This is a genomic window from Sphingomonas sp. NCPPB 2930 (assembly GCF_042867205.1).
Taxonomy (GTDB): Bacteria; Pseudomonadota; Alphaproteobacteria; order Sphingomonadales; family Sphingomonadaceae; genus Sphingomonas.
Genome location: NZ_JBHZQU010000015.1, coordinates 1 through 55,568 on the forward strand (window position 1 = coordinate 1; position 55,568 = coordinate 55,568).

General features: G+C 67.1%; 54 protein-coding genes, 1 tRNA gene, 1 pseudogene and 1 riboswitch (1 of these 57 running past the window's edge). Of the genes and pseudogenes, 28 read left to right on the forward strand and 28 right to left on the reverse strand.

Annotation, left to right across the window (positions count from 1 at the left end; translation table 11 throughout):
- Positions 1-176: 176 nt before the first annotated feature.
- Both ACFX59_RS14915 and ACFX59_RS14920 read right to left on the reverse strand, forming a co-directional pair.
- Positions 177-581, reverse strand: a complete 405-nt coding sequence (locus ACFX59_RS14915) for a hypothetical protein (RefSeq protein WP_387433232.1) — start codon at positions 579-581, stop codon at positions 177-179.
- On the reverse strand, positions 578-1,009 hold the full coding sequence (locus ACFX59_RS14920) for a TIGR01244 family sulfur transferase (protein WP_307101161.1): 432 nt from the start codon (positions 1,007-1,009) through the stop codon (positions 578-580). Before ACFX59_RS14920 ends, ACFX59_RS14915 begins: the two co-directional genes overlap by 4 nt.
- A gap of 157 nt (positions 1,010-1,166) precedes the next feature.
- Here ACFX59_RS14920 and ACFX59_RS14925 point away from each other — a divergent pair, with 157 nt between their 5' ends.
- The 4 genes from ACFX59_RS14925 (at position 1,167) to ACFX59_RS14940 (ending at position 5,953) form a co-directional block, all read left to right on the forward strand.
- Positions 1,167-2,192, forward strand: a complete 1,026-nt coding sequence (locus ACFX59_RS14925; protein ID WP_387433234.1) for a twin-arginine translocation pathway signal protein — start codon at positions 1,167-1,169, stop codon at positions 2,190-2,192.
- Positions 2,193-2,252: 60 nt separating this feature from the next.
- Complete coding sequence (crtY, locus tag ACFX59_RS14930) at positions 2,253-3,425, forward strand: lycopene beta-cyclase CrtY (RefSeq protein ID WP_309697823.1); 1,173 nt, start codon at positions 2,253-2,255, stop codon at positions 3,423-3,425.
- Positions 3,422-4,897: a phytoene desaturase gene (locus ACFX59_RS14935; protein ID WP_387433237.1), complete on the forward strand. Its 1,476-nt coding sequence runs from the start codon at positions 3,422-3,424 to the stop codon at positions 4,895-4,897. The genes crtY and ACFX59_RS14935 overlap by 4 nt, the downstream gene beginning before the upstream one ends.
- Before the next feature lie 156 nt (positions 4,898-5,053).
- Positions 5,054-5,953 carry a hypothetical protein gene (locus ACFX59_RS14940; RefSeq protein ID WP_387433239.1) on the forward strand — a complete coding sequence of 300 codons (900 nt, stop codon included), beginning with the start codon at positions 5,054-5,056 and terminating at the stop codon, positions 5,951-5,953.
- Between the two features lie 28 nt (positions 5,954-5,981).
- On the opposite strand, the gene ACFX59_RS14945 is transcribed toward ACFX59_RS14940, so the two are convergent.
- Positions 5,982-7,811 carry an ABCB family ABC transporter ATP-binding protein/permease gene (locus ACFX59_RS14945; RefSeq protein ID WP_387433241.1) on the reverse strand — a complete coding sequence of 610 codons (1,830 nt, stop codon included), beginning with the start codon at positions 7,809-7,811 and terminating at the stop codon, positions 5,982-5,984.
- Positions 7,812-8,051: 240 nt separating this feature from the next.
- A complete protein-coding gene (locus ACFX59_RS14950; protein WP_387433244.1) occupies positions 8,052-10,019 on the reverse strand; it encodes a S9 family peptidase in 1,968 nt (655 codons plus the stop codon).
- 122 nt (positions 10,020-10,141) lie between these two features.
- On the opposite strand from ACFX59_RS14950, the gene ACFX59_RS14955 reads away from it, so the two are divergent.
- The gene (locus ACFX59_RS14955; protein ID WP_307101176.1) at positions 10,142-10,372 is read left to right on the forward strand and encodes a hypothetical protein; all 231 of its coding nucleotides are present in this window, start codon (positions 10,142-10,144) and stop codon (positions 10,370-10,372) included.
- Positions 10,373-10,426: 54 nt separating this feature from the next.
- Here the strand turns inward: ACFX59_RS14955 and ACFX59_RS14960 are convergent, their stop codons facing one another.
- From ACFX59_RS14960 to ACFX59_RS14970, 3 genes are all read right to left on the reverse strand, one after another.
- Positions 10,427-11,377: a phytoene/squalene synthase family protein gene (locus ACFX59_RS14960; protein WP_387433247.1), complete on the reverse strand. Its 951-nt coding sequence runs from the start codon at positions 11,375-11,377 to the stop codon at positions 10,427-10,429.
- Positions 11,374-11,955: a TIGR00730 family Rossman fold protein gene (locus ACFX59_RS14965; RefSeq protein ID WP_307101180.1), complete on the reverse strand. Its 582-nt coding sequence runs from the start codon at positions 11,953-11,955 to the stop codon at positions 11,374-11,376. The genes ACFX59_RS14960 and ACFX59_RS14965 overlap by 4 nt, the downstream gene beginning before the upstream one ends.
- Positions 11,956-12,361: 406 nt before the next feature.
- Positions 12,362-12,646 carry a CsbD family protein gene (locus ACFX59_RS14970; protein WP_387433250.1) on the reverse strand — a complete coding sequence of 95 codons (285 nt, stop codon included), beginning with the start codon at positions 12,644-12,646 and terminating at the stop codon, positions 12,362-12,364.
- A 154-nt stretch (positions 12,647-12,800) separates the two neighbouring features.
- Between ACFX59_RS14970 and recQ the strand changes: the two genes are divergently transcribed.
- The 5 genes from recQ (at position 12,801) to ACFX59_RS14995 (ending at position 17,767) form a co-directional block, all read left to right on the forward strand.
- Positions 12,801-14,570 carry a DNA helicase RecQ gene (gene recQ / locus ACFX59_RS14975; protein WP_307104657.1) on the forward strand — a complete coding sequence of 590 codons (1,770 nt, stop codon included), beginning with the start codon at positions 12,801-12,803 and terminating at the stop codon, positions 14,568-14,570.
- Between the two features lie 13 nt (positions 14,571-14,583).
- A complete protein-coding gene (locus ACFX59_RS14980) occupies positions 14,584-15,108 on the forward strand; it encodes a GNAT family N-acetyltransferase (protein WP_387433253.1) in 525 nt (174 codons plus the stop codon).
- A gap of 565 nt (positions 15,109-15,673) precedes the next feature.
- The gene (locus ACFX59_RS14985) at positions 15,674-16,456 is read left to right on the forward strand and encodes a sterol desaturase family protein (RefSeq protein ID WP_387433363.1); all 783 of its coding nucleotides are present in this window, start codon (positions 15,674-15,676) and stop codon (positions 16,454-16,456) included.
- A complete protein-coding gene (locus tag ACFX59_RS14990; protein WP_307101189.1) occupies positions 16,362-16,799 on the forward strand; it encodes a DUF2141 domain-containing protein in 438 nt (145 codons plus the stop codon). The genes ACFX59_RS14985 and ACFX59_RS14990 overlap by 95 nt, the downstream gene beginning before the upstream one ends.
- Positions 16,800-16,870: 71 nt before the next feature.
- Positions 16,871-17,767, forward strand: a complete 897-nt coding sequence (locus tag ACFX59_RS14995; RefSeq protein WP_354296255.1) for a MipA/OmpV family protein — start codon at positions 16,871-16,873, stop codon at positions 17,765-17,767.
- A gap of 37 nt (positions 17,768-17,804) precedes the next feature.
- Here the strand turns inward: ACFX59_RS14995 and ACFX59_RS15000 are convergent, their stop codons facing one another.
- Positions 17,805-18,317, reverse strand: a complete 513-nt coding sequence (locus ACFX59_RS15000) for a hypothetical protein (protein ID WP_307101193.1) — start codon at positions 18,315-18,317, stop codon at positions 17,805-17,807.
- A 71-nt stretch (positions 18,318-18,388) separates the two neighbouring features.
- Between ACFX59_RS15000 and ACFX59_RS15005 the strand changes: the two genes are divergently transcribed.
- Positions 18,389-18,832, forward strand: a complete 444-nt coding sequence (locus ACFX59_RS15005; RefSeq protein WP_387433258.1) for a DUF1810 domain-containing protein — start codon at positions 18,389-18,391, stop codon at positions 18,830-18,832.
- A gap of 24 nt (positions 18,833-18,856) precedes the next feature.
- Here the strand turns inward: ACFX59_RS15005 and ACFX59_RS15010 are convergent, their stop codons facing one another.
- Positions 18,857-19,237 (reverse strand): hypothetical protein, encoded by a 381-nt coding sequence (locus ACFX59_RS15010; protein WP_387433261.1) that lies wholly within the window; start codon positions 19,235-19,237, stop codon positions 18,857-18,859.
- Positions 19,238-19,352: 115 nt separating this feature from the next.
- Here ACFX59_RS15010 and ung point away from each other — a divergent pair, with 115 nt between their 5' ends.
- The 4 genes from ung to ACFX59_RS15030 all read left to right on the forward strand — a co-directional run bounded on the left by ung (position 19,353) and on the right by ACFX59_RS15030 (position 21,698).
- A complete protein-coding gene (ung, locus tag ACFX59_RS15015) occupies positions 19,353-20,048 on the forward strand; it encodes a uracil-DNA glycosylase (protein WP_307101198.1) in 696 nt (231 codons plus the stop codon).
- Positions 20,049-20,127: 79 nt separating this feature from the next.
- On the forward strand, positions 20,128-20,436 hold the full coding sequence (locus tag ACFX59_RS15020) for an alkylphosphonate utilization protein (protein ID WP_387433263.1): 309 nt from the start codon (positions 20,128-20,130) through the stop codon (positions 20,434-20,436).
- A gap of 38 nt (positions 20,437-20,474) precedes the next feature.
- Entirely contained in the window at positions 20,475-20,618 is a 144-nt protein-coding gene (locus tag ACFX59_RS15025; protein WP_387433266.1) for a type II toxin-antitoxin system Phd/YefM family antitoxin, read from the forward strand.
- Between the two features lie 141 nt (positions 20,619-20,759).
- Positions 20,760-21,698 (forward strand): 5'-nucleotidase, encoded by a 939-nt coding sequence (locus ACFX59_RS15030; RefSeq protein WP_387433268.1) that lies wholly within the window; start codon positions 20,760-20,762, stop codon positions 21,696-21,698.
- 96 nt (positions 21,699-21,794) lie between these two features.
- Here ACFX59_RS15030 and thiC read toward each other — a convergent pair whose 3' ends face one another.
- From thiC to gluQRS, 8 genes are all read right to left on the reverse strand, one after another.
- On the reverse strand, positions 21,795-23,642 hold the full coding sequence (gene thiC, locus ACFX59_RS15035) for a phosphomethylpyrimidine synthase ThiC (RefSeq protein ID WP_387433271.1): 1,848 nt from the start codon (positions 23,640-23,642) through the stop codon (positions 21,795-21,797).
- 45 nt (positions 23,643-23,687) lie between these two features.
- Positions 23,688-23,778: riboswitch (TPP riboswitch) on the reverse strand.
- A 144-nt stretch (positions 23,779-23,922) separates the two neighbouring features.
- Positions 23,923-24,939, reverse strand: a complete 1,017-nt coding sequence (locus ACFX59_RS15040; RefSeq protein WP_387433274.1) for a ferritin-like domain-containing protein — start codon at positions 24,937-24,939, stop codon at positions 23,923-23,925.
- 38 nt (positions 24,940-24,977) lie between these two features.
- Positions 24,978-25,934: a ferritin-like domain-containing protein gene (locus ACFX59_RS15045; RefSeq protein WP_387433365.1), complete on the reverse strand. Its 957-nt coding sequence runs from the start codon at positions 25,932-25,934 to the stop codon at positions 24,978-24,980.
- 200 nt (positions 25,935-26,134) lie between these two features.
- Positions 26,135-27,112, reverse strand: a complete 978-nt coding sequence (gene egtD / locus ACFX59_RS15050; RefSeq protein ID WP_387433277.1) for an L-histidine N(alpha)-methyltransferase — start codon at positions 27,110-27,112, stop codon at positions 26,135-26,137.
- 2 nt (positions 27,113-27,114) lie between these two features.
- The gene (gene egtB, locus ACFX59_RS15055; RefSeq protein WP_387433280.1) at positions 27,115-28,386 is read right to left on the reverse strand and encodes an ergothioneine biosynthesis protein EgtB; all 1,272 of its coding nucleotides are present in this window, start codon (positions 28,384-28,386) and stop codon (positions 27,115-27,117) included.
- 40 nt (positions 28,387-28,426) lie between these two features.
- Complete coding sequence (locus tag ACFX59_RS15060) at positions 28,427-28,990, reverse strand: cob(I)yrinic acid a,c-diamide adenosyltransferase (protein ID WP_387433283.1); 564 nt, start codon at positions 28,988-28,990, stop codon at positions 28,427-28,429.
- Positions 28,991-28,994: 4 nt separating this feature from the next.
- Entirely contained in the window at positions 28,995-29,222 is a 228-nt protein-coding gene (locus tag ACFX59_RS15065; protein WP_307101213.1) for a twin transmembrane helix small protein, read from the reverse strand.
- Between the two features lie 10 nt (positions 29,223-29,232).
- A complete protein-coding gene (gene gluQRS / locus ACFX59_RS15070) occupies positions 29,233-30,099 on the reverse strand; it encodes a tRNA glutamyl-Q(34) synthetase GluQRS (RefSeq protein ID WP_387433285.1) in 867 nt (288 codons plus the stop codon).
- A gap of 110 nt (positions 30,100-30,209) precedes the next feature.
- On the opposite strand from gluQRS, the gene ACFX59_RS15075 reads away from it, so the two are divergent.
- Positions 30,210-30,776 (forward strand): HNH endonuclease, encoded by a 567-nt coding sequence (locus ACFX59_RS15075; protein WP_261270221.1) that lies wholly within the window; start codon positions 30,210-30,212, stop codon positions 30,774-30,776.
- A gap of 45 nt (positions 30,777-30,821) precedes the next feature.
- Positions 30,822-31,241 carry a hypothetical protein gene (locus tag ACFX59_RS15080; RefSeq protein WP_309737099.1) on the forward strand — a complete coding sequence of 140 codons (420 nt, stop codon included), beginning with the start codon at positions 30,822-30,824 and terminating at the stop codon, positions 31,239-31,241.
- A gap of 45 nt (positions 31,242-31,286) precedes the next feature.
- Here the strand turns inward: ACFX59_RS15080 and ACFX59_RS15085 are convergent, their stop codons facing one another.
- The gene (locus tag ACFX59_RS15085) at positions 31,287-31,904 is read right to left on the reverse strand and encodes a DUF1826 domain-containing protein (RefSeq protein ID WP_387433288.1); all 618 of its coding nucleotides are present in this window, start codon (positions 31,902-31,904) and stop codon (positions 31,287-31,289) included.
- A 10-nt stretch (positions 31,905-31,914) separates the two neighbouring features.
- Positions 31,915-32,379, reverse strand: a complete 465-nt coding sequence (locus tag ACFX59_RS15090; RefSeq protein WP_309700533.1) for a hypothetical protein — start codon at positions 32,377-32,379, stop codon at positions 31,915-31,917.
- Between the two features lie 272 nt (positions 32,380-32,651).
- On the opposite strand from ACFX59_RS15090, the gene ppc reads away from it, so the two are divergent.
- Both ppc and ACFX59_RS15100 read left to right on the forward strand, forming a co-directional pair.
- Positions 32,652-35,327, forward strand: coding sequence for a phosphoenolpyruvate carboxylase (gene ppc, locus ACFX59_RS15095; protein WP_387433290.1), 2,676 nt, complete (start codon positions 32,652-32,654; stop codon positions 35,325-35,327).
- Positions 35,328-35,331: 4 nt separating this feature from the next.
- The gene (locus tag ACFX59_RS15100; RefSeq protein ID WP_387433292.1) at positions 35,332-35,736 is read left to right on the forward strand and encodes an OsmC family protein; all 405 of its coding nucleotides are present in this window, start codon (positions 35,332-35,334) and stop codon (positions 35,734-35,736) included.
- Positions 35,737-35,819: 83 nt separating this feature from the next.
- On the opposite strand, the gene ACFX59_RS15105 is transcribed toward ACFX59_RS15100, so the two are convergent.
- From ACFX59_RS15105 to ACFX59_RS15130, 6 genes are all read right to left on the reverse strand, one after another.
- Complete coding sequence (locus ACFX59_RS15105; RefSeq protein WP_307101227.1) at positions 35,820-36,152, reverse strand: chorismate mutase; 333 nt, start codon at positions 36,150-36,152, stop codon at positions 35,820-35,822.
- Between the two features lie 120 nt (positions 36,153-36,272).
- Positions 36,273-36,770, reverse strand: coding sequence for a methylated-DNA--[protein]-cysteine S-methyltransferase (locus ACFX59_RS15110; protein WP_387433296.1), 498 nt, complete (start codon positions 36,768-36,770; stop codon positions 36,273-36,275).
- Positions 36,771-36,820: 50 nt separating this feature from the next.
- Positions 36,821-37,213, reverse strand: coding sequence for a thioesterase family protein (locus tag ACFX59_RS15115; RefSeq protein WP_307101231.1), 393 nt, complete (start codon positions 37,211-37,213; stop codon positions 36,821-36,823).
- Positions 37,210-37,815: a DedA family protein gene (locus tag ACFX59_RS15120; protein ID WP_387433298.1), complete on the reverse strand. Its 606-nt coding sequence runs from the start codon at positions 37,813-37,815 to the stop codon at positions 37,210-37,212. Before ACFX59_RS15120 ends, ACFX59_RS15115 begins: the two co-directional genes overlap by 4 nt.
- Positions 37,791-39,860 carry a S9 family peptidase gene (locus tag ACFX59_RS15125; RefSeq protein WP_387433300.1) on the reverse strand — a complete coding sequence of 690 codons (2,070 nt, stop codon included), beginning with the start codon at positions 39,858-39,860 and terminating at the stop codon, positions 37,791-37,793. The genes ACFX59_RS15120 and ACFX59_RS15125 overlap by 25 nt, the downstream gene beginning before the upstream one ends.
- 169 nt (positions 39,861-40,029) lie before the next feature.
- The gene (locus tag ACFX59_RS15130; RefSeq protein ID WP_387433302.1) at positions 40,030-41,133 is read right to left on the reverse strand and encodes a glycoside hydrolase family 43 protein; all 1,104 of its coding nucleotides are present in this window, start codon (positions 41,131-41,133) and stop codon (positions 40,030-40,032) included.
- 137 nt (positions 41,134-41,270) lie between these two features.
- On the opposite strand from ACFX59_RS15130, the gene ACFX59_RS15135 reads away from it, so the two are divergent.
- Positions 41,271-43,061, forward strand: a complete 1,791-nt coding sequence (locus tag ACFX59_RS15135) for an aminopeptidase P family protein (RefSeq protein WP_387433304.1) — start codon at positions 41,271-41,273, stop codon at positions 43,059-43,061.
- Positions 43,062-43,572: 511 nt separating this feature from the next.
- On the opposite strand, the gene ACFX59_RS15140 is transcribed toward ACFX59_RS15135, so the two are convergent.
- Together ACFX59_RS15140 and ACFX59_RS15145 are read right to left on the reverse strand one after the other, a co-directional pair.
- Positions 43,573-48,174 (reverse strand): NAD-glutamate dehydrogenase, encoded by a 4,602-nt coding sequence (locus tag ACFX59_RS15140; RefSeq protein WP_387433306.1) that lies wholly within the window; start codon positions 48,172-48,174, stop codon positions 43,573-43,575.
- Between the two features lie 92 nt (positions 48,175-48,266).
- Positions 48,267-49,073, reverse strand: coding sequence for a hypothetical protein (locus ACFX59_RS15145; RefSeq protein ID WP_387433308.1), 807 nt, complete (start codon positions 49,071-49,073; stop codon positions 48,267-48,269).
- A 144-nt stretch (positions 49,074-49,217) separates the two neighbouring features.
- Here ACFX59_RS15145 and ACFX59_RS15150 point away from each other — a divergent pair.
- From ACFX59_RS15150 to ACFX59_RS15160, 3 genes and pseudogenes are all read left to right on the forward strand, one after another.
- Positions 49,218-49,293: transfer RNA gene (locus ACFX59_RS15150), tRNA-Thr, on the forward strand.
- Positions 49,294-49,378: 85 nt separating this feature from the next.
- Complete coding sequence (locus tag ACFX59_RS15155) at positions 49,379-49,573, forward strand: DUF6538 domain-containing protein (RefSeq protein WP_387433311.1); 195 nt, start codon at positions 49,379-49,381, stop codon at positions 49,571-49,573.
- 364 nt (positions 49,574-49,937) lie between these two features.
- Positions 49,938-50,148, forward strand: a pseudogene (locus tag ACFX59_RS15160) (integrase core domain-containing protein); the annotation flags it as partial.
- Between the two features lie 62 nt (positions 50,149-50,210).
- Here ACFX59_RS15160 and ACFX59_RS15165 read toward each other — a convergent pair.
- The gene (locus ACFX59_RS15165; RefSeq protein WP_387433314.1) at positions 50,211-52,415 is read right to left on the reverse strand and encodes a TonB-dependent siderophore receptor; all 2,205 of its coding nucleotides are present in this window, start codon (positions 52,413-52,415) and stop codon (positions 50,211-50,213) included.
- A gap of 319 nt (positions 52,416-52,734) precedes the next feature.
- On the opposite strand from ACFX59_RS15165, the gene ACFX59_RS15170 reads away from it, so the two are divergent.
- From ACFX59_RS15170 to ACFX59_RS15190, 5 genes are all read left to right on the forward strand, one after another.
- Positions 52,735-52,857, forward strand: a complete 123-nt coding sequence (locus ACFX59_RS15170) for a hypothetical protein (RefSeq protein WP_387433316.1) — start codon at positions 52,735-52,737, stop codon at positions 52,855-52,857.
- Positions 52,854-53,780, forward strand: a complete 927-nt coding sequence (locus ACFX59_RS15175; protein ID WP_387433319.1) for a VacJ family lipoprotein — start codon at positions 52,854-52,856, stop codon at positions 53,778-53,780. Before ACFX59_RS15170 ends, ACFX59_RS15175 begins: the two co-directional genes overlap by 4 nt.
- A gap of 303 nt (positions 53,781-54,083) precedes the next feature.
- Positions 54,084-54,479 (forward strand): DUF333 domain-containing protein, encoded by a 396-nt coding sequence (locus ACFX59_RS15180; protein ID WP_387433321.1) that lies wholly within the window; start codon positions 54,084-54,086, stop codon positions 54,477-54,479.
- A gap of 16 nt (positions 54,480-54,495) precedes the next feature.
- Positions 54,496-55,146: a sigma-70 family RNA polymerase sigma factor gene (locus ACFX59_RS15185; RefSeq protein WP_387433323.1), complete on the forward strand. Its 651-nt coding sequence runs from the start codon at positions 54,496-54,498 to the stop codon at positions 55,144-55,146.
- A 37-nt stretch (positions 55,147-55,183) separates the two neighbouring features.
- On the forward strand, positions 55,184-55,568 hold the 5' end (the start) of the coding sequence (locus tag ACFX59_RS15190; RefSeq protein ID WP_387433325.1) for a FecR family protein. The gene runs 587 nt beyond the window's last position; 385 of the gene's 972 nt are visible here — the first part of the coding sequence; it begins with the start codon at positions 55,184-55,186; its stop codon lies beyond the right edge, outside the window.

Consider the following 55,568-nt stretch of genomic DNA (forward strand, 5'->3'; position numbering starts at 1 on the left):
AGCAATGGCTTAGTCGGAGCTGGGTGAGGGGTGGGCGCTCGCGAAGCGAGCGCGCGAGCCTTTGGGCTCGCTCAACCCCTCACCCAAGCTGCGCTAGCCAGCAGGCTGGCACGCTTCGCTAACCCTCTCCCCTGTCCAGGGGAGAGGGAAGAAGTAATGCTGAATGTCGATCGGCCCTAGCGCGGGGCCAGCCGCCGGATGTCCAGCACATCGACCCCGGCCAGCGTGACCGGCCCGAACCGGCCGCCCGCTTCGGCGATGATCCCCTGCGTGGTGGAGCGGACCCGCGTCCACGGGATTTCCTGCACCACCAGCCGACGGCCGCGCAGCTTGATCGCCGCGACCCGGCCGTCGGTTGCTACCGCCAGCGCACCCTGCCCGTCGGCGCCGACCACCGCGCCCGACACCGCAAAGCCCGCCAGCGCCGCCTCGGCCGCCGCGGCGACGTCTTCGGGCGATCCGACGCGCCGGTCGCGGCGGCGGCGGACCAGCCAGCCGATCCCGACGCCGCCCAGGGCCATGCCGACGCCCGCCCCGGCGAGCGCCCAGCCCGCCAGCGTGCCGGTGACGGGCAGGATCATCCCGCCGCGCCCGACAAGGCTTCCAGCGTCGGGCGAAGGCCGGACAGGTCATAGCCCGCGCCCTCGGCCTGCATGACGATCAGCGTGGGATTGCGCCCCGCCTTGGCCGCCGCCAGCGCCCACAGATTGCAGCTGCGCGTGCCCGACCGGCAAAACGCCAGCACCGGCCCCTTGGCCTCGACCAGCGCCTGGGTCATCTGGTCGACCATCTCGTGGCTGAACCCGCCCGGCGTCACCGGGATGGCGGTATAGGCCAGCCCCTGATCCTCCGCCGCGGCCCGGATCGCGTCGCCGGTCGGCTGGCCGGGCTCCTCGCCATCGGGACGGTTGTTGACGATGGCGGTATAGCCCGCCGCCTTGATCGCCGCGACATCCTCGGGAAGGATCTGGGGGGCGACGGCGACGCTTTCGTTCAGAGGACGGATCATGCGGCTCACCTATTCAATGGGCCGTTTCACCGCAACATGCGACACGCCCCATTCCTGTCGAAAAGACGCATCACCGTGCGCATGGCTCCGTCGCGGGGGGAACATCCGCGCCCGCGCCACGTCTGGCCATGATGTATCGTTTGCAGGAGGCCCGTCCATGTCGCTGATCGATCGTCGCCAGGGGCTATGGGGTCTGGCCGCACTGGGCATCGCCACCACGCTGCCGCTGGCCTGGCGCCGCGCCCAGGCCGCCGCCCCCGTCCGGCCGGGCACGCTGGCGGTGGTCGAGAAGGGCGCGGGCCGCGTCGCCTTCTACGGCGTGCCCGACGGGCGCCCGCTGGGCAGCGTCGCGCTGGGCGTACAGCCGCACGAGATGGTCGCCGATCCCGCCGGCCGCTTCGCCTATGTCGGCGGCTACGGGGTCAAGGGCTGGCAGGCGGCGGGCGAAGGCGGGCATCAGCTCTGGGTGATCGACCTCCAGCAGCGGCGACTGGCGCGGACGATCGATATGGCACCCTATCGCCGCTGGCACGGCATGCGGACGGATGCGAGCGGAAGGCTCTATGCGCTGTCCGAAACCGACAGCGTGCTGGCCCGGTTCGACCGCCCCGCCACCGCCGAGACGCCCGACCGGATCATCCCGGTCGGCGGCGCGCGCAGCCATTATTTCGTGGTGAAGCCCGATGGCAGCCGCGCCTATGTCGCCGATACGATGAGCGGCATGGTCATCATGGTGAACCCCGACGATGCCAGCTTCGCGCCGGTCAAGCAGCATATCGGCGCCGCGCCCGAGGGACTGGCGCTCAGCCCCGACGCGCGCACCCTCTATGTCGTCGACCGCCCGGCGGGCATCCTCCATGCCCTCGACGCGGTCACGCTCCAGCCCCGCGCCCGCACGACCCTGCGCGGCGAGGCGGTGCGGGTGATCGTACAGGGCGACGGCCGCCTGATCGTTTCGAACCAGGCCGACAAGAGCCTGACCCGCCACAACCCCGCCACCCTGGCCGAGGAAGCCCGCCTGCCCCTGCCCGCCGCCGCACCGGGGCTGAACCTGCCCGATGGCGGGTCGATCCTCTATGCCGCGCTGGACGACGACCGGATCGCGATGATCGATCTGGCGCACTGGCAGGTCATCGGCACCTTCGCGACCGGCGATGCGCCCGACACGGCGGTCCTGCTGTGACGCGCGCGATCCCGTCACCGGCTCTTTGCCTGACCGCCGCTTTGCGGTAGCGGTGCGGGGATGGCGGCCAAAATCTCCTGCGATGTTGCGATCATTGGCGCGGGGCTGGCGGGCGGCCTGATCGCGCTGGCGCTCAAGGCGCGCCACCCGTCGATGGACGTGCGCCTGGTCGATGCGGGTGAGACGATCGGCGGCAACCATCTCTGGTCCTTCTTCGGCAGCGACGTCGCCAAGCGCGACCGCTGGATCGTCGAGCGGGTCGTGGCGCATGGCTGGCGCAGCTATGACGTGGCCTTCCCCGCCCATGCCCGCACCCTCGACCAGACCTATTATTCGATCGAAAGCCACCGGCTCGACGCCGAGGTGCGCCGCGTCCTCCCCCCGGAGGCGCTGATCCTGGGGCGCAAGGTGCTGGCGGTGTCGGCCACCGCGGCGGTCTTCGCCGATGGCGACCGGGTGGAGGCGACCGGCGTCATCGACGCGCGCGGCGCGGGCGACCTGTCGGCGCTGTCGTGCGGATGGCAGAAATTCGTCGGGCAGGAGCTGCAACTGGCGCGCCCACATGGCTGCGAACGGCCGGTGGTGATGGACGCCACCGTCAAGCAGGTCGACGGCTATCGCTTCGTCTATGCGCTGCCCTTCGCCGAGGACCGGATCTTCGTCGAGGACACCTATTACTCCACCTCCTCCGAGCTGAACCGCCGCGCGATCGTCCAGCGGATCGAGCGTTATGCCGACAGCCGCGGCTGGATCACGCAGGCCGTCGTGCGCGAGGAGGCGGGGGTGCTGCCGGTCGCGATGGGCGGCGATTTCGACGGCTATTGGCGCAGCGGCGGGGCCCGGACGCCCAAGGCCGGGATGCGCGCCGGGCTGTTCCACCCGACCACCGGCTATTCGCTGCCCGATGCGATCCGCATGGCCGCGATGCTGGCCGAACGCCGCGACTTTGCCGGGGCCGATCTGCACGACGCGACCTATCGCATGGCGCGCGCGGCCTGGGATGCGCGCGGCTTCTACCGGATGCTCGACACGATGTTGTTCAAGGCCGCCGAGCCCGATGAGCGATACCGTGTCCTCGAACGTTTCTATCGACTCCCGCCCGACCTGATCGGGCGCTTCTATGCGGGGCAATCGACCATGGCCGACAAGGCACGAATTCTGACCGGACGGCCGCCGGTGCCGATCCTGCGCGCCATCGCCGCGCTGCGCGGCCATTCGGGGGGCCGCGCATGAAGACCGCGGTCGTCATCGGATCGGGCTTTGGCGGCCTGGCGCTGGCCATCCGCCTGCAATCGGCGGGCGTGCAGACCACCATCGTCGAGGCGCGGGACAAGCCCGGCGGGCGTGCCTATTATTGGGAGCGCGACGGCTTCACCTTCGATGCGGGTCCGACGGTCATCACCGATCCGGCCTGTCTGGAGGAACTGTGGGGCCTCACCGGCCGCAGCATGTCCGAGGACGTGCAGCTCGATCCCGTCAGCCCCTTCTACCGGCTGAACTGGGTCGACGGCACCAATTTCGACTATAGCAACGACGACACCCAGCTGCGCTCCGAGATCGCCAAGCTGAACCCCGACGATATCGCGGGCTATGGCCGGTTCTTGGACTATGCGGCGGGCGTTTACCGCGAAGGCTATGAGAAGCTCGGCCATGTCGCGTTCCTCGACTTCGCATCGATGATCAAGGCCGCGCCCTCGCTGATGAAATATCAGGCGTGGAATTCGGTCTACACGATGGTGTCGAAGTTCGTGCAGTCGGAAAAGCTGCGCCAGGCGCTGTCCTTCCACACGCTGCTCGTCGGCGGCAATCCGATGACGACCAGCGCCATCTATGCGCTGATCCACAAGCTGGAGCGCGACGGCGGCGTCTGGTTCGCGCGCGGCGGCACCAACCGGCTGGTGGCGGGCATGGTCGCGCAGTTCGAGCGGATCGGCGGCGTGCTGCGGCTGGGCGACCCCGTCACCCGGATCGAGACGCTGGGCGACCGCGCGACCGGCGTGGTGACGAAGAGCGGCCTGACCATCCAGGCGGATGCGGTCGCGACCAATGCCGACATCATGCACAGCTATCGCGACCTGCTGTCCGACAACCGCTCGGCGCGGCGGACGGTCAATGCGCTGGAGCGCAAGCGCTACTCGCCGTCGCTGTTCGTCGTCCATTTCGGGATCAAGGGCGCATGGCCGGGCATTCCGCACCACATGATCCTGTTCGGTCCGCGCTATAAGGGCCTGCTGACCGACATCTACGATACCGGCGTGCTGTCGGAGGATTTCTCGCTCTATCTCCACCACCCGACCGTCACCGATCCCAGCCTGGCGCCGGAGGGGCACTCGACCTTCTATGCGCTGGCCCCGGTGCCGCACATGGGCAAGTTCCCGATGAACTGGGACGAGGTCGGGCCGATCCTGGAGAAGCGTATCCTGGACGAGGTGGGTCGCCGCCTGATCCCCGACATCCACGATCGGATCGTGACCAAATTCCATTATGCGCCGTCGGACTTCGCCACCGACCTGAACGCGCATATGGGCTCGGCCTTCTCGCTCGAACCGATCCTGACCCAGAGCGCCTATTTCCGGGTCCATAATCGCGACGATTCGATCCCGAACCTGTATTTCGTCGGCGCGGGCACCCATCCGGGCGCGGGGATTCCCGGCGTGGTCGGAAGCGCCAAAGCGACGGCGGCGCTGATGCTGGAGCGCAAGTAAAGGCTCCCCTCCGTTCCGCCGGACGGAGGGGAGGGACCGGCGGCCTGATCTCATAGCGGCACGTCCCCGCGCACCGAAAAAGGCCGATCCGGTCACAAGGCCGCCATGATTGCGCGGGATCGAACCGATGTCGCAACGACACCGGGAGAGTTCACGATGCGCCGCCTTGCCTGCCTGCTATCGGCCACCCTGACGGCGGCCGCGCCGTCGCCATCGGAACGGGTGATCGCCCCCGATGGTCGCGAGACGCTGTCGGTCAACGGCATATCGCGCACCGTGCTGGTCGATCCGGCCGCACTCGGCATTCCGATCATCACCCAAAGCTATGCCCAGGCGGCGGGGATGAAACCCGGCATGATCGAGATCGGCTTTCGCGTCGGGCCGGTGAGGATCGACGGCCACACCGCCGTCGCCAGCATCCGCTCGGGCCCCGGCGAGCCCTTCAAGCGGCGGATCGCCTTTGCCGAGCCGGCCTATGCCAAGGGCTTTGACGGGGTGTTCGGCCCTGCCAGCCTGGCCGATCCGGTCATCCGCTTCCGCCTGCGCGATCCACAACCGGGCGAGCGCCTCGTCAGCCTGCCGATGGTCGGGGGCGGCGGCATGTTCGGCAACTGGGGATCGCGCTATGTGGTCATCACGATCGAGGGCGAGCCGATGCGGGTCATCCTCAACCCGCGCAATCCGCGCAGCACCACCAATGCGGGCGGTGCGGTGCGGCTGGCCCGCGCCTATGGCGGGCAATTGTCGGGCACCCCGACGGAGCAGGAGATCGTCTTCGGCGTGACGCGCCCGATCCGGACGATGACGTTGCGGACGCCGGTGCAGGTCGGTCCGTTCGCGATGGCGCAGCTGGGCGTGCGGACCGTCGATTTCGGCAGCACCGCCACCATCGCCGATGCCGACGCGCCGGGCGATCCGGACGAGGTCGTCGTGACCGGCAAGGGCAAGCACGACCCCAAAAGGGACTGGCTGTCGATCGGTGCGGACCAGCTGAACCGCTGCTCCGCGATCATATTCGACAAGCCCGCCCGGCAGGTCCGGCTGAGCTGTCTCTGATCCCCCCTCCCCGCACCGGGGAGGTGGTTCACGCCAACAGCGCGTCGGCTTCCTCGGCCTGCTCGACCTCGGCGGCTTGGCGGGCCCACATCTCGGCATAGAGGCCGCCCCAGGCCAGCAATTCGCCGTGCGTGCCCCGCTCCGCCACGCGACCGCCGTCGAGGACGACGATCTGGTCGGCATGGACGATGGTCGACAGCCGGTGCGCGATGACCAAAGTGGTGCGCCCGCGCTCGATCGCCTGGAGCGTCGCCAGGATGTCCGCCTCGGTCCGGCTGTCTAGCGCGCTGGTCGCTTCGTCCAGGATCAGGATGGGCGGATCCTTCAGCAGGGTGCGCGCGATCGCCACGCGCTGCTTCTCGCCGCCCGACAGCTTCAACCCGCGCTCGCCGACCCGCGTCGCATAGCCCTGGGGCTGGCGTTCGATGAAGTCGGCGATGGCGGCGCCCTTCGCCGCGCGCTCCACCTCGGCCTGGTCCGCGCCCTCGCGGCCATAGCCGATATTATAGCCGATCGTGTCGTTGAACAGCACCGTGTCCTGCGGGACGATCCCGATCGCGGCGCGCAAGCTATCCTGCGTGACGGCGCCGACCGCCTGTCCGTCGATGGTGATCGCGCCCTGGTTCACATCATAGAAGCGATAGAGCAGCCGCGCGAGCGTCGACTTGCCCGCCCCCGACGGCCCCACCACCGCGCAGGTGGTCCCCGCCGGAATGTCCAGTGTCAGCCCCTTCAGGATGGGCCGGTCGGGTTCATAGCCGAAGACCACCCGGTCGAAGCGGACATGCCCGCCCGTGACGGCCAGCGGCGCCGCGCCGGGGGCGTCGATCACCTCGGCGGGCGTGTCGATCAGGTCGAACATCGCACCCATGTCGATCACCCCCTGGCGGATGGTGCGATAGACCATGCCGAGCAGGTCGAGCGGGCGGAACAGCTGCGACAACAGGGTCGAGACGAACACCACGTCGCCCGGCGAGGCCGCCCCCCGGCTCCATTCGCGCACGACCCAGGCCATGGCGAAGCCCAGCATCAGGCTGGTGATCGCGGCCTGCCCGACGTTCAGCCAGGCCAGCGAGTTCTCCGACTTGGTCGCGGCGCGCGCATAGGCCGCGACGCCATTCTCGTACCGCTTCGCCTCGCGCTCCTCGGCGTTGAAATATTTGACCGTCTCGAAGTTCAGCAGCGAGTCGACCGCATGGGCGACCGCGCCGGTGTCGAGATCGTTCATCCGGGTGCGCAGCGCATTGCGCCAGTCGGTCACCTTGCGGGTGAAGACGATATAGCCGACCACCATCACCAGCGTGGTGACGACCAGCACCGGCCCGAAGCTGCGCCCGAAGATCGTCAGCACCAGCCCCAGTTCCAGCACCGTCGGGGCGATGTTGAACAGCAGGAAATAGAGCATGGTGTCGATGCTCTTGGTCCCGCGCTCGACCACCTTGGTCACCGCGCCCGTCCGCCGCTCCAGATGGAAGCGCAGCGACAGCCGGTGGAGATGCCGGAACACATCGGCGGACAGCCGCCGGGTCGCGTCCTGCCCGACCATCTCGAACACCGCATTGCGGAGATTGTCGAACAGCGTCGTTCCGAACCGCGCCGCCGCATAGCCGATGACCAGCAGGACGACGAGCATCGTCGCGCTCCGGTCCCCGCCCGCCATCCGGTCGATCGCATATTTCAGCGTATAGGCCGCACCCAGCACCTGGATCAGCTTGGACACCACGACCAGCGCCATCGCCCCGACGATCCGCACGCGCAGGGCGGGCGCTCCGGCAGGCCAGAGATAGGGCAGGAAACGGCGAAGCGTCGGGATCAGCGGCCGGTCGGGGGCACCGGCGGTAGGGTCGAGTGGCGGCATGTCGACCCCATGTCGGCGGAACGGGGGCGAAGTTCAATGGGGGCTGTCGAGGGGAGATCGCGGACGTGTAGCCAGCGGCGTTCCCTCCCCCATCCCCTCCCGCCTGCGGGAGGGGAGCGGCCAGGGGCGCTTTACTGAGAAGCAAGGTCTGCGGGTAACGGCATGTCCTGTAAGACTCCCCTCCCGCAAGCGGGAGGGGTTGGGGGAGGGCAAGGGGTCTCACCGAGCCCCCGGTCGCCCTTACAATCCCTTCACGAACTCCGCCCCATGCTTCACCTGCGCGGTCGAGGCCTTCAGCGTATCCCCGATCGGCTCGGCACGGCCGCCCAGGCACGGGCCCAGGAAATTCTCCGCCACCGCGTTGAAGGCGATGTTGTTGGCGGGCCGGGCAAAGCCATGGCCTTCGTCGGGGAAGAGGACATAGGTGACGGGGATGTTCTTCGCCGCCATGGCCGAGACGATCTGGTCGCTTTCCGCCACATTGACGCGCGGATCGTTGGCGCCCTGCCCGATCAGCAGCGGCTTCTTGATCCGGTCGACAAAGGTCAGCGGCGAACGCTCCTTCAGCAGCGCGCGGCCTTCCTCGGTCGTGGGATCGCCCATCCGCTTGTAGAATTGCTGCTTGCCCGCTTCCCAATAAGGCGGGATCGTCTTCAGCAGGGTGAACAGGTTCGACGGGCCGACAATGTCGACGCCGCACGCGAACTTGTCCGGGGTGAAGGTCAGGCCCGCCAGCGTCGCATAGCCGCCATAGGATCCGCCCATGATCGCCACCTTGTCGGGCACGGCCACGCCCTGCTTGACCGCCCAGTCAACCGCGTCGATCAGGTCGTCATGCATCTTGCGGCCCCATTGCAGGTCGCCCGCCGAGATGAAGTTCTTACCAAATCCGGTCGAGCCGCGATAATTGACCGACAGCACCGCATAGCCGCGATTGGCGAGCCACTGGTGATAGCCGTTATAGCCATAGCCGTCGCGCGCCCAGGGTCCGCCATGGACGAACAGCACCATCGGCACCGGCCCGGTCACGCCCTTGGGCCTGGTCAGGTACGACACCAGCGTCAGCCCGTCGCGCGCGGGGATCTCCACCGCCTCCATCGGCACCAGCGGCGCATCGGCCAGCTCGGGGCGGCTGACATAGAGTTGCGTCAGCTTTTTCGCCTTGCGATCGTAAAGCCAAGTCGAGGCGGGCGCGGTGACCGGATCGAAGGTCACCAGCCATTTGTCGTCGGCATCTGTGCGCGACCCGATCGCGAACTCGCCCTTGTTCTGCGCCTTCAGAAAGGCGAGGTCGGCCTTCACCGCATCGCCGACCGGGACATAGTCGCGCTTCAGGTAATTGACCGAATAGGCCTCGACCCGGCCGGTCCTGGGATTGAACAGCCCGCCGCCGACATCGGCCTTGGGGCTTTCGCCGATCACGGCCATCTTGCCGCTGCCCATGTCCTGCGCCATCAGCGCGGCGGTGTTCCGGCCCCGGCTGTCCATCCAGTAGAGCGTCTTGCCGTCCACCGTGAAGCCCAGCGGCGAGGTGGTCAGCGAATCGTCCAGCCCGAACTGCACGACCGGCGTCGCCTCGACGGTGGTGCCGTTGACCCGGTAATAGTCGGAACCGCCATCGGGCCGCGCCTTGGCCGCCATGCGCAGGTGCAGCTGGTCGTCGGCGAGGAACCCGGCATAGCCGTCATTCTGCATCACCTTGGTCAGCGCGCCGCTGGTCAGGTTCAGCTCGTACACGTCATGCCAGCGCGGATCGCGATTGTTGACGCCGACCAGGATACGGTCCTTGATCGTCTCGCTGGTGCCGACGATCTGGACGCGCGTCTTCTCGAACGGGGTCAGCGCCTTTTGCTCGCCGGTCGCGACATTGACGCCGTAGAGCAGAAAATTCTCGTCGCCGCCCTTGTCGTTGACGAACAGGATCGACTTGGAATCGGGTGACCAGAAGGCCTGGCGGATCGGGCGCCCCTTCTCGGCGGTCAGCGGCCTGGCCTGGTCGGGCGTGGCGATCGGCGCGACCCAGACGTTGAGCACCCCGTCGCGCGGCGCGATGAAGCTGATCCACTTGCCGTCGGGGGACAGCTGGCCGCCAACCTTGGTCGGATTGCCGAACAGCTTGGCACGTTCGATCAGCGGCACGTCCGCCGCCATCGCCGATTGCGCCACCATCATCGCGGCCCCGGCCGCCAGCAAAGCCTTGAACACCATATCATGCTCCCACCCTATGACTGTATTGGTGAAGCATGACACCGCTGTCGCCATCCGACAAGCGCGATTTTGGAACCGCTGGCCGCCGCCCGGCGTTTTCAGGACCAAGTGGAGGCGGTGATATGCAGCCGATTTTCTATGTGATGGCGATCCTGGGCTGCGGCGACGGCAGCACCGATTGCACCGAGGCCCGAATGGTCCCCGCGCGCTATGAAACCATGGCCCAGTGCCGCGCCGATCTGGCCAACCGGATCGCCGCCAACACCGACGTCCCCTTCCCCGTCATCGGCGCGGACTGCCGCCGGGTCGGCGCACAAATGGCGAAGGCCGAGCGCAAGCCGTCGCGGGGGTGAAGGCTCCCACGCGGTTCAGCCTGAGCGGGATATGAGATCAGCGGAGGGAGTGAATCAGCGCGGCCGGGTCCATAAAGTCGGGTCGCGTGGGACGATCGTCATGCTACCCCGGCGCGCCGCCTGTACGCTGGCGGCGGCCATGAAGCGCAGCTTCTCCGCCTTGCTGGTCCCGACCCGCGTGTCCCAGGCCCGCCGTCCGCGCCGGGCGACCTTGCGCCCGATCGCGCCATAGATCGCCGCCGCCGACAGCACCGCCCAGGCGGAGCGATAGGAGAGCGCGGGCGTCCCCATCCGCGCGCTTGCCTCGAATCGCGCCGCCTGGTCGGTGAGGCGGCGGGCCAGCGCGCTCAGCCCCGGCCGGTGCGAGGGCGCCATGATCGCGTCGGGCGCGATGCTCTTATAGGCCAGCCACTGGCGCGGCAGGTAATGCCGCCCCGCGCCCGCATCCTCGGCGATGTCGCGCGCGATATTGGCGAGCTGGAACGCCATCCCCAGATCGCAGGCCCGGTCGAGCACCGCCTCGTCATCGGGTGCCACGCCCATCGTCACCGCCATCATGCAGCCGACGACGCCCGCGACATGATAGCAATAGCGATAGAGGTCTTCGTCGCTGTCGGGCCGCCAGTTCTCGGCATCCAGCGCAAAGCCCGCGATCAGGTCGCGCGGCCAGCGATGCGGCATGCCCGTCTCCGCCGCCACGACGCGCAACGCGTCGAACGCCGGATCGCCCACGACCCGCCCCGCCAGCGCCGCCTCGGTCTTGTCGGTCAGCTCGGCCAGCCGCGCGGGCGCATCGGCGACGCGGGTCATGCCATGGCCGTGATCCTGCCCGTCGGCGATGTCGTCGCAGCGGCGGCACCAGGCATAGAGCAGCCAGGCGCGCTCGCGCGTCGCGGGATCGAACAACAGGCTGGCCGCCGCGAAACTCTTCGAGCCCTTCGCGATCGATTCGCGCGCCGCCGCGACCAGCCTTGCACGCTCGTCGGGGTCGGCGGCGTGGTTCACAGATCGTCCGCGTTCATGCGCACGATCGGCTGGGTCGGGACATGCGCGGTCATCTTCGCCAGCAACCCGTCGAGCGTGGTATCGACGATCAGCAGCTCGCGGTGCTGCGGCCGGAGGAACCCGACCTCGCCCATCTTGTCCCAGAAGGCGACGAGATGATCATAATAGCCGCCCGTGTTGAGCAGCCCGACCGGATCGGCATGATAGCCGAGCTGCGCCCAGCTCAGCGCCTCCCACAGCTCGTCCATCGTGCCGGTGCCGCCCGCGATGGTGATGAAGCCGTCGGACAGGTCGGTGAACGCCTTCTTGCGCTCATGCATGCCGGGCACGACGTGCAGCTCGGTCAGGCCGCGATGCGCGACCTCGGCATCGACCAGCGCCTGCGGGATGATGCCGATCACCTCGCCCCCGGCCGCCAGCGCCGCATCGGCGACCGCGCCCATCAGGCCCAGCCGTCCGCCGCCATAGACGACGCCGATCCCCCGCTCCGCCAGCCCGCGCCCGACGCTCCGCGCCATTTCGATATAGAGGGGGTCGCTGGGGGTCGCCGACCCGCAATAAATGGCCAATCGCTTCATGGTGACGAGCGCTAGGCGATGGGGCGAGACGGGGCAAGCGGGTTACGGCGAACCGCCTGTCCCTGCCCGCCCACCACCCGTACTGCATGAAAAAACGGGCGACGCGGTCACTCCGCATCGCCCGTCACATCCATCGGACCAGATGGGATCAACATTCAGGATGGCTTCTTCTCTCCCTCTCCCCTGGACAGGGGAGAGGGTTAGCGAAGCTTGCCAGCCTGCTGGCTAGCGCAGCTTGGGTGAGGGGTTGAGCGAGCCCAAAGGCTCGCGCGCTGCGCGCATGCACCCCTCACCCAGCTCCGACTAAGCCTTTGCTTTCGCAAAGACCAAGTCTGCGCAACCCTCTCCCCTCTGTGAGGGGCGAGGGAAGGACTAGCATCGCTGACTGTCGATCCGCCCTTAGCGCTTACTTGCCACGCAGCGTGTTGAGCAGCGCGATGCCGACCACGCCGCCCAGCGCGGCCGAGGCCAGCGGACGCTCGCGGACGAAGTCGCGGACCTGATCGAACAGCGGACGCACCGCCTGGTCGACGCTGGTCTTGGCGTCGCCGAAAGCCTTTTGGGTCTTGCCGCTCAGCTGTTCGCCCTTGCCTTCGGCCTGCATGGTCTTGTCGCCCAGCACGCCGCCCAGGCCTTCCTTGACCTGACCGCCGAAATTGGTGGCTGTGCCGTTGATCGTGTCGGTGTTCATCGAAAGATCTCCTTTCATGGGGCAGGAATGATTGGGGCATCAAACCCGCGAGGTCGCCGATGTTTCCGAAACGGCCGCGATGGAGAGCCGGGATCGACCGCCACGCGTCGTCGCGCCCTTTCCCCATCCGCCTAGCGTCGCTACATGCACGGCGATGGTCGCCGACCCCCTTGCCAAGCTCCACGAAGTTTTCGGGTACAGCCAGTTCCGGGGTGTCCAGGAACAGGTGGTCGACCGTGTCCTGAATCGCCAGCGGACGCTGGCGGTGATGCCAACCGGCGCGGGCAAGTCGCTATGCTACCAGCTGCCCGCCGTGATGATGGACGGATGCTGCGTCGTGGTCAGCCCGCTGATCGCGCTGATGCACGACCAGTTGCGCGCGGCCGAGGCGGTGGGAATCCGCGCCGCCACGTTGACCAGCGTCGACCAGAATCGCGCCGAGACGGTCGCGCGCTTCCGCGACGGCCAGCTCGACCTGCTCTATGTCGCCCCCGAACGCGCGTCGTCGGGGCATTTCCGCGAGCTGCTCGCCTCTGCGCCGCTCAGCCTGTTCGCGATCGACGAGGCGCATTGCGTCAGCGAATGGGGGCATGACTTCCGCCCCGATTACCGGCTGCTCGAACCGTTGATGGATGCGTTCCCCGACGTGCCCCGGCTCGCGCTGACCGCGACCGCCGATGCGCATACCCGCGCCGATATCGCCAAGCAGCTGGGCATTCCGGTCGAGGGGATGATCGTCTCGGGCTTCGACCGGCCCAATATCCGCTATGCGATCAGTCCCAAGGCCAATGTGAACCTGCAGATCGCGCGGGTGGTCGCCGACACGCCCGGCCCCGGCATCGTCTATGCCCAGACGCGCGCCGCGACCGAGAAGCTGGCCGAGGCGCTGGCCCGCACCGGGCGGCCGGTGCGCGCCTATCATGCCGGGCTGGACCCCGCGATCCGCGCCAAGAACCAGGCCGATTTCGTGGCGAGCGAGGATATGGTGATCTGCGCCACCGTCGCCTTCGGCATGGGGATCGACAAGCCCGATGTCCGCTTCGTCGCGCATGCCGGGCTGCCAAAGTCGATCGAGGCCTATTATCAGGAAACCGGGCGCGCGGGCCGTGACGGCGATCCGTCGGTCGCGCATCTCTTCTGGGGCGCGGAGGACTTCGCCCGCGCGCGCCAGCGCATCGCCGAGGTGGAGCCCGAACGCCAGCCCGGCGAGCGCGCACGGCTGGCGGCGCTGGGGGCGCTGGTCGAGACGGGCGGATGCCGCCGCCGCATCCTGCTGCGTCATTTCGGCGAGGATCTGGCCGAGGATTGCGGCAATTGCGACAATTGCCTGGGCTCGCCCGATGCGGTCGACGCAACGACGGTCGCGCAGAAATTCCTGTCCGCAGTGTTCCGCACCGGCCAGATGTTCGGCGCGGGCTATATCGAGCAGGTGCTGACCGGCCAGTCGACCGAGCGCAGCCTGATGAACGGGCATGAGGCGCTGTCGGTATGGAATATCGTCGACGGCGACGAGGTGGCGCTGCTCAAGCCGGTTCACCGCGCGCTGCTGCTGCGCGATGCGCTGCGCACCAATCATCACGGCGGGCTGGAGTTCGGCCCCGCCGCGCGCGCACTGATCAAGGGCGAGGCGCGGCTGTCGCTGGTCGTGCCGCCCAAGCGCGAGCGCAAGGGCCGTCGTGCCGCGCCGGTTGCCGCCAACCCGGCGGACAATCCGCTGTTCGAGGCGCTGCGCGCCAAGCGGCGCGAGCTGGCGCAGGAGGCCGGGGTGCCGCCTTACGTCATCTTCCATGATTCGGTGCTGCGCGACATGGCGGCGCAGCGCCCGACCAGCCGCGCGGCGCTGTCGCTGCTGTCGGGCATCGGCGCGCGCAAGCTGGATGCCTATGGCGAAGCCTTTCTGGCGGTGATCCGCGACGCCGGTTAGTATCGCTCGCGTTATGACCTACACCAGCCCTGCCCCGACCCTGACCACCGAGCGACTGATCCTGCGTGGTCACCATCCCGACGATCTCGACGCGCTGGCGGCGATGTGGGCCGAACCGGCGGTGTATGAGATGATCGGCGGCAAGCCCCGTCATCCAGAGGATGTGTGGATACGGCTGCTGCGCTCGATCGGGCAATGGACAGCATTCGGCTATGGCGCCTGGGTGGTATGCGACCGGGCGACGGGTGATGTGCTGGGCGATATGGGCCTGCTGGAATCGCGCCGTGAGATCACCCCGGCGCTGCTTGCGCCCGAAGCGGGCTGGACCCTGGCGACGGCGGCGCATGGCAAGGGCTATGCCGGTGAAGCGATGCGCGCGATCTTGGACTGGGCGGACGGGCAAGGCGTTGGGCGGACCTGCTGCATCATCGATCCAGGCAATGCGGCGTCGATCCGACTCGCGGAGAAGCTGGGTTACGCCGCGCCGATCGAGGGGGTTTACCACGACCGGCCGATCCGGATTTTCCACCGGGGGTAAACCCGGCCCTCTGTTCGCGGGGAGCGGAGTCGAAGCGCATGGGAATGCGCTCGCGGATGGGGCGGGGCATGGGCTTCGACTTCGCTCAGCCTGAACGGGGGCGGTGGTTTGTGCGAAGGCGCGGAGACGCAGCCCGCCCTCCGTTCGCACTGAGCGAAGTCGAAGTGCACGGGAATACGCTCGCGGATGGGGCGGGGCGTGGGCTTCGACTTCGCTCAGCCTGAACGGGCCGGGGGTTCGTGCCGAGGCGCGGAGACGCGGACCCGCCCTCCGTTCGCACTGAGCGAAGTCGAAGGGCACGGGAATGCGCTCGCGAATGGGGCTGGGGTTTGCGCGGGGGCGTGGAGAGGGAGTGCCCGGCCGAAGGCCACCTCTCTTCGCCGACGGTGCGGCAGGGGCGACGGGCGAACCGGTGCCTGACGCCCGTGCCCACCCAAACCTCTCTGCGCCTCCGCGCCTCCGCGCGAACAAAAGGCCAAGGACCGGACGATCGCGGTTCAAGCCCCGCCCCCAATGGGTTACACTGTCCGCCGTGACGCTTGCCCTGATCCTGTCCGCCATCGCCATGACGCTGATCGTCGGCGTCCGCTATCTGCTCGCCTCGGGCGCGTTCGCGCTGGCGACGCGGGCGCGGCATCCGAACCTCTATACCGGGCTCGACCCGCAGATCCGGCGCGAGATCGGGTGGAGCCTCGCCTCCGCCGCCATCTATGGCGTGCCCGCCGGGGTCGTCGCCTGGGGATGGCAGAATCGCGGATGGACGCAAATCTATGCCGACATCCATGCCTGGCCGCTCTGGTACTGGCCGGTCTCGATCCTGCTCTATCTGGTCGCGCACGACACCTGGTTCTACTGGACGCATCGCTGGATGCACCGCCCGGCGGTCTTCAAGGCCGCGCATGCCGTCCACCATGCCAGCCGCCCGCCCACCGCATGGGCGGCGATGGCGTTCCACCCGATCGAGGCGGTGACCGGCGCTGTGGTAATTCCGCTACTCGTTTTTCTTATTCCGATTCACATCGCCGCACTCGGCTTGGTGCTGACGATCATGACCGTTATGGGCGTCACCAACCATATGGGCTGGGAAATCTTCCCGCGCTTCATGTGGCGGGGGCACCTGGGGGGGTGGCTCATTACCGCAAGCCACCATCAACGGCATCATGAGCAATATGGGTGCAACTATGGACTCTATTTCCGTTTCTGGGACCGGCTTTGCGGCACCGACCGCGGCCTTGGCGATTTCGAGCGCGCCCATGCGCAGGCCGCGCGCCGTGTCGCTGGCGCTGATGCTGGCCGCGCTGCCGCTGATCGGCGCCGCGCCGGTCAGCCGGCTGGACATCGCGATTGACCAGCTGCGCTCGGCCAAGGGTTCGATCCGCCTGTGCCTGACCGCCGACCCCGACAATTTCCCCGCCTGTGTCGATGATGCGCGGGCGATGACCCGATCGGTGCCTGCGGGCCAGCGCGCCATCCATCTCGACGGCCTGCCCCATGGCAATTATGCCGCCGCCGTCATCCATGACGAGAATGACAATGCCAAGCTGGACACGCTGGCGGGCATCCCGCGCGAAGGCTTCGGCTTTTCGCGCAATCCGGCGATCCGCTTCGGCCCGCCGCGTTTCACCGCGGCCCGTTTCGCGCTCGATTCTGTTGCCGAAACACAACAGATCAGGATGCGGTACATATTCTGACACACAGCGCCGGAGCGAAATCGTTACCGTAGCGTTGCATTTCGGATAACCGATTCAGGGAGTTTTCCGTCTTGCGCCTTTTCTCGCGCTCCATCCTACGGGGTGCCGCCCCGCTGATCGCCCTGGGCGCCGCCTCCCTCTCGATGCCCGCCCAAGCCCAGGACAATGCGCCGGCCACCAGCCCGGCGGCGGCCGAAATGGCGGGGCAGCTCGGCAAGAACACGATCACCATCGGCCTGGGCGCGGCCTATCTGCCCGATTATGAGGGGTCGAAGGATTATTCCTTCAGCCCCGCCCCCGCCGCGCTCGCCTATATCGACGGGCATACCATCACCTATATCGGCAACCGCCTGTCGGTCGACCTGATCGGCGACAAGGCCAATCGCGACTGGGACATTCAGGCCGGACCGATCGGCGTGGTCAATCTGGACCGGACCACCAGCTCGGGAATCGACAATCCCCGCGTCCGCGCGCTGGGCAAGATCGGCGCGGCGGTCGAGCTGGGCGGCTATGTCGGCATCGGCAAGATCGGCGTCATCACCAGCCCCTATGACCGGCTGTCCGTCTCGCTCAGCTATCGCCACGACGTGACCGGCGTGCATGACAGCGGCATCTGGCAGCCTTCGGTCAATTATTTCACCCCGCTGTCGACCAAGGCGGCGGTCGGGCTGTTCGCCACCGCCGAACATGCCGGACGCGGCTATGCCCGGCGCTATTTCTCGATCACGCCCGATCAGAGCGCGGCGAGCGGCCTGCCCGTCTATAACGCGCGCAGCGGGTGGAAGGACTGGTCGATCGGCGGCCTCGCCACCTATTCGATCACCGGCAACCTGCTGAAGGGCTGGAAGGTTGTCGGCGGGCTGACCTATGGCCGGGAGCTGGGCAATTTCGCCGACAGCCCGATCGTGTCGCAGGTCGGTTCGCGCAGCCAGTGGCTGGGCGCGCTGGGGCTGGCCTACACCTTCTGACGCGAGCGGGGCGGGGCGGGAGCGACCGGCCCGCCCCTCATTCCTGCGGGCATTCGTCCGGGCGGGTGACCGGAGCCCCACCCATATACCATTGGCTGCGGTCGCCCATCGTCTCGCGGTCATGGTAGCAGACCTGGGCCTTGCCCGTCCTGGTATCCAGCGCCACCGTCCAGTTATTGTCGGCGCAGTCATGCGGGGTGCAGCCATGCGCGGCGATGCCGGACTTGCCCTGCGCGAAGATCGGCACCGTCACCGCGCCGCGCGACATGATCCGCCGCACCAGCGACTGGTCGCCGACCGCATCGTGCAGCGCGCTCGCCACCTCGGTCCGGTCGAAGAAGCTCACCCCGTCGACCGCGTCCCCCGGATAATGGCCGATATAGGCGGTCAGCGGATTGACCTGCGCCACGCCCGGGATCGGCGTCGGCCGCGCGGTGCCCGGCGGGGTGAAATTGCCCGGCGCCACGTCGGAGTCCGCATCCCCGTCCTTGCTGCCGCAAGCCGCGAGCGCCAGCAGCGCGAGGGGGGCGATCAGGGCAAGACGGCGCATCATACTCTCCTGAAAACATTCTTCTTTTGCAGTCGCGGGAACGCATCGACGCCGCGACCGGTTGCCGGGGCATGACGCCCCCTGCCCCACATGATGCCGCGCTCGATCGCTTTGTCGAGGCCCAGCTGACCCTGCATGACATCGCCCTGGCCGAACTGCGCGCCGGGCGAAAGCGAAGCCACTGGATGTGGTTCGTCTTTCCCCAGATCGCCGGACTGGGCCGCAGCGAGACCGCGCGCTTCTACGCCATCGCGGACGCGGTGGAGGCGCGGGCCTATCTGGCGCATCCGCTGCTCGGGGCCCGGCTGTACGAGGCCGTGGCGGCGGCGGTGGCCGCGCCCGGATCGGCGGAGGCGATATTCGGCGGTATCGATGCCATCAAGCTGCGATCCTCGCTGACCCTGTTCGCGGCGGTGGCGGACGATCCGGCCCCGTTCCGCCATGGGCTGGAGCGGTTCTTCGGAGGACGGCCGGACCCCGCCACGCTCGAACGGCTGAACCGCCCGGCGGGGTGACGCCGGGCGGCCCTTTCGGATGGCTCAGCTCTTGATCGTGACCGGGCCGGGGCCGGTGACGCTGGCGGACTGGTCGGCGGTCATCACGATCGTCCATTGCGCGGTCCCGTCACACACCGCGTTCCAGCTCGGATTGCCGTTGACCGGGGCGGCTTCCTTCATCGCGGTGACCGACTGGCAGCTCGCCCCCGACGGCCCGGCATCGCGGATCGCCCGGAACAGGACGCCGCGCCGCTGCCCCTCGGGAAGCGCACGGATCTTGGCGCCCAGCGCATCCGCACTCATCTCGCTGCCATTGGTGGTCACGGCCGCGCTGCTGTTATTGCCGGCTTCGGTCGAGGACCCGCAGGCGGCCAGCGGGAGCGCGGCGGCCACAACGGCGAGGGCGATGGTGGAACGCTTCATGATCTTCCTCCTCCAAATCGAACGCAGCGGCCGCGGGCGCGCGACCGTATCGCTTGCATAACGACTATCGGCGATCCCGGTTGCGCGGCCAAGACAGCTTCTGCATGACGGGACCATGAGCGACATTCACCTGCACGAGAGCTGGCTGCTGCCCTTACGCGGCGAGTTCGACGAACCCTATATGAAGGCGCTCAAGACCTTCCTGGCCGACGAGCGCGCCAGCGGCCAGCGGGTCTTTCCCCGGCCCAAGGACTGGTTCCGCGCGCTCGACCTGACCCCGTTGCCCGAGGTGCGCGTCGTGATCCTGGGGCAGGACCCCTATCATGGCGAGGGACAGGCGCATGGCCTGGCCTTCTCGGTCCAGCCGGGCGTCCGCCCGCCGCCCAGCCTGGTCAACATCTACAAGGAGATGGCGACCGACCTGGGCATCGCGCCGCCCTCCCACGGGCTGCTCGACCATTGGGCGCGGCAGGGGGTGTTGCTGCTCAACTCGGTCCTGACCGTGCGGATGGGCCAGGCCGCCTCGCATCAGGGGCGCGGGTGGGAGCGGTTCACCGACGCGGTGATCCGCGCCGTCGCTGCCAAGCCCGAGCCGGTCGTCTTCATCCTGTGGGGCGCCTATGCCCAGAAAAAGGCGGGCTTCGTCCGCGAGATGGGGGGCGGGCGGCATTGCGTCCTGACCTCAGTCCACCCCTCGCCCCTGTCGGCACGCGGCGGCTTTTTCGGGTCGAAGCCCTTTTCGCGCGCCAACGCCTTTCTGGTCGAGCATGGCCGCGAGCCGATCGACTGGGCACTGCCGCCGCTGGACTGATCTGTAATCACACTGGCATCATTTCCGCCAAGCGCGCATAGGGCCCGCCATTCCACCGATCAGATAAGGGACAAGGGCGATGGCCGACGACGAATATGTCTATGACGAAGCGACCGGCGAATGGATCAGCGCGGCCGATGCGGCGGCCAGGGCCGGGACGGCCGATGACGATGCGGTCGTCGTGCGCGACTCGGTCGGCAATGTGCTGAACGACGGGGATCAGGTGACGCTGATCAAGGACCTGACCGTCAAGGGCGCAGGCCAGACGCTGAAGCGCGGCACGCTGATCAAGTCGATCCGCCTGACCGGCGACGCGCAGGAAATCGACTGCAAGTTCGACGGGATCAAAGGGCTGGTGCTGCGCGCGGAGTTTGTGCGGAAGCGGTGAGGGTTGACGTTCGGAGGACCGTAGGAGAGCTTCGGCTCATGCAAGCCGTCTCCTACGCCGAAGCGTCCGAGAATCTGGAGGCGATGATCGACAAGGTCGTCGCCGACCGCGCGCCACTCGCGATCACCCGCCAGTGGGGCGATGGCGCCGTGCTGGTATCCGCCAGCGATGGGCCTCGATAGAGAGAGCCGTACATCCTAGTGTATCCAGCTGAAGACTTGCTTTATAAATCTACAACGCAAAGAGGTCGATCGGCTTGGTGGCCGTTTACTTATTCGCCTTTACCCACTTTAAAGCGATGCGGTCGTTTATATATTCCTCGAATGGCCTATCCGATTGAACGAAAGCTGGTTGTTGGAATCACATCGTCTGCTCTATTCGATTTTACGGCAGAGCACGAAATTTTCCAAACCGAAGGGCTCGAGGCTTTTAAAAAATATCAGATTGCAAATCGGAAAAAGCCCCCCGCCCCCGGCGCAGCATTCCCCTTCATTAAACGTCTCTTGGGACTGAACAGGAAGTTTCCAGAACAGTCCCCTGTTGAGGTGGTCATCCTGTCGCGCAACGATCCTGCTGCCGGTGCCCGCATCATGGACGCCATTCCCGGCTATGACCTCGATATATCGAGATACTTCTTTTTATCAGGAACGAGCCCCTATCCGTACATGAAAGCCGTCAACGCTTGTCTGTATCTGAGCACGGATAAGGATGAGGTGAAAACGGCTGTCGCAGAAGGGCATCCGGCCGGGTACGTGCTGCCCTGTGCGGCCGTTGATGACGAGTTGGATACGCAGTTGAGAATTGCGTTCGACTTTGACGGCATCTTGGTCGACGATGAAGCCGAACAACAGTATGCAAAGGGTGGACTCGACCTATTTCGCCACCACGAGATCGAGCATAGCGCACGTCCGCTAAAGGACGGTCCCCTAATGCCTCTGCTGCAAAAGATTTCTATTGTACAACAAATTGAGCGAGACAATCCTCAGCAGATTAACGATAGAGACAAGGCGGTACGAGTCGCTATCGTCACGGCCCGCAATGCGCCGGCACATGAGAGAATGATGACGACACTCGCGCATCACGGCATCGAGGTTGACGAACTATTCTTAACCGGTGGCATTGAGAAAAAGAATATTCTCGATGTCTTGCGCCCCCAAATTTTCTTTGACGACCAGCTTGGCCACCTTGAGCCAGCCTCCGGAAGCACGCCGTGTGTGCACATTCCGTTTGGCGTAAGAAATACGTCTCCATTGCCTATCTAGTTATGGATGCACCATCCCACGGCCTTCGACTTCGCTCAGGCTGAACGGAGGCTGGGAATTGGGGCCGCATCCTCGTCGGGTGCGGCCCCTTTTTCGTCACTCCGCCGGAAGGTAAACCTCCCCGCCCTTCTCGCGGAATTTCTCGCTCATTTGCTGCATCCCCGCCTCGGCGTCCTCCGCCGCGACGAAGGTTTCGACCGGGGCATTCTGCTTCGCCGCGAATTCGCGCACTTCCTGCGTGATCTTCATCGAGCAGAATTTCGGGCCGCACATCGAACAGAAATGCGCGGTCTTGGCGCCCTCCGCCGGGAGCGTCTGGTCGTGGTAGGATTCCGCCGTGTCGGGGTCGAGCGACAGGTTGAACTGATCGCGCCAGCGGAACTCGAAGCGGGCGCGGCTCAGCGCGTCGTCGCGCATCTTGGCGGCCGGGTGCCCCTTGGCCAGATCGGCGGCATGGGCGGCCAGCTTGTAGGTCACCACCCCGACCTTCACGTCGTCGCGGTCGGGCAGGCCCAGATGCTCCTTGGGCGTGACGTAGCAGAGCATCGCCGTGCCGTACCAGCCGATCATCGCCGCGCCGATACCGCTGGTGATATGGTCGTAACCCGGCGCGATGTCGGTCGTCAGCGGCCCGAGGGTATAGAAGGGCGCCTCGCCGCACGCCTCCAGCTGCTTGTCCATATTCTGCTTGATCTTGTGCATCGGCACATGGCCGGGGCCCTCGATCATGACCTGCACGTCCTGTTCCCAGGCGCGCTTGGTCAGTTCGCCCAGCGTGTAGAGCTCGGCGAACTGCGCCTCGTCATTGGCGTCGGCGATCGCGCCGGGGCGCAGGCCGTCGCCCAGCGAATAGGCGATGTCATAGGCCTTCATGATCTCGGTGATCTCGTCGAAGCGTTCGTAGAGGAACGACTCCTTGTGATGCGCCAGGCACCACTTCGCCATGATCGAGCCGCCGCGCGACACGATGCCGGTGACGCGCTTGGCGGTCAGCGGGATATAGGGCAGGCGCACGCCCGCATGGATGGTGAAATAGTCGACGCCCTGCTCGGCCTGTTCGATCAGCGTGTCGCGGAAGATTTCCCAGGTCAGCTCCTCGGCGATGCCGCCGACCTTTTCCAGCGCCTGATAGATGGGGACGGTGCCGATCGGCACGGGCGAGTTGCGGATGATCCATTCGCGCGTGTCGTGGATGTTGCGCCCCGTCGACAGGTCCATGACCGTGTCCGCGCCCCAGCGGATCGACCAGACCAGCTTGTCGACCTCGGACGCGACATTGGAGGCGACCGCCGAATTGCCGATATTGGCGTTGATCTTGACCAGGAAGTTGCGGCCGATCGCCATCGGTTCGGATTCGGGGTGGTTGATGTTGTTGGGGATGATCGCCCGGCCGCGCGCCACTTCGTCGCGGACGAATTCGGGGGTCACGTAATCGGGGATGGCAGCGCCGAAGCTCTCGCCGTCGCGGACATATTCGCGCAGCATCTCGCGGCCCAGATTCTCGCGGGTCGCGACATATTCCATCTCGGGCGTGATGATGCCTTTGCGGGCATAGTGCATCTGGCTGACGTTCATGCCGGGCTTGGCGCGCAAGGGGCGGTTCAGCCCGGTGCGCGGGAATTGCGGCACGCCTCCCGACCGGTCGGGGCCGAGCTGGCCATTGTCCTCGGGGCGGATTTCGCGACCGTCATAGGCCTCGACATCGCCGCGCGCCTCGATCCAGTCGCGGCGGATCTGCGGCAGGCCCGCCATGATGTCGATGCGGGCGTTCGGATCGGTATAGGGGCCGCTGGTGTCATAGACACGCAAGGGCGGCTCGCCCGAAGACGGGTCGAGATGGATTTCGCGCATCGCGACGCCCAGGGGCCCGACATGAATCTTCTTCGACCCACGAATGGGGCCAGTGGTGACGCCAATTTCAGCCTTTGCGGGGATATCTGCCATAGTCCACTCCATGCGGAGGAAACGGACCATGAGAGACGGGGCCGCTCCCTCCCTACGCCGGTGTCAGCCGGATCAGGTTCAGCGGGTCGGGGGCTCCTGCCCCCCTCTCAAGCGCAGGTCAGCGCTCCCCCGGGGATGGACCCTGCATAAGCGCAAATCGCGCCAAGCAGAAGGGCTTTCCGCCGAAATGCCCCGCGCGGCCGGGCGACACATGAAAAGCCCCGGTCGGCCAGGGGCTGGCGGCCGACCGGGGCAATCACCCCTTGCGGGACAGAATGCGTCAGCCGCTGGCCGCGCTGGTCCGTACATTGCCGTTCAGGCCGCTCGGGAAGAAGCCGCCGCCGGTCACCGCCGCCTTGTTGAGATAGACGACGTTCAGCACCTGGCCCGGCGTGCGGGCAAAGGCGATCGCGTTGGAATCGGCGGGCACGATATTCGCCGACGTAACGCCATTGGCGGTGACGGTGATGCCCTGATCGAGGTCGGTCGAGCCGTCCAGGCTGTCACGCGCGTCCGAAATCTGGTTCGCCGCGGTGATCAGCGTTCCGTTGCTCAGACCCTTGCGATAGATGACCGAGCGGACCAGACCCGCATGATAGGCCTCGGCCGCGTGGATGCCCGCCGCCGCCTCGACAAAGGTCTTGTTGGAGAGCAGCGTGACCCCGCCCATATAGGCGGTGACACCGACATCCTCGAAGATATAGGCGGCGAGCAGGAAATTCTCGTCCGAGGCATAGGGGTCGAAGGTTCCGGTCGATCCGATCACCCCGGCCGCGCGCGCCGCCGCCGTGAAGGCGCCATTGGCATCGCCCGACAGGTTGATGGCAGGCTGCGCCACCGCGCTGGAGCCCAGGGCGTTGCGCAGGAAGGTGACGTGCGCGATCTCGTCATAGGCGATCTCGCGGGCATATTGCGCCACCAACGGATCCTGGAACGCGACCTGGCGCGGCTGTCCGCTGGTGCTGGTCGCGACCGAGCCTTGCGTCCCCGTCCCGGCCTGAAGCGAGGAGGACAGGCCCGCGCCGAACGCGGCATAGCTGTAGAATTGCGCTTCCAGATATTCCAGCTGAAGCGCGAAGTTCAGGACATCGGCATCGGTGACGGTACCCGCCGTCGCGGTCGGGGTGGGCGTCGGCAGGACGATGACGTCGTTATCGTCGCTGCCGCAGGCGCCCAGCATGGCCAGCCCACCCACCGCACCGGCCCCGGCGGCCATACGCATGAAACGGCGACGATCGGACCGGCGCTTGGCCGAAGCCTCTTCGATCACATCGAGAATGAAGCGTTCTTCGCTCATGATGAAAAATCCTCTCGGAACGAGGAAAAAGGGGGAGATCAGTTGGCCGCGCTCGCGCGCAGGGTGCCGTTGACGCCGGCGGGGAAGAACCCGCCCAGCGTGGCCGACGCCTTGTTGAGATAGACGATGTTCAGCACCTGCTGCGGCGTGCGGCTGAACGCGATCCCGTTGGAATCGAGCGGCACGATGTTGGACACCTGCTGTCCGCCGACCGTGGTCGCGGCAATGCCCTGATCCAGGTCGGTGGTCCCGTCCAGGCTGTCGCGCGCGTCCGAGATCTTGCCCGCCGCGGTAATCAGCGCCGGGGTCTGAATACCCTTGGCATAGAGCGTCGTGCGGACGATCGCGGCATGATAGGCCTCGACCGCCAGGATTCCGGCAGCCGCCTGGAGAAAGGTCTTGTTGCTGATCAGCGGTGAGGCCCCCTTATAGGCGGTCACGCCGACATCCTCGAAGATATAGGCGCCGAGCAGGAAATTCTCGTCCGAGGCGTAAGGGTCGAAGGTCGCGTTGGAGTCGATCACGCCCGACGCGCGCGCCGCCGCGGTGAACGCGCCGTTCGCGTCGCCCGAGATGTTGATCGCGGGCTGCGCCACCGCCGAACTGCCGAGCGCGGTGCGCAGGAACGCAACATGCGCGGCTTCGTCGGCCGCGATCTCGCGGGCATATTGCTCGACGATCGGGTCGGTGAACGTCACCTTCTTGCCGCCGGTGACCGCGCCCTGCGTGCCCGTGCCGGTCAACTGGCTGGAGGCGAGGCCGGTGCCGTTGGCGGCAAAGGCATAGAATTGCGCTTCAAGATATTCGAGGTTCAACGCAAAATTCAGGATATCCGCGTCGGTGATCGTCGACTGGGCCCCCGCCTTGCTGGTCAGGGTAAAGGCCGCGACGCCGGCGGCGGCGGCGCCCATCGCCGTCTTGAAGAACTCGCGTCGTTGATCGCGGCGCTGGGCCCGTGCGTCGAATGCGTCGAGCAGGTGTGCGCTTTCGGTCATCATGCTCCTCCCGGTATGGAACCCCCGCAAGTCTATCTGTCGGCTCTTTGCCAGCAGATAGACTTGCAAGAGGGTCAAGCGGGAAGACTTTTCAGGGTAAAGCCCAACGCCCGACCGAAAAGCGAAACGTTACGTCCGCAGGAAAAGACGCAACTCTTTTCACCTGTCCGGTTAGACCGCGACTCGATACGACGAAACGTTCAGGGAGCAAGACGAATCGATTGCGCCTCGGCCAGATAGACCGCGAACATGTCGTCCGGATCGCTCCATTGCGCGACCGGGGTCCAGCCGCCCGCGCGCAGCAGGATCTTGGCATCGCGGGGGCCGTATTTGTGGCTGTTCTCGGTGTGGATCGTCTCGCCCGCGGCCATGGCGAAGGGGCGGCCCTCGATGGTGAAGGCGACGTCGCGGGTCGCGGCCAGGTGCATCTCGATTCGCGAGCGATCGTCGTTCCACACCGCGCGGTGGCGGAACGCCTCGACCGGGATGGTGCCGTCCAGCTCGCGGTTGATCCGGTCGAGCAGGTTGCGGTTGAACGCCGCCGTCACGCCCTGCGCATCGTCATAGGCGGGGACCAGGATCTCGCTGGACTTGGCGCGGTCCATCCCGATCAGCAGCATCGCCCCCTCGCCCAACGAACCGCGCATCGCGCGCAGCAGGTCGGTCGCCATGGCGGGCGTCATGTTGCCGATCGTCGAGCCGGGGAAGAAGCCCAGCTTCGGCGCCTCCGCCACCATCGCGGGCAGCGCCAGCGGGTGCATGAAATCCCCCTCCAGCGGATGGATGGGCAGGTCGGGAAAGGCCTGTTGCAGATTGCGCGCGGATTCGCGCAGGAAGTCGCCCGAAATGTCGATCGGCACATAGGCCGACGGCTCGACGCAGCGCAGCAGCACCGGCGTCTTGGTCGAGGAGCCCGATCCGAACTCGACCACCGCGCGCCCCTTGCCGACATGCGCGACGAGGTCGGGGCAGATGGTCTTCAGGATCGCGGTCTCGGCGCGGGTGGGATAATATTCGGGCAGGTCGGTGATCGCCTCGAACAGCTCGGACCCCTTGCGGTCATAGAACCAGCGCGCGGGGATGGCGCGGGGGCGGCGCTCCAGTCCGGCGAGGACATCGGCACGGAAGGCGGGATCGGTCAGCGACATCTGACCATCCTCGATCTCGGGCTTCAGCATGATTACAGGTCCTTTGCCAGACGGACGCCGGTGAACTGCCAGCGCTGATGGGGGTAGAAGAAGTTGCGATAGGATGCGCGGGCATGGCCGCGCGGCGTCGCGCAGCTGCCGCCGCGCAGGACGAACTGCCCGTTCATGAACTTGCCATTATATTCGCCGACCGCCCCCTCGACGGCGCGGAAGCCGGGATAGGGACGATAGGCGCTGCCGGTCCATTCCCAGACATCGCCGAAAAAGGCAGGGCCATGGGTCGCAGGACGCGGCTCGGACGCGCCGCCCGTCTCCATCTGGTTGCCCCCCGCCGGATCATGCGCGGCGGCGGCGGCTTCCCACTCCATTTCGGTCGGCAGGCGCGCGCCCGCCCAGCTGGCAAAGGCATCCGCCTCGTAGAAGCTGACATGCGTCACCGGGGCGGCGGGATCGACCGCGCGGCGGCCGTCCAGCCCGAAACGGGTCCAGCCGCCGTCGCGCTCTTCCCAATAGAGCGGCGCGGCGATCCCCTCTCCCTTCACCCAGGCCCAGCCATCCGACAGCCAGAGCCGGGGATCGCGATAGCCACCATCGGCGATGAACTGCATCCATTCGGCATTGGTGACCGTGCGATCGGCGATGGCATGAGGATGGAGCAGGGCCTCATGGCGCGGCCCTTCGCAGTCGAAGGCGAAGCCCTGTCCGTCATGGCCGATCCGGACCACGCCCGCCTGCCCCTCGATCCAGCCGATCGGGCCGGGCATCGCGACGGGGGCCTTGGGCTCGGGCGGGTAGAGCGCGGGCTCCAGCGGGTTTTCGGAGAAGAGGTGCAGGATGTCGGTGACGAACAGCTCCTGATGTTGCTCCTCGTGATGGCATCCCAGCGCGACCAGCTCGCGCGCCGCGTCGGGCAGATCGGGCAGCGCCGCCAGCAGCGCGGCATCGACATGCGCGCGGTACGCCCGCACCTCGTCCAGCGTCGGGCGGGTGATCATCCCGCGACGATGGCGCGCATGGCGTTTGCCTTCCGCCTCGTAATAGCTGTTGAACAGGAAGGGAAAGCGGGGATCGTGCAGCCGATAGTCCGGCACATGGTCGCGCAGCACGAACGTCTCGAAGAACCAGGTCGTGTGCGCCATGTGCCACTTGGCGGGCGAGGCGTCGGGCATCGACTGGACGGTGGCGTCGGCGTCGGACAACGGCTCGGCCAGCGACAGGGTCAGCGCGCGGACGGCGCGATAGCGGGATGCCAGTTCGTCGGCAGGCGTCGGCGCCGTCGCGGACGACGGTACGAGGGTCGGCATTCGGCTGCTCCCCGGATTGCGGGGAACAGCGACCGGCCCGTTACCGTCTCGCCCGCACCCCTCCTGGAACCCAAAGAACGTCCGATGCGCCGTTTTTGTTCACCACCCGTGCCGCGACGAACAGCCAGTCCGACAGGCGGTTGAGATAGGCGAGCGCGGACGGATTGGTCGCCTCATGCTCCGAAAGCGCGACGCCCGCCCGCTCGGCCCGCCGCGTGATCGCGCGCGCCAGATGCAGATGCGCCGCCGCCGGCGTGCCGCCGGGCAGGATGAAGCTGGTCAGCGGTGCCAGCGCCGCGTTCATCGCGTCGATCTCGTCCTCCAGCCGCACGACCTGTTCGGGCAGGATGCGCAGCGCCCCCTCGACATGGTCGGGCGTGGCGAGATCGGCACCCAGGTCGAACAGGTCGTTCTGGATTCGCGTCAGCTGCTCGGCGAGCGGTCCCTCCATGCTCAGCAGCGCGACGCCGATCGCGCTGTTCGCCTCGTCCACCTCGCCGATCGCGATCAGCCGCGCATCCGCCTTGGACCGGCGCGACCCGTCGACCAGCCCGGTCGTGCCCGCATCGCCGGTGCGGGTGTAGATCTTCGTCAGCTTGACCATCGGATCAGGTCCGCCCCGCCAGGAACAGCAGCAGCACGACGATGGTGATCGCCAACGCCTGGAAGAAGATGCGCTGCTGCATCATCCGGTTGGATTTCAGCTGCGACGCGGTCGGCCCCTCGCCCTTCGCCTCCGCCGTGGCTTCCTGCAGGAAGGTGATGATGCCGCGCACCAGCGCGACCAGGGTGGCGAGCATCGCCGCGATCAGCAGGATCACGAGAAATGTGGTCATGCCGGGGAGCTTACGCCTCCCCCAGCCGAAATCCAGCGGGAAGCATATTGCGGCGCAGCGCGTCCGCCAGCGCGCGACCATCCTCGCCGCCCTCGCGCATCGCCGCCAGCGCGGGCGCGCCGTGGCGCTTGGCGAGCCGCTGGCCATCGGCGCCCAGGATCAGCGGATGATGATGATAGAGCGGCGTCGGCAGGCCGAGCAGCGCCTGGAGCAGCCGGTGGACATGGGTGGCGTCGAACAGGTCGACCCCGCGCACCACATGGGTGACGCCCTGCGCGGCATCGTCGACCGTCACCGCCAGATGATAGCTGGCGGGCGCATCCTTGCGCGCCAGGATCACGTCGCCATGCGCCAGCGGATCGGCGGCGACGATGCCCGCGCGGTCGTCCTGCCAGCTCAGCGGCCCCGTGCGTCCGGCGGCGCGCGCCATGTCGAGACGCCAGCCATGCGGCATCGCCATCCGCGCGGCGCGCGCCTCGGGGGACAGATGGCGGCACGTCCCCGGATAGATCGCCACGGCCCCATGCGGCGCCGACAGGCTGGCGGCGATCTCGGCACGGGTGCAGAAACAGGGATAGAGCAGATCGGCCAGGCGCGCCTGCGCCGCCGCATACAGGTCCAGCCGATCCGACTGGAAGGACAGATCGTCCCATTCCAGCCCCAGCCATTCCAGGTCGCGCAGGATCGTGTCGACATGTTCGGGTCGGCTGCGCGTGCCGTCGATATCCTCGATGCGCAGCAGGAAGCGCCCGCCGCCCGCGCGCGCCAGATCATGCGCCCGCACCGCCGACAGCGCATGGCCCAGATGCAGCCGCCCGGTCGGGCTGGGCGCGAACCGCGTGACGGGGCGGGTGGCGGGCGGGTGGGCTCCGCTCATCGCCCGCCCCCTTGACCGCGTTTCCCATCCCATGTTCTCATAGCGTCCAGTGTCATAGCCATGTCACGCGCCTGCGCGAATAGCGTCGGCGTACCACGAAGGGAGGAGCTGTGTTTCATCCCGACCTGATCCGACACCCGGACTCTTGTCCGGCACTCGTGCTGAATGCGGACTATACGCCGCTGTCCTATTATCCGCTGTCGGTCTGGCCCTGGCAGACCGCGGTGAAGGCCGTGTTCCTCGACCGGGTGGATATCGTCGCCCATTATGAGCGCGAGGTGCGCAGCCCGACCGCCAAGGTCAAGCTGCCCTCGGTCATCGCGCTGAAGCAATTCGTGAAGCCGTCGCAATTTCCGGCCTTCACCCGCTTCAACCTGTTCCTGCGCGACCGCTTCTCCTGCCAATATTGCGGATCACATCGCGACCTGACCTTCGACCATGTCATCCCGCGCGCCCAAGGGGGCCGGACGACCTGGGAGAATGTCGTAACCGCCTGCGCGCCCTGTAATCTGAAGAAGGGCGGGCGCACCCCGCGCCAGGCCGGAATGCCGCTGCATATCGAGCCGATCCGCCCGACAAACTGGCATTTACAGGAACATGGCCGCAGCTTCCCGCCCAATTATCTGCATGAAACATGGCACGACTGGCTGTACTGGGACGTTGAGCTGGAAGCGTAACGAACCTGGGAGTCGGCGATGCGGGAATGGGCGATAGGCCTCGGGATGGTGGCGATGCTGGCGACGGCGGCGTGCGGCAAGAAGGAAGAGAATCGCGCCGAAGCCGATCGCGCCGCCGCCAAGGCGGGCTTCGTCCCCCCCTCGGTCACGTCCCGCGTCGATTTCGGCAGCATGATGGCGCGCCGCTTCCGCGAACTCGACCGCGATGGCAACGACATCATCACCGCCGACGAAATGCCCGCGAGCCGTTCGCGCCTGTGGGAGCTGGATCGCAACAAGGACGGCGAGATCACCGAAAGCGAGTTTTTCGAAGGGATGCTGGCGCGCTTCGACCGGATGGACCTGAACCGCGACGGCACCGTGACCTCCGAGGAACGCGAGGCATCGCGCACCGAGCGCCCCGCCACCCCGACCAACCCGGTCGCGACGGGCGCGACCAGCGGCGCACCGGGGAATATGAACTGAGCCGAAGGGCGGCGGCGCCCGCTCGCCCGCCGCGCCGCTTCCGCGTCAACAGGGATCGGCGCTGGGGAGGAACGGCCCCGATCGGTCCCGCTCGCCGTCATGCACCGGATCGATCGCCAGCATGAGGCGGCGACCGCCACCGGGCGGCGCACGGCGGAGGACCCTGGGCGGGTCGAGCAGCATCCGCCCCTTGAACACGCCCACCGCCCCGGTCGGCACCTCGCAGATCGCGTCCGGCCCCTCGGCGCAGCACCATTGGAGGCCGGGGCCGATATAGGTGCATCGCAGCGCGATGGGGGTGCGGTCGGCGTGGAACTGGTGGCTGCCCCCGCCCTCGCTGACCGCGAGCCGGACGCGCAGGCGATCCTCGCCGGTCAGCGCGGCGAGACGCCGGACGAGACGGTCGATGTCCGCCCCCAGCATCTCGCGCACCGCCCGCGCATATCCCGCCGCGCGCAAGGCGGCCTCCACCGATCCGCCGAGATCGATCTCGACCGACAGGCTGTCGACACCGTCCAGGTCGAGCGCGTCCAGCGCCGCCCGGAGCGGCGGGGGCAAGCGACGCCACCAGATGGCCAGAGCCGTATCGGGCCGCGCGATATGATCAAGCAGCGCGCTATCGCCACCGATGGCGATCCGCCGCGCCATGCCGATCGCGGTCATCGCCCCGGCGTTACGGCTGATAGGGCAGCGACGACTGGTGAAGGATGATCCGCACCCTCCCATCCTCGCATTGCTTGAACACGAAGCTCTTGTTCACGAAGATATGGCTGTCATCCTCGCCGATGAAGTGCACGTTGCACTGCACGATCGCCAGGTCGCCGTGCAGGATATAGTCGAGCTTGCTGTACCAGACCTTCACCCAGGGCTTCAGCTTGAACCCCTTGTCGTCGGGAAAGTCCGCATTGCCGCCGACGAAATAGGAGAGCGCCCCCTCCTTGGTCGGGCGATAGGTCTTCGCGCCGAAGGTCAGCGTCGGCTTGAACAGCACCTTGCCATGGTCGTAATCATAATTGTCGCTCAGGATCCGGGACGCAAAGGCCCCGACATCGCCGCCCTCGGCATGAACCCGGCCGACCGCCACCACATTGTCGCACCAGGTCTGTAGCGCCGTGTGGACCAGCTCTTCGGTGAACATCGTTCCTGCCTTTCTCCAATGGTCGGGATGCCGTTCGCGACCACGCGGGAGCGCGTCGACCAGCCGACATCCAGCCCCGCTTTTGCCCTTTATGATATTACATATCATCACTGGTCTGTAAGGAAATCTTGCTGCGGCGGACACTTCGACAAGCGACGCGCCCCGCCGCATGCCAGCACGCAATTTTGCGGTCCGATGACACAGGATATTATACCAAAATTGCGGTCCGCAATCGGTTGACGCCCGCCCTATTGCGTTGCAGCAATGCGCGCATGACGAAACTGCCTCCCATCGCGAACAATCCCGATATCCGTTTCCTGGGCGCGCAACTGGGCGACGTGATCCGTCGCTATGGCGGCGATGCGCTGTTCGAGGCGACCGAGGCGATTCGCCGCGCCTCGGTCGATCGATACCGGGGACTGGGGGAGGACGGCTCGGTCGACCTCCAGCTGGAACGCCTCGCGCTCGACGAGACGCTGGATTTCGTGCGCGGCTTCATGCTGTTCTCGATGCTCGCCAATCTGGCCGAGGACCGGCAGGGCATCGCGCGCGAACCCGGCACCGACATTGCCGAGGTGCTGGCAACGCTGGCCGACAAGGGCATCGACCGCGACGCCGCGATGGAGCTGCTGGGCCGTTCGCTGGTCGTCCCCGTCCTGACCGCGCACCCGACCGAGGTGCGGCGCAAGAGCATGATCGACCACCGCAACCGCATCGCCGAGCTGCTGGCGATGCGCGATGCCGGGCGCGACGTCACCCCCGACGGCGACGATGTCGAGGCCGCGATCGGGCGCCAGATCGCGCTCCTGTGGCAAACCCGCGTGCTGCGTCGCGAGCGGCTCTATGTCACCGACGAGGTGGAGACCGCGCTGTCCTATCTGCGCGACGTCTTCCTGCCGGTGCTGCCCGCGCTCTATCAGCGCTGGGACAAGGCGTTCGGCACGCGCGTCCCCGCTTTCCTTCGCACCGGATCATGGATCGGCGGCGACCGCGACGGCAATCCCTTCGTCACCGCCGAATCGCTGACCACCGCGCTGGCGCGCGCGGCCGAGGCGGTGCTGGGCCATTATTGCGACGCGATCCACGCGCTGGGGGCCGAGCTGTCGATCTCGACCGGCCATGCCGAGGTGGACGAGGCGGTGCTGGCGCTGGCCGAGGCGAGCGGCGACGAGGCGCTCAGCCGCTCGGACGAACCCTATCGCCGCGCGCTGTCGGGCATCTATGCGCGGCTCGCCGCGACGCATCAGGCGCTGACCGGCAAGCCCGCGCCGCGCCCCGGCCGCCTGACCGGCGAACCCTATCCCGATCCCAAGGCGCTGCGCACCGATCTGGTCGCGATCGCGCGCGGGCTGGCGGCGCGCGGCGACGGCGCGCTGGCGAGCGGCGGCGCGCTCGGGCGGCTGATCCGCGCGGTCGAGACGTTCGGCTTCCACCTCGCCACGCTCGACCTGCGGCAGAATTCGGCGGTACACGAACGGGTCGTCGCCGAGCTGCTGAAGGTCGCAGGCGTCGAGGCGGATTATCTCGCGCTGGACGAAGAGGCGCGCGTCGCGCTGCTCCGCCGCGAACTGGCCAATGCCCGGCCGCTGTTCAGCCATTATGCCGAATATTCGGACGAGACGCGCTCCGAACTGGCGATCGTCCAGGCCGCCGCCGATGCGCATGCCCGGTACGGCCCCAAGTGCATCACCAACTATATCGTCTCGATGGGCAAGTCGGTGTCCGACCTGCTCGAGATCAACCTGATGCTGAAGGAATTCGGCCTCTACCGCCCCGGCGAGCCCGCCACCGCCGCGATCATGGCGGTCCCCCTGTTCGAGACGATCGAGGACCTGGAGGCGGGGCCAGAGATCATGCGCGCCTATTTCGCGCTGCCCGAGATCGCCGCCATCGTCCGCGCGCGCGGGCATCAGGAGGTGATGATCGGCTATTCGGACTCGAACAAGGATGGCGGTTACCTGACCTCCACCTGGTCGCTGTCCAAGGCGTCGAGCGCGTTCCGCCCGGTGTTCGACGCGGCGGGGGTGCAGATGCAGCTGTTCCACGGGCGCGGCGGCGCGGTCGGGCGCGGCGGCGGCAGCGCCTTTGCCGCGATCCGCGCGCAACCGCACGGCACGGTGCAGGGCCGCATCCGCATCACCGAACAGGGAGAGGTGATCGCGGGCAAATATGGCACGCGCGACTCCGCGCTGACCAATCTCGAGGCCATGGCCTCGGCCACCCTGCTCGCCAGCCTGGAGCCCGAACATCTCTCCCCGGCCGAGAATGCGCGCTTCACCGCCGCGATGGAGCAATTGTCGGCGACCGCCTTCACCACCTATCGCGGCCTCGTCTATGGGACCGAGGGGTTCCGCACCTTCTTCCGCCAGATGACCCCGATCGCCGAGATTGCGGGCCTGAAGATCGGCAGCCGCCCGGCCAGCCGCAAGAAGTCCGACGCGATCGAGGACCTGCGCGCCATTCCCTGGGTGTTCAGCTGGGCGCAGGCGCGCGTCATGCTGCCGGGCTGGTTCGGCGTCGGCACCGCCATCGCCAATTTCGAGGACAAGGCGCTGCTGGCCGACATGGCCAAGAACTGGCCGTTCTTCGCCGCGACGCTGGCGAATATGGAGATGGTGCTCGCCAAGTCGGACATCGGCATCGCGCGCCGCTATGCCGGGCTGGTCGAGGACGAAGCCTTGCGGGATTCGATCTTCGGGCGCATCCATGACGGCTGGCACCGCGCGCGCGACGGGCTGCTGGCCGTGACGGGGCAGACGCGGCTGCTGTCGGACAATCCGGCGCTGGAGGCGTCGATCCGCCTGCGCCTGCCCTATATCGAGCCGCTGAACCTGCTCCAGATCGAGCTGATGAAGCGCCACCGCGCGGGCGAGGACGATCCGCGCATCGGCGAGGGCATCCTGCTGTCGATCAACGGCATCGCCACCGCGCTGCGCAACAGCGGGTAAGAGCGTGACCGATTTCGTGGTCCGGTACGAAGGGGGCCTGCGCTGCCGGACCGAGCATCCCGAGTCCGGCGCGGTGCTGGTCACCAACGCCTCGCCGGAACTGGGGGGCAGCGGCGAAGGCTTTTCGCCGAGCGACCTTTTGTCGGTGTCGCTGGGCGGTTGCGTGCTGAGCATCATGGCGATGGCGGGGCGCGTCGCCGGGCTGGAACTGGCGGGCGCGACGGCGACCGTCACCAAGGAGATGGGCAACGCCCCGCGCCGGATCACGACCCTGGCCGTGACGGTGCGCGTGCCGGGCCGCTATGACCCGGCGCAGCGCAAAAGGCTGGAAGCGGCGGCGGCGGCCTGCCCGGTCCATGCGGTGCTGGGCATCGACGCGCCGATCACCATCCTGTGGGACGAGGACTGACGGCCCGATGGCCTTCCCTCTCCCCTGTCCAGGGGAGAGGGGAAGAAGCAGCAATGCTGCATGTCGATCCGCCGGGAAGGAATTCAGCGCCCGACCTGCCGCGCTTCCTCGGCGGTGAAACCCTCGACCATCGCGCGGAAGGTCGCCTCCGCCACATCGGGGTTTACCCCTTGCCGCGCGGCCTTTTCGCGGATGCGCGCCAGGATCTGGCGGATTCGCGCTTCATCGCGCACCGTCGCGGCGGAGGTCTTGAACCGCCCGGCCTGCGCGACATAGCGCGACCGCTCGGCCATCAGACGCAGGATCTGGTCGTCGATCCGGTCGATATTGGTCCGCACCTCGCCCAGATTGCGGCAACACGGCGTCGGCGCGGGGCTCGCGGCGGTCAGCAGGGCGGCCGCTACGGGCCAGAGCATCGATCGCATATCCGATTTTCCCGGTGGAAGCCGGCGGACGGATACGCCCCCATGCCGCGACCGGCCAAGACCGCAGCCCTGCGATCGGCCGTGCGGGCGGGTGCGGCTGTCGTGGATCGCTCAGGCGAGCGCGCGTTGCCGCTCGCCGCGTTCGTGCGCCAGCAGCCATTGCTTGACCGCCAGCCCGCCCGCAAAGCCGGTCAGCGTCCCGTTCGCGCCGATCACCCGGTGACAGGGAGTGACGATCGACAGCGGATTGCGGCCATTCGCCGCCCCCACCGCGCGCGAGGCCCCCGGCCGCCCGATCGCGGCGGCCAGCGCGGCGTAGCTGCGCGTCTCGCCGTAAGGGATGGCGTTCAGGCCGGTCCACACCGCTTTCTGGAAGTCCGTGCCCTCGGGATCGAGCGGCAGGTCGAAGGTGCGGCGCCGTCCATCGAAATAGTCGCGCAACTGGCGCACCGCCTCGGCCAGCACGGCATGGGCAGGATCGTCGCGCCGTTCGGGCAATCGGACCCGCCCTGCCCGTTCCTCGGCCCACAGGACGGCGCGCAGGCCGCGCTCGCTGGCGACAAGGGTCAGTTCGCCGACCGGCGAGGCCATGGTGCATTCGCTCAACATGGGGCCGACCCTAACCGATCCCCGCGCCCCGCGCGTCCCGCTTCTTGCGGTCAAACCATGAAGGGCGCGGCGATCTCGGCCGTGACGCGCAGCAGCCGACCGGTGGCGCGGTCAAGCAGCGCCCAGGTCGTCACCGCCTCCACCTTCACCTGCCCCTCGGCATCCAGAAAGCGGACATGCCGGTCGAACCGCGCGCCCTTGGGTGGGTTGGGGACCCAGGTTTCCGCCGTCACCGTCTCCCCCGCCACGACATTGCCGCGATAGTCGATCTCGTGCCGCGTCACGACCCAGACATGCGCCGCGACATGTTCAGGCGGCGCGACCGCTTCCCAATGGGCGGTGGCGATCGCCTGAATCCACTGGACCCAGACGGCGTTGTTCACATGGCCCAGCTCGTCGATATGGTCGGGGCCTGCGGTGATCTGGATCGAAAAGCGGCTCATGCCTGTTCGTTCGGGTCCTTGTACCTTTGCCACAGCGCGCGGACGCCCCAGCCGATCGCGGCGGCGACCATGACCAGCGCCGCCGCCATCAGGATATGACGCAGGCTGGGGCGATAGCGCGCCGCCAGTTCCTGGAACGCCTCGCCGAACAGATAACCGATGCCGACGAAGATCGAAGCCCAGCATGCGGCGGATGCGGCGTTGACCGCGACGAACAGCCGGGTCGACACCTGGCTGGTCCCGATCGCGACCGGGCTGATCGTGCGCAGGCCATAGAGGAAGCGGAAGGCGAAGATGAAGCCGACCGGATAGCGTTCCATCATCCGCGTCACGCGCGCATAGACCCGTCGCTTGCGCAGCTTGGCCACCCAGCGCCCGTCGCGCGACTGGCGGCCGATGGTGAAGAAGATCTGGTCGGCGACGAACGATCCGATCGCCGCGGCGATCAGCGCGGCAGGCCAGCCGACCAGCCCCTGATGCGCCAGGATGCCGCCGGTGACGACCGCCGTCTCCCCCTCCAGCCCCGCACCCAATGCGATCGCCGCCACGCCGTAGCGCGCGACGATCGCCTCGATGCTCAGGACTCCACTCCCATCTGCCACAGGACGAAGGCATGTTCCTCCGCGCCTTCGCGCAAGGACTCGAACCGGCCCGACTTGCCGCCATGCCCGGCGCCCATATTGGTCTTGAGCAGCAGCAGATGGTCGTCGGTCTTGGTCGCGCGCAGCCTGGCGGCCCACTTCGCGGGCTCCCAATAGGTGACGCGCGGATCGTTCAGCCCGCCCGAGATGAACATCGGCGGATAGGCCTGTGCCCGGACATTGTCATAGGGGCTGTAGCTGCGGATCAGCTCGAACGCCGCCTTGTCCTCGATCGGATTGCCCCATTCGGGCCATTCGCCCGGCGTCAGCGGCAGCTCGGCATCCATCATCGTGTTGAGCACGTCGACGAACGGCACGTCGGCGATCACCGCGCCCCAGAGTTCGGGGTCGGAATTGACCACCGCGCCCATCAGCTCGCCGCCCGCCGAGCGACCCGCAATCGCGATCTGCCCCTGGCTGGTCCAGCCGCCCGCGATCAGCCCCTTCGCCACGTCGACGAAATCGTGGAAGGTGTTGGTGCGCTTCTCCAGCTTGCCGTCCAGATACCATTGCTGGCCCAGATCGTCGCCGCCGCGAATATGCGCGATGGCATAGGCGAAGCCGCGGTCGAGCAGGCTCATGCGGCCCGTGGAGAAGCCCGGCGGGATCGCATAGCCGTAGGCGCCGTACGCATAGAGGAACAGCTTGCCCGACCCGTCGCGCGGAAAATCCTTCGGATAGACGATCGACACCGGCACCATCGTCCCGTCGCGCGCCGGAATCTTCAGCCGCTCGGTCCGGTATTTGTCCGCGTCATAGCCCGAGGGGATCTCCTGGACCTTCAGTACGGTCAGCCCGCCGGTCGCCACGTCGTAATCATAGACGGTGCCCGGCGTGACCATCGATTCATAGCCCAGGCGCAGGACCGACACGTCGTACTCGGGATTGTCGCCCAGACCCGCCGTGTAGCTCGCCTCGGGGAATTCGATCCGCTGCGGTACGGTCGGCGCGTCGTAGCGGTGGATGGCGATCCGGTCCAAACCGTCCTCGCGCCCCTCGACCACGAAGAAGTCCTTATAGCATTCCACCCCCGTCATATAGAAATGCGGGTTCGGCCCGATCAGCTCGTGCCAGTCGCCGGGTGCCTCGATCGAGGCGGTGCACAGGCGGAATTGCGGGTCCACGTCATTGGTGTGGATGAACAGCGTGCCGTCATGCTCGTCCACATCATATTCGCGGCCCTCCTTGCGGGGCGCGACCAGGATGGGTTCGGCGAAGACATTGTCGGACGGGACCAACCGCACCTCGCTGGTGACATGGTCGCCGGTCGCGATCACGATCCAGTTGCGCGCCGAGGTCTCGGCGACGGCGACGCGATAGCCCTCGTCATCCTCATGGAACAGCTCGACATCGTCCGCGACCGGCGTGCCCAGCCGGTGGAAGCGCGCATTGTCGGTCCGCCACTGCGCATTGGCCACGCCGTAGAGGAAACCGCTATCGTCCTTGGTCCAGACGATCTCCGACAACATGCCGGGAATGACTTCTGGCAGGTGTTCGCCGGTGGTCAGGTCCTTGATCCGCACCTCGAACCGCTCGGAGCCATTGTCGTCGATCGCATAGGCGAGGTAGCGGCCATTGTTGCTGATCGAGAAGGCGCCCAGCCGGAAATATTCCTTGCCCTCGGCCAGCGCCGGTTCGTCGAGCAGCAGCTCGTCGGGGCCGCCCGCGACCGGCTTGCGCCACCATTTGCGATATTGCCCGCCCGTCTCGAACGCGGTCCAATAGAGCCAGTCGCCGTCCTTTTGGGGCACGGAGGATTCGTCCTCCTTGATCCGCCCCTTCATCTCTTCGTACAGCCGGTCGATCAGCGGCTGGCGCGGGGCCATGACCGCCTCGAAATAGGCGTTTTCCGCCTCGACATAGGACAGGACATCCTTGTCGGTGACCTCCGGGTAAGCAGGGTCCTTCAGCCAGGCATAGGGATCTTCGATGGTGATGCCATGCGCGGTGAAGCTGTGGGCACGGGTTTCGGCAACGGGCGGAGTCAGCGCAACGGGTTCGGTCATCACCCGGATGTAGCTAGGGTTGGGGTCTGCCGGAAGAGGCGGCGGCTCGGCTATTTCTTATGCCATCCCTCCCGTTCACGCTGAGCGAAGTCGAAGCGCATGTTTCGCGCTTGGCCACGAAGGGAAACCCGTGGCCTTCGACTTCGCTCAGGCTGAACGGCGGGCGGGGTTACCGGGCCTTCCACCCATCCGCCAGCGTCCAGCGATCCCGCCAGTGCAGGACCGGCGTCTCGCCCTCCCATTCCACCGGCAGCCAGATATAGCGCCCGTCGATCGCATTTTCCGGCCGCCAGCGATCCGCCATGAAGATGAAGCGCGGCTCGCCCCCCGGCCGCTCGGCCGGCAGGGGCAGGACGAAGGTCGATTGCGAGTGGAAGGTCGTCTTGCGGTCCACCTCGCTTCCCCGAACCGGATTGCCCAGCGAGCGCCACGGCCCCGTGACCGCGTCCGCGACATAGACCCGCCCCGGATTGGGCCGCCACCCGGTCAGGCCCGAGGCGAACATATAATAGCGCCCCTTCGCCTTGAAGAGCGCGGGCGCCTCATTCCCGCCATCGGGCAGCGCGCGGACATAATAGCCGTCATGCCGGGTCCAATCGGGCGCCAGCCGCGCGATCTGCAGCGTCGCATTCTCTTCCGAGGCATAGATGTGCCACGCGGTGCCGCCATCGACGAAGACGGTCATGTCGCGCGTCATCTGCCCGCCGGGGAAGTCGCGCGCCAGGATCGTGCCGGGCGCCTTGTCCTCGGCCGTCGCGTTGGCGGGCCAGATGCCGGGATTGACCCGGCCCGCGTGCAGGAAGCGGAACGGCCCCTGCGGCCGGTCGGCCACGGCGACGCCCGCCTGCGCGGCGCCATATCCCCGCCCCTTGAGTTCCAGATGGAACCACATCACGAATTTGCGGGTGTGCGGATTATAGACGACCTTCGGCCGTTCCAGGATACAGCCGCGCGCGATCGGGCTGGCGGGATCGTCGGACACGGACAGCGCGACCCCTTCGTCGCGCCAGTTCACCAAATCGGTCGAGCTATAGGCATGGACGCCGACCAGCGCGGTATTGCCACCCTCGCCCTCGGTCTTGTGCTCGCCATGCCACCACCAGCGTCCGCCGTGCCGCAACAGCCCGCCGCCATGGGCGTTGATCGCCACCCCCTTCGTGTCGTTCCACACCTCTCCTGGGCGGAAGCCGTCCAGCCCGGCCGCCCGCGCGCTACCGCCCCCGATCAGCGCCGCCGCGCCCGCCCCCACCAGGATGCCCCGCCGGTCGATCATCATCCGATCCTTCCAAATGCCAATCGCGGCGGATCGTATATCGTCTGACAAATTCCTCAAGCCCCCCGAGAGGCTCGACGCTGTACGGGCGGAGGGCTAGACCGGCCCCGTTTCCCATTGCTGTCAGGCCGCTTCCCATGTCCCATTCCGCCCGTCTTGCCGCCCTTCGTGCCGAACTGGCATCCCTTGGCCTTGACGGTTTCGTCGTCCCGCTGACCGACGAGCATATGAGCGAATATGTCGGCGACTATGCGCAGCGGCTGGGCTGGCTGACCGGGTTCGGCGGTTCGGCGGGCAGCGCGGTGGTGCTGGCGGACAAGGCGGCGATCTTCACCGACGGCCGCTATACGCTTCAGGTGCGCGAGCAGGTGTCGGGCGACGACTATGCCTATATCCCCGTGCCGCAGGACAGCGTGGCAGGCTGGCTGGGCCGCGAGACGGCGGCGGGGCAGCGGATCGGATACGACCCGTGGCTGCACACCCGCCAGCAGGTCGCCGACATGACCGCCGCGCTGGCCGACCGCGACGCGGAACTGGTCGCGGTAGGCGCCAATCCGATCGACGCGATCTGGACCGACCGCCCCGCCCCTTCGCCCGCCGTGATGACGGTGCAGGACGATGCGGTGGCGGGCGAGAGCGCGGCGGCCAAGCGCGCGCGGATCGGCGAATGGCTGGCCGAGCAGCGCGCCGATGCGGTGGTGCTGTCGGCGCTGGACTCGATCGCCTGGACGCTCAACGTGCGCGGCACGGACGTCGCGCATACGCCCGTCGCCTTGTCCTATGCGATCGTCCATGCGGATGGCGAAACCGACCTGTTCGTCGCGCCCGACAAGATCACGCCCGAGGTCCGCGCGCATCTGGGCAATGCGGTGCGGCTGCACGACCGCGCGGCGTTTGAGGGCTATCTGACCGGCTTTGCCGGCAAGCGCGTGGTCGCCGATCCCGAACGCGCGGTCGCTGCCATCGCGCAAGCGCTGGAGGCAGGCGGGGCCAAGGTGTTGGCGCTTCGCGATCCCGTCGTGCTGACCAAGGCGATCAAGAACCCCGCCGAGGTCGCCGGGCACCGGGCCGCCTCGGTGCGAGACGGCGCCGCGATGGTGCGGTTCCTGCGCTGGGTCGAGAGCGAATGCCCCAAGGGCGGGCAGACCGAACTGTCCGCCGCCGCCCGGCTGCTGGCGTTCCGCGAGGCGACGGGACTGCTCAAGGACACCAGCTTCTCGACCATCTCGGCGACCGGGGCGCATGGTGCGAGCCCGCATTACCATGTCACCGAGGAATCGAATGCGGCGATCGAGCTAGGGCAGCTCTTCCTGATCGACTCCGGTGGGCAGTATCAGGACGGCACCACCGACATCACCCGCGTCATGCCGATCGGTGCGCCCACGGACGAAATGCGCGACCGCTTCACCCGCGTGCTGAAGGGGCATATCGGGCTGGCGACGGCGGTGTTTCCGGACGGGACACTGGGCGGGCACCTCGACTCGCTGGCGCGGCGGCCGCTCTGGGAGGTCGGCCTGGATTATGCGCATGGCACCGGCCACGGCGTCGGGGCATACCTGTCGGTGCATGAGGGGCCGCAGCGTATCGCCGCGCCCAACTATCCCGGCGGCGCCGCGATGGAGCCGCTGCGCGCGGGCATGATGCTGTCCAACGAGCCGGGTTATTACAAGGCGGGCGAGTATGGCATCCGTATCGAGAATCTGGTGCTGGTCGAACCGCGCGCCATCGCGGGCGCGGACCGCGAGATGCTGGGGTTCGAGACGCTCACCCTCTGCCCGATCGAGCGGACGCTGATCGTGGCGGAGTTGCTGACGGCGGGGGAGCGGGATTGGCTCAACGCATACCATGCGCGGGTGGCGGAGGTGCTGGCGCCGGAGCTGGAGGGGGCGGATCGCGACTGGTTGCTGGAGAAGTGTGCGGCGATCTGATTTTTTCGCGCGAAGCCGCGAAGGCGCGAAGAAGAAGAAGGTTGGTTCGCGCGGAGGCGCGGAGACGCGGAGGTGTCTCGCCCGCTGCGCCAGCGGCCCTCTTACCTCGGGCGCTCCAGAATAGAGGGCGCTGCGCGCGGCTTTATAGCAGGACGACATGAGATGAACTCCCCCCTCCCTTCAGGGGGGGCACGGGGTGGGGCGCTTCCTCCAGCGTGCGGCCTGTGGCGAGGCCCCACCCCAACCCCTCCCCTGAAGGGGAGGGGCTTACGCCGATTCAAGTCAATGTCATCCTGCTCCAAACCTCTCTGCGCCCTCTGCGCCTCTGCGCGAATGAAATTTCTACTCCGCGTCTCCAGGTCTCCGCGCGAACCAGTCTTCTTCGCGCCTTCGCGGCTTCGCGTGAACAAAAACGCCGCGCGGGATGGGCCTCCCACGCGGCGTCTTGCGCGCTTTCATTGAAAAGAAACTGGACCCCGGCCTCCGCCGGGGAACAGTGTTCCCTTTCCCCTTACCGGCCGAGCAGGACCCGCGCCTGGCCCGCGATCTGGGCCAGCATCGCGGCGTTGGGTTGGGCCGCCAGGCGGGCCCGGTCGATCACCGCCTTGAACTGGCCGACCCGCGCGGCGTTGCGCTCCAGCCAAGCTTCGACCGCCGCTTCGGGGTCGGTCGCGCCCGCCCGACCCAGGAAGTCGAGCCGCTGCTGCTGGAAATCGCGCGCCAGCCCTGCGATCAGCAGCCGTTCCCACGGATCGCTGGGGTTGATCCGCGCCGCCTGACCCTGTGCCCAGTCGAGCCCCAGCGCCTGGCCCAGACGGGTAAAGGCATGGGTCAGCCGCGTCTCGTCCAGCGTCAGCCGCTGGCCCAGATCGGCCAGCCCCACCGCACCGTCGAGTTCGGACACCCGCACCACCCGCGCCGCGAGTTCGGCAGGCGCCCCCGCCTCCTCCAGCACGGCGACGACCCGCGCACTCTGCGCCTTGGCCTCGTCACGCAGCAGAGCAGGCGTCTCCGCCGCCAGCCGCTCGATCCCCGGCTGCAACCGCTCCAGCGCCGCGCCCGGTGCGGTCCCGGCGGGCATGGCACGCAGCAGATCGGCGACCTGCGAGCGGGTCGCCCGCGCCACCTCGTCGAACAGCGCGATGCGGGCGGCTTCGGGCATCGCCGCCGTCTCGATCGCGGTCCACAAGGAAGGCAGATCGAACAGCCGCTCGACCACCACGAACATCGCCGCGATGTCGGCCATCGCCGCACCTTCCTCCTCCGCCAGCTCGAAGGGGTGGAGGATGCCCATCCGGTTGACGATGCGGTTGGCGAGCTTGGTCGCGACGATCTCGCCGCGCAGGCGATGCTGGTCGATCGCCTCGCCGAACGCTTCCCGCATCGCGGGCGGGAAGGCCGCATGCAGATCGGGGCGCAGTTCGTCGTCCAGCGCCAGCGGGCTGGTCTCGATCGCGTCCTGCAAGGTCAGCTTCGCCGTCGCCAGCAGCACCGCCAGTTCGGGCCGGGTCAGGGGAATCCCGTCCTGCCCGCGCCGCAGCAGCACGTCGTTGCTGCCCAGCCCCTCGACCGCCCGGTCGAGCCGTCCGGCGCTCTCGAAGATCTCGATCACGCGGACATAGCTGGGCATCGCGCCCGCCCCGTCCGCCTCGGCGATCGACAGGCCCAAAGTCTGGAGCCGGTTATCCTCCAGCACGATATGCGCCACGTCATCGGTCATCGACGCGAGCAACCTGTTGCGGTCGTCCTCCGCCAGACGGCCCTCGATCATCTCGCGGTTCAGCGCGATCTTGATGTTGACCTCGTTATCCGAGCAGTCGACGCCCGCCGAATTGTCGATGAAGTCGGTGTTGATCCGCCCGCCCCGCTCGGCAAAGGCAATGCGTGCGGCTTGCGTGACGCCCAGATTGGCGCCCTCGCCGATGGCAGTGACGCGCAGATCCTCGGCATCGACGCGCAGGCGGTCGTTGGCCGGATCGCCGACCTGGACGTTATTCTCCGCCGCCGCCTTGATGTAGGTCCCGATGCCGCCGAACCAGAGCAGGTCGGCCGGGGCCTTGAGGATCGCCGAGATCAGCGCCGCCGGTTCCAGCGACGTGGCGGTGATGCCCAAAGCCTCGCGGACTTCGTCCGACAGCGGGATGGTCTTGGCCGAACGCGGGAAGACGCCGCCGCCCGCCGAAATCAGGCCGGTATCGTAATCCGCCCAGCTCGACCGGGGCAGCGCGAACATGCGTGCCCGCTCGTCCCAGCTGGTCGCGGGATCGGGATTGGGATCGAGGAAGATGTGGCGATGGTCGAACGCCGCGACCAGCTTGATCGCCTTGGACAAGAGCATCCCGTTGCCGAACACATCGCCCGACATGTCGCCACAGCCGACGACGCGGATGGGCTGGCTCTGCACGTCCACGCCCCGCTCGGCGAAGTGACGCTGGACCGAGACCCAGGCGCCCTTGGCGGTGATGCCCATCGCCTTGTGGTCATAACCCTGGCTACCCCCGGAGGCGAAGGCGTCGCCCAGCCAGAAGCCGCGCTCCAGCGCCAGCGCATTGGCCACGTCGGAGAAGGTCGCGGTGCCCTTGTCGGCGGCGACGACGAAATAGGGGTCCTCGCCGTCCAGCACGCGCACGCCCGCCGGGTGCACCACCGCGCCCTCGACGATATTGTCGGTGATCGACAGCAGCGCGCGGATGAACACACGGTAGCTTTCCTTGCCCTCGGCCGCCCAGCCGTCACGGTCGGTAACCGGCGAGGGCAGCTGCTTGGGGTAGAAACCGCCCTTCGCGCCCGTGGGCACGATGACCGCATTCTTTACCCGCTGCGCCTTCATCAGCCCCAGAATCTCGGTGCGGAAGTCGTCGCGGCGATCCGACCAGCGCAGACCGCCACGCGCGACCGGTCCGGCGCGTAAGTGGATGCCCTCGACGCGGGGACTATAGACCCAGACCTCGCGCCAGGGCAGCGGTGCGGGCAGGCCCGGAATCCTGTGGCTGTCCAGCTTGAACGCCAGCGCTTCCTTGCCCGCCTCGGCAAAGGCGTTGGTGCGCAGAGTCGCCGCGATCATGTCGCGGAAGCTGCGCAGGATTCGGTCATCGTCGATCGCCGACACGGCATCCAGCCCCGCCGCGATCGCGGCATCGGCCGCGGCGAGGTCGCCGGTCGCCTTGGGATCATGCGCCGCCGTGAAGCGCTCGATCAGCGCGGTCGCCAGCCTGGGCGCGCGGCGCAGCGCATCGACCACGGTGGTCAGCCCATAAGGCAGCCCCGCCTGGCGCAGATAGCGGAACCAGGCGCGGAACAGCACCACCGCCTGCGGGCTCAGCCCCACATCGACGATCAGCCGGTTGAACGCGTCATTCTCCGCCTTGCCCTCCAGCACAGCGGCGATCGCGCCCTCCAGCACCGCCGCGCCCTTGGGCTCGGTGGTCGCCTCGGTCTCGACGATGAAGTCGTGGACGAAGGGATCGGCATCGTCGCGCAATCGGGTCGGCAGCTCGCCGATCACGCGGAAGCCGAAATTCTCCAGCACCGGCACCGCGTCCGACAAGGGCAGCGCGCCGTTCAGCTTGTAGATCTTCAGCTGGCGATCCTGCCCCGGCTGGACCGGGAACAGGCGCACCGATCGGCTGCCCTCATTCTCCAGCGAGGCCAGACGCAGAATGTCGGCGGCGGCTTCGGCCGCGTCGCTGACATTGCGGTAATTGGTCGGGAAGCCATTGGCCCAGCGCAGGGCCAGGCGCGCCGCGCGCGGGGCGGGCACCTGCTCGGCCAGCGCCGCCTCGACATCGGGCATCCAGCCGCGCACCATCTTGCGCAGCCGCTCGGACAGCACCGCCGTGTCGGGCAAGCGACCGTCCTGGCGCAGGTCGATCGTATAGCGGATCAGCGCAACGACGCCGTCCTCCAGCGCGATCGACCAGTTGAGCAGCGAGCCGTTCGCCGCCTCGCCCAGCATGTCGCCGATCGCGACACGCCGCGCGGTGGTCAGCTCGTCGCGCGGCAGCCAGACAAAGGCGAACAGATGCCGCTGCAACACCGACCGGATCAGCACCAGCTCGGGCCGCGGCCGGTCGGCCAGCGACATGGCGGTCAGCGCCAGCTGCTCCAGCGCCTCGGCCGGGAAGGCCGTGACCAGATCATGCGGCAGCGCGGTCAGCGCATGGGTCAGCGCCTTGCCGGTATGGCCACGCGGGTCGAAGCCGAACTTGGCCTGGAGCGCGGCGAGCCGCGTGCGCAGCACCGGCACCTCGTGCGGCGGGCTGGCCAGCGCGGCGCTGGTCCACAGACCCGCATGGATCGACAGGCCGACCACGCGGCCCTCCTCCATCACCGGCACCAGCACCAGGTCGAGCGGCACCGAACGATGCACGGTCGAGATCGCGTTGGACTTGAGCAGCAACGGCGCCGCCCCACCTTGCGCGAAATAGTCCAGCGCCCGCTGACGCGAGGTGTCGGCGAGCAGCGGCACCTTATGCGGCGTCCGCGCCACGCCCAGCGCGGGTGCGTCGCGGCCGTCCTCGAACCATTTCTCATGGCCCAGCAGCGTCAGCTTGCCGCCCAGGAACCACAGCAGCAGTGCGGCCCCCTCGCCATTCTTTTCGCCCAGCGTGGTCGCATCGGCGGCCAGCGCGTCCTGCAACCCCGACCAGTCGGCCACGGCGGCGCGGACATCGGCCAGCACGGCGCGCAGATCGTCGACCAGCCCGCGCCGGTCGCGCGCATCGGCGCGTTCCATTTCCAGATAGATGAAGGATTCGGACCGGCCGCCAGTGCCGATCGCCTGAAGCTCGCCCTCCGCATCGCGGGCCACGGGCAGGACGGGGTGGATAACCCGGTCGATCGCGATTCCGTCCGCACCGACCATCGCCGCGATCGAATCGACCAGAAAGGGCATGTCGTCATTGACGATGGCCAGCCGCATCCGGCGATGCGTGTCGTCGCCCGACATCGGCTCCAGCGCGATCGACGGCTCGCCCGGTGACCGCTGCTGGGCCACGCCCGCGACGAAGGCCGCCGCGGCAGCCACCTCCGCGGGGCCGAACCCCTGCAATTCCGCCGGAAGGGCGCCCTGGGTCAGCCGTGCGGCAATCGCGTCGGCCATCGGATGCGACATATTCGGTGCCATGGGTGCAAGTCCTAGGCTTGGGCTTCGCGCCGCTCAACCCTTTGCCGACAGAGAAAAGATGTTGCGCCGCAGCGCAATTTTCATTGCGAGGCGCGCAATACCCTGTCGGCCAGCCGCTCGTCATCGACGACCGATCCCAGGACGGCGATCCGGCCGCCCTGCGTCACCCGCCCGACCAGGACGACCGGGCTTCCGACCGCCGCGCCGGTGTCGAACGCGACATGGCCGAGCGGCGCGGGATCGGCGCGCGCGCGACGCAGGGGCGGCTCGGGCGCCTCGTCCCACAATGCCCCGCCCGTCGCAGGCGGCTCCGCCTGCGTCATCGAATCGAGCAGCGCGGAATCGAGCGTCGCCTGCAACAACGGATCGGCCAGCTCTTTCCAGCTGACGACGCCGTGGATGAAGTCGATCGTCCGGCCGTCGGACGAATAGGGCAGCAGGATCGCACGGTACAGCGTGGTGCGGCCGCGCGCGTTGACGAACTCCGCCTCGAACCCAGCAGGCGCCTTGTCGCTCAGGATCTGGCCATAATGCCCGACCATCCGCGCCAGGAGCGACCCCTGCGGCAGATCGGCAAGCGTTCCGGGCCGCCCGTCCAGATCGCCCTCCCCGCGCAGGGCCTGGCCGATATAGGCGATCGCCGGATCGCCCGACCGCCCCCGAAAATCCAGCAGCACCGAATTGCCCGCGAAATCGGCGATCGCCTCGGGATCGAGCGCGGCGATCGGCGGATAGGGCGCATCGCCAAGCAGCGAGGCCCAATGGTGATAGGCGCGCGCATGCAACCGCCGCTCCACCCCGCCCAGCGCGAACAGCACGTCGTCAGCCTCTCCCACCCCGCTCGTGTCGACGGGGAGAGCCTCGTTCAGATCCGGCCCGGTGGTCATGACTGTCATCCTCGCTATCCGGTCCAGTCATGGCGCCGTTATCGTTAACGACATGTAAAGATGCCAAAGCCGCTTGCCAGCCCCCAACAGACCTGTTAAGCGCCGCCACCTCGACCGGACACCAGCCGGTTCGACCGATGAAGGGCCGCTTTAGCTCAGCTGGTAGAGCATCGCATTCGTAATGCGGGGGTCACAGGTTCGAGTCCTGTAAGCGGCACCATCCCCCATAAGCTTTTAAAAAGCTTATGGTTTCACGAAAATCACTGCTTGTGACGACTGTCTGCTACAATCGTAGCGAGGCAAGAATGAGCGCGTACCTGCTCAAGCGTGATGGCGGGACCTATTATCTCCCGCGTTCGATCCCGCTAGCCCAAAGGCAGCGGTTCGGTGGAAAATGCGAATGGGTTCGGTTGCCGGGCGCAAATGACCGTAACGAGGCCAAGAGGCTCATACCCGCCTGTCTGATCGCCCTTGATAGGCGATGGAAGCGGATGCCTTGAACGCATCAAAGACCTTTGACGCTCCTGTCACATCGACCAGCCCCATAGATACCAAGCTGCTACCGAAGCGCCCGACAATGTCTCTATTAGGTGTTTGATCCCACGGTTTGTTGGTGCGATCCTTTCGTTGGCATGGAAGGAGGCCGTATGGGACAGGTCCATCACGGGAGCGCCACAACCACGCGCGCCGTCCGATCAGCAATACAGCGCGCCAAGCTTCGCTCGCGACGCTGAGCCGTGAGTTGGGGATCAGGCCGAAGACGGTCGCGAAGTGGCGGAAGAGGGCAAACGTCGAGGATCTAAAAACCGGGCTGAAGTCCCTTCATTCTGCGACCTTGTCCGAGGCTGAAGAGGCGATGGTTGCGAGCACCGGCTCACCAAACCGGACCATCCGTCGACCAGCGGACAAGTCGAGCGGATGAACCGGACCACCAAGGAGGCGACCGTCAACGCTTCCACTACGACAGCCACGACCAACTGCGGACACACCTTGCCGCTTCATAGCCGCCTGTAATTTCGCCCGCCGACTCAAAACATTCAGCGGGCTCACACCTTACCAATACACCGCCAAGGCCTGAACATCAGAGCCAGACCGGTTCATCGTCAATCCGATCCACCAGATACCGGGACTGAACACCTAGAAAGCGTAACGTAGCGTGGCCTTCACGTCGGCCGGGCGGCCATAGGCCAATTGGTTGTAGAAACCGATCTGCGAGTAATACTTCTTGTCAAAGATATTGTCGGCGTTGACCTGCACGGACAACCTGTCCGTCACCGGATACCGCGCCATGAGATTGACGAGTGCATAGCTGTCGATCCGCAATCGCTCGGCATTGCGGGTGACGGGATTGGTCGTATCGGTGTAACTCGCCCCCTCCCAGTTGACACCCCCGCCGATCGTGAGCCCCTTCAAGCTGCCGTCGCGCAGCTCATAGGTGGTGAAAAGGCGCAACAAGCGATCGGGATAGTTGCTGTTGACCCTTTTATCGTTTTGGTCGCGCACCTTGAACTGGGTATAGTTCACGCTGACCGCCCAGCCCGGCCTGATCTCGCCATTGGCTTCGGCCTCGAAACCGGTGCTTCGCGCGCCCTTCGCAGCATAATAGGCCTGGTTGATCGTGCCCGGTATCAGGTGGCCGGGATCGATCTGCGCCAGATTGTCCTGCTCCACCCGGAATACCGACAAGGCGGTCTTTAGCCGTCCGCCGAAGAAGCTGCTCTTCAGACCGGCTTCGTAATTGATCCCGGTGACCGCCGGAAGATAGCCGCCCTTGCGGTCCTGGGCGTCCTGCGGCTGGAATATCTTCGTGTAGCTGACATAGACGGTGTTATTGGGCGTCAAGTCATAGAGGATACCGGCATAGGGGATGAACTCGTTCCGGTTGCCATAGTCGGCGACCGTGCCATAGGAAACGCCCTTCCGCTCCCATGAGGCGAGGCGCGCGCCCAGAATGACCTTGAGCGGATCGGCGAGCGACAAGCGGGTCGCCGCGAAATAGCCCCATTGCCGGGTGCTGACATCGACCAGTTGCGAGCGCGCGCCCCATGTCGGCTCGGGGTAGGAGCCGTCCCATATATTGAAGTCGCCCGCCGGCGCTTCGTTGCTGCTATCGTATCCGAAGAAACCCAGCTTCTGCCTGGCATAGCTCGCCCCGGCGATCACGTTATGGCGGCGCCCGAACAGTTCGAACGTGCCGGTCAGGCGAGCCGTCAGGTCCAGCTGCGACAACCGGCTGTCATATCGTGCCGGGATCGGCACGAGGCCAAGACCGGTGGTGCGATCCGGTTGGCCGTACAGGTAGAGGAGCCGCATATCGCCGCTGTTCTTGCTGTAGTTCCCATAGAGACGGAGCGTCCAGTCGCGCCCGAAATCCTGCTCCAGGTTCACAAAGGCGGTGCGCTGCTTCGAATCCCAACGCGTCCAGTCGGCACCGATGGTCTTCGACCGCGGCCAGTCGGTCCGGCTGCCGTCCGCATACCATGTCGGGAGCCCGCCCCACAGCGTCGCGCGGGGGCTGTTGGCTTGGTAGCTGGCCCCCGCACTGAGCCGCGTCGATGGCGAAAGGTCCGCGTCCACCACCCCGTAGAGCACGATCTTCCGGTTGCCGAGCAGATCGACATAGGAGTCGGAATCCTGAAACCGGGCAACGCCGCGAACGCGAACGCTGCCGTCGCGGGTTACCGGACTGCTGACATCGGCCTGCACGAGATAATCGTTCCAGCGCCCGGCCGATGCCATGAACGAACCCGTCAGATGGTCGCTGGTGGCGTGCTTGCGAATGAGATTGATCGAGGCGGACGGATTTCCGGCACCGGTCAAAAGCCCGGTGGCGCCGCGCACGATCTCGATACGATCATAGATGGACAGGTCCAGTTCGGACTCGCCCGCGCTATAGGCCGCCATATATTGAAGCGGCATCCCGTCGATCTGGTAATTCTCGATGTCGAAACCGCGCGCCGCGAAGACGTTGCGCGAACTGTCGAACGCCTTGGCGGAAAGGCCGGCGGCATTGTTGGCGACATCGGTGAGGCTGCGGAGTTGCTGGTCGTCGAGCCGTTGGGACGTCACCACCGTCACGGACTGCGGCGTCTCCTGGATGGTGAGGCCGAGCCCGGTCGCAGAATCAAGCCGGTCGTTGGTGGTGTAGCGGCCGATAACGGTTATATCGTCACGCTCCTTCGACTGATCGTCGCTGGCCGCACGGCTTTCCTGCTCACCCCGCTGTGCGCGTGGGGACTGCGCTGATTGTGCCACCGCGATCGAAGGAATTGCCACGCTCGCCAGCAGAGAGCCCAATATGAACCGGCACCACATAACCGGCGCGTGCGCAGCAAAATCCATCTCATCACCCCTTGATACCTATTCGCATTAGCAAAGAGGTGTCTTCGATTCAAGTTTGCCATGATTGCGCCTCGGGATTCCCATTTTACCCTCACAGGCAAACAGCGCATGGCGGATCGGCGCCGTTGCGGAGCATCGCCGTCATCACGGCCGCCCACTCGCGCCACGTCGTGTCGCAACGCCAGGCAACCATTCCCTTTCGCCCACTGACCGAAACCAGCCGTATACGCTCGTTCGGATATAAGGTGGTCCGGCGCCGACTCCGTCCCTGTGATGACGGAGGTGATCGTGCGCTTCGTCGATGCGAAGGACCTGACCCATGACGCTTCCTGCCCTGACGCTGGCGACCGGCGCCCTTTGCGTGTCGGGGTCCGCGAGCGCCATCCTGGTGCGCGGCGCCCATGCCGGTCCGGGTGTTTACAGCCAGGGAGAGGGCCGTTGATCGCATTGTCGCTGGTCGCGATACTGGCGACCCCGTCGCTGCCCGTGCAGCGATCGGTGCCCCTGCCGCCGGATTTCGAGATGGCCTCGATCGCGATCGAGGATGTCCATGCCTTCGCCCCGCCCGAAGCCGCCGCCGCTCCCGCGCCGGACAGCGATCCCGGCGGGGCGGAGGAGATCGTGGTGACCGCAAGCCGGCACCGCGCGAACGATCCGCTGCGCGCGGTGAACGCCGCCGCCTTCGCACTGTCCGAGAAGGTGGACGACGCCATCCTGGAACCCGCCGCCCATGTCTATGAGCAGGCGGCGCCACGGCCGATCCGCACCGGGCTGCGCAACTTCTTCGCCAATCTGCGCGAGCCGGTCGCCTTCGTGAACTTCCTGCTTCAGTTCAAATTCGGCAAGGCAGCGGAGACGGTGGGCCGCTTCGCGATCAACTCGACGATCGGGCTGGCGGGGGTCGTGGACATGGCGCGCCGGTGCCCCTTCCGTCTTCCGCGCCGCCCCAACGGCTTTTCGGACACGCTGGGCTTTTATGGCGTCAAACAGGGGCCATTCCTGTTCCTGCCCCTGCTCGGGCCGACCACCTTGCGCGATCTCGTCGGCGGTGCGGTCGACGGCATCGCCTCGCCGGTCGCGATCGGGGGGCCGTTCCGCAACCGCGCCTATATCGTCATCAGCAACGTCGTGCGGACGCTCGATCGCCGCGTCGAGATGGATGAAGAGTTGCGCGAGATCAGCGAACAGCCCGATCCCTATGCCGCCCGACGGGATCGCTATCTCGACCAGCGCGAGGCGCGGGTGCGGCGATTGAAGGGGTTGGGCGACCCGGATGCCGTGGTGGAGGAAACGCCCTATGGCCAGGTCGACCCGTCCGCCCCCCTCCCTGCCTGCCCGCGCCGAAAGGCCAGCCATGCGGGATGATCGCCCCTGCCCCGCTGCCTTCGAGGCGCAGGATCGCGGAGCCCCCGCCCCGACCCTGTCCCACCCGGCATGCCGCCCCGTTCCGGGCGGCTGGATCATAGGACGACCGATGCGACTGCTCGCTCTTTGCCTGACCTCCCTCCTCCTCTCGGCGACGCTGATCCCGAACACCGCGCATGGACAGGGTTGGACCTGGAACGGGTGACGGACCTCGCCGTCGCGATTCAAAGGCAATGCCCCTTTCGCTCCGTCTGCTGAGTGAAGGCAGCGTGAAAAGCCCGCGCGCGGATCAGGGGCAGGCGGATGAAGGACGGGTATGTGATGGATCGACTGGCCTATGTCGCGACGGGATTGCTGATATGCGCGGGCGTACCGGCGCTGATCCTGACCAGCGCCGAAGCCTTTCCGCAGGTGAGCGTACAGACGCCCGAAACCGGGGCGTGCCTCCGCACCGGCGGGGTCAGCATCCTTGTCGACGGCACGCCCTATTGCCGCCAGCCAAATCGCCCCGCCATCGACGAGCAGCATTTCCCCCGGCCACGGCCAGGCATCGCGGTCATGTCCAACCCCGCCAGCGCCTATTGCGAGGAACTGGGCGGCACGCTGGAGACGGTGGACGCGCCGGACGGTCAGACGGGTTATTGCCATTTGCCGAACGGCGCGGTGGTCGAGGAATGGGCGCTGTACCGTGGCCGGTAACCGCCATGGGGCCGCGATGCTGCGGCAGGACTTTTGCCATGCAGGGGATCGCGCCCCGCCGCCCGCCCGTATGCATCTGCGGCGGGTGACGGCGGCGAATTCCTTTTTCAACGATCCGTCACTAAGGAGTTCGATACGATTCACTCCCATCATGTCGGTGCCGATGTCATCAAGCGGGCTCGAAGCAGTCTATCTGGCCAACCGCGACAAACTTGTCCGGTTCCTGGTCGCGCGCGGTGCGGGTGATTCCGCCGAAGACCTGGTGAATGATCTTTGGATAAAGATTTCAACACTTTCGCCGGGACCGATCGCCAATCCCATGTCCTATCTGTTTCGCGCCGCCGATACGTTGATGATCGATCGTTATCGGGCGCGCCGTCAGGCGGAGCGCCGCGACCAGGACTGGTACGACCTGAGCAGCGACGGCGAAACCTCGGGCGAACCGGCGGGCGAGCGGGTGATCGGCGCGCAGCAGGAAGTGACCAGGGTGGCGGCGGTGCTCGCAAAGCTGGGCGCGCGTCGGGAAACGATCTTCCGCCGCGCCCGGATCGACGGCGTGTCGCAACGACAGATCGCGACCGAACTCGGCGTCAGCCTCAGCACGGTGGAGGCGGATCTGCGGATCGCCACGCGCGCATTGATCGAATTGAAGGAAGACCTGCGATGAGCATCACCCACGCCATCGCGATCGAGGACAAGGCACGATGACCGGCAGGAAGGTCGAGGACCATGCACTGGATTGGGCCATCCGTGCCGCCGATCCCGATTTCGACGATTGGGACGGGCTGACCGCGTGGCTGGAGGCCGATCCGCGGAACCCGGACCGGTATGACGATGCGACGGTGGCCATCGCCGAGGCACGCGACCGCGTCGCGGCCCTGCCCGTCCAGACGGCCCCCGTTCAGGCCGCACCCGCCCCTACCGCCCCGGTCCAGGCCGTGCCGGTCGCCGCCAATGATGCCGGCGCGGCGCGGCGTGGCTATTGGCGCTGGGGCGGCGGCGCCGTCGCCGCGATGCTGGCCGTGGTCGTCGGCACCTCGGTCTGGAACGGCCGGTCGCAGCCCTATGCCGTGGAAACCCGCCCCGGCG

Bases quoted from the DNA above. Each gene is read 5' to 3' on its own strand.
- ACFX59_RS14915 (WP_387433232.1), bottom strand. From the start codon at position 581: ATGATCCTGCCCGTCACCGGCACGCTGGCGGGCTGGGCGCTCGCCGGG.
- ACFX59_RS14920 (WP_307101161.1), bottom strand. From the start codon at position 1,009: ATGATCCGTCCTCTGAACGAAAGCGTCGCCGTCGCCCCCCAGATCCTT.
- ACFX59_RS14925 (WP_387433234.1), top strand. From the start codon at position 1,167: ATGTCGCTGATCGATCGTCGCCAGGGGCTATGGGGTCTGGCCGCACTG.
- crtY (WP_309697823.1), top strand. From the start codon at position 2,253: ATGGCGGCCAAAATCTCCTGCGATGTTGCGATCATTGGCGCGGGGCTG.
- ACFX59_RS14935 (WP_387433237.1), top strand. From the start codon at position 3,422: ATGAAGACCGCGGTCGTCATCGGATCGGGCTTTGGCGGCCTGGCGCTG.
- ACFX59_RS14940 (WP_387433239.1), top strand. From the start codon at position 5,054: ATGCGCCGCCTTGCCTGCCTGCTATCGGCCACCCTGACGGCGGCCGCG.
- ACFX59_RS14945 (WP_387433241.1), bottom strand. From the start codon at position 7,811: ATGCCGCCACTCGACCCTACCGCCGGTGCCCCCGACCGGCCGCTGATC.
- ACFX59_RS14950 (WP_387433244.1), bottom strand. From the start codon at position 10,019: ATGGTGTTCAAGGCTTTGCTGGCGGCCGGGGCCGCGATGATGGTGGCG.
- ACFX59_RS14955 (WP_307101176.1), top strand. From the start codon at position 10,142: ATGCAGCCGATTTTCTATGTGATGGCGATCCTGGGCTGCGGCGACGGC.
- ACFX59_RS14965 (WP_307101180.1), bottom strand. From the start codon at position 11,955: ATGAAGCGATTGGCCATTTATTGCGGGTCGGCGACCCCCAGCGACCCC.
- ACFX59_RS14970 (WP_387433250.1), bottom strand. From the start codon at position 12,646: ATGAACACCGACACGATCAACGGCACAGCCACCAATTTCGGCGGTCAG.
- recQ (WP_307104657.1), top strand. From the start codon at position 12,801: ATGGTCGCCGACCCCCTTGCCAAGCTCCACGAAGTTTTCGGGTACAGC.
- ACFX59_RS14980 (WP_387433253.1), top strand. From the start codon at position 14,584: ATGACCTACACCAGCCCTGCCCCGACCCTGACCACCGAGCGACTGATC.
- ACFX59_RS14985 (WP_387433363.1), top strand. From the start codon at position 15,674: ATGACGCTGATCGTCGGCGTCCGCTATCTGCTCGCCTCGGGCGCGTTC.
- ACFX59_RS14990 (WP_307101189.1), top strand. From the start codon at position 16,362: ATGCGCAGGCCGCGCGCCGTGTCGCTGGCGCTGATGCTGGCCGCGCTG.
- ACFX59_RS15000 (WP_307101193.1), bottom strand. From the start codon at position 18,317: ATGCGCCGTCTTGCCCTGATCGCCCCCCTCGCGCTGCTGGCGCTCGCG.
- ACFX59_RS15005 (WP_387433258.1), top strand. From the start codon at position 18,389: ATGACGCCCCCTGCCCCACATGATGCCGCGCTCGATCGCTTTGTCGAG.
- ACFX59_RS15010 (WP_387433261.1), bottom strand. From the start codon at position 19,237: ATGAAGCGTTCCACCATCGCCCTCGCCGTTGTGGCCGCCGCGCTCCCG.
- ung (WP_307101198.1), top strand. From the start codon at position 19,353: ATGAGCGACATTCACCTGCACGAGAGCTGGCTGCTGCCCTTACGCGGC.
- ACFX59_RS15020 (WP_387433263.1), top strand. From the start codon at position 20,128: ATGGCCGACGACGAATATGTCTATGACGAAGCGACCGGCGAATGGATC.
- ACFX59_RS15025 (WP_387433266.1), top strand. From the start codon at position 20,475: ATGCAAGCCGTCTCCTACGCCGAAGCGTCCGAGAATCTGGAGGCGATG.
- ACFX59_RS15030 (WP_387433268.1), top strand. From the start codon at position 20,760: ATGGCCTATCCGATTGAACGAAAGCTGGTTGTTGGAATCACATCGTCT.
- thiC (WP_387433271.1), bottom strand. From the start codon at position 23,642: ATGGCAGATATCCCCGCAAAGGCTGAAATTGGCGTCACCACTGGCCCC.
- ACFX59_RS15040 (WP_387433274.1), bottom strand. From the start codon at position 24,939: ATGAGCGAAGAACGCTTCATTCTCGATGTGATCGAAGAGGCTTCGGCC.
- ACFX59_RS15045 (WP_387433365.1), bottom strand. From the start codon at position 25,934: ATGACCGAAAGCGCACACCTGCTCGACGCATTCGACGCACGGGCCCAG.
- egtD (WP_387433277.1), bottom strand. From the start codon at position 27,112: ATGCTGAAGCCCGAGATCGAGGATGGTCAGATGTCGCTGACCGATCCC.
- egtB (WP_387433280.1), bottom strand. From the start codon at position 28,386: ATGCCGACCCTCGTACCGTCGTCCGCGACGGCGCCGACGCCTGCCGAC.
- ACFX59_RS15060 (WP_387433283.1), bottom strand. From the start codon at position 28,990: ATGGTCAAGCTGACGAAGATCTACACCCGCACCGGCGATGCGGGCACG.
- ACFX59_RS15065 (WP_307101213.1), bottom strand. From the start codon at position 29,222: ATGACCACATTTCTCGTGATCCTGCTGATCGCGGCGATGCTCGCCACC.
- gluQRS (WP_387433285.1), bottom strand. From the start codon at position 30,099: ATGAGCGGAGCCCACCCGCCCGCCACCCGCCCCGTCACGCGGTTCGCG.
- ACFX59_RS15080 (WP_309737099.1), top strand. From the start codon at position 30,822: ATGGTGGCGATGCTGGCGACGGCGGCGTGCGGCAAGAAGGAAGAGAAT.
- ACFX59_RS15085 (WP_387433288.1), bottom strand. From the start codon at position 31,904: ATGACCGCGATCGGCATGGCGCGGCGGATCGCCATCGGTGGCGATAGC.
- ACFX59_RS15090 (WP_309700533.1), bottom strand. From the start codon at position 32,379: ATGTTCACCGAAGAGCTGGTCCACACGGCGCTACAGACCTGGTGCGAC.
- ppc (WP_387433290.1), top strand. From the start codon at position 32,652: ATGACGAAACTGCCTCCCATCGCGAACAATCCCGATATCCGTTTCCTG.
- ACFX59_RS15105 (WP_307101227.1), bottom strand. From the start codon at position 36,152: ATGCTCTGGCCCGTAGCGGCCGCCCTGCTGACCGCCGCGAGCCCCGCG.
- ACFX59_RS15110 (WP_387433296.1), bottom strand. From the start codon at position 36,770: ATGTTGAGCGAATGCACCATGGCCTCGCCGGTCGGCGAACTGACCCTT.
- ACFX59_RS15115 (WP_307101231.1), bottom strand. From the start codon at position 37,213: ATGAGCCGCTTTTCGATCCAGATCACCGCAGGCCCCGACCATATCGAC.
- ACFX59_RS15125 (WP_387433300.1), bottom strand. From the start codon at position 39,860: ATGACCGAACCCGTTGCGCTGACTCCGCCCGTTGCCGAAACCCGTGCC.
- ACFX59_RS15130 (WP_387433302.1), bottom strand. From the start codon at position 41,133: ATGATCGACCGGCGGGGCATCCTGGTGGGGGCGGGCGCGGCGGCGCTG.
- ACFX59_RS15135 (WP_387433304.1), top strand. From the start codon at position 41,271: ATGTCCCATTCCGCCCGTCTTGCCGCCCTTCGTGCCGAACTGGCATCC.
- ACFX59_RS15140 (WP_387433306.1), bottom strand. From the start codon at position 48,174: ATGTCGCATCCGATGGCCGACGCGATTGCCGCACGGCTGACCCAGGGC.
- ACFX59_RS15145 (WP_387433308.1), bottom strand. From the start codon at position 49,073: ATGACCACCGGGCCGGATCTGAACGAGGCTCTCCCCGTCGACACGAGC.
- ACFX59_RS15155 (WP_387433311.1), top strand. From the start codon at position 49,379: ATGAGCGCGTACCTGCTCAAGCGTGATGGCGGGACCTATTATCTCCCG.
- ACFX59_RS15165 (WP_387433314.1), bottom strand. From the start codon at position 52,415: ATGGATTTTGCTGCGCACGCGCCGGTTATGTGGTGCCGGTTCATATTG.
- ACFX59_RS15170 (WP_387433316.1), top strand. From the start codon at position 52,735: ATGACGCTTCCTGCCCTGACGCTGGCGACCGGCGCCCTTTGCGTGTCG.
- ACFX59_RS15180 (WP_387433321.1), top strand. From the start codon at position 54,084: ATGAAGGACGGGTATGTGATGGATCGACTGGCCTATGTCGCGACGGGA.
- ACFX59_RS15185 (WP_387433323.1), top strand. From the start codon at position 54,496: ATGCTGCGGCAGGACTTTTGCCATGCAGGGGATCGCGCCCCGCCGCCC.